34 protein-coding genes (1 of these 34 running past the window's edge) are annotated in these 57,671 nt (G+C 72.5%); 16 read left to right on the top strand and 18 right to left on the bottom strand.

What is annotated here, in order from left to right; all coding sequences use genetic code 11:
• A protein-coding gene (cobG, locus tag ACWCPW_RS38205; RefSeq protein ID WP_449766190.1) for a precorrin-3B synthase crosses the window boundary here: on the bottom strand, window positions 1–1,190 show its 5' portion. It extends 937 nt beyond the left edge of the window; only the first 1,190 of its 2,127 coding nucleotides appear in the window; its start codon is at window positions 1,188–1,190; the stop codon falls past the left edge of the window.
• A 93-nt stretch (window positions 1,191–1,283) separates the two neighbouring features.
• Between cobG and ACWCPW_RS38200 the strand changes: the two genes are divergently transcribed.
• Window positions 1,284–1,793 carry a Fur family transcriptional regulator gene (locus ACWCPW_RS38200; RefSeq protein ID WP_449766189.1) on the top strand — a complete coding sequence of 170 codons (510 nt, stop codon included), beginning with the start codon at window positions 1,284–1,286 and terminating at the stop codon, window positions 1,791–1,793.
• Window positions 1,794–3,539: 1,746 nt separating this feature from the next.
• Here the strand turns inward: ACWCPW_RS38200 and ACWCPW_RS38195 are convergent.
• Both ACWCPW_RS38195 and ACWCPW_RS38190 read right to left on the bottom strand, forming a co-directional pair.
• Window positions 3,540–4,262, bottom strand: coding sequence for a polysaccharide deacetylase family protein (locus ACWCPW_RS38195; RefSeq protein WP_449766188.1), 723 nt, complete (start codon window positions 4,260–4,262; stop codon window positions 3,540–3,542).
• 792 nt (window positions 4,263–5,054) lie between these two features.
• On the bottom strand, window positions 5,055–6,629 hold the full coding sequence (locus ACWCPW_RS38190) for an MFS transporter (protein ID WP_449766187.1): 1,575 nt from the start codon (window positions 6,627–6,629) through the stop codon (window positions 5,055–5,057).
• 82 nt (window positions 6,630–6,711) lie between these two features.
• On the opposite strand from ACWCPW_RS38190, the gene ACWCPW_RS38185 reads away from it, so the two are divergent.
• A complete protein-coding gene (locus tag ACWCPW_RS38185; RefSeq protein WP_449766186.1) occupies window positions 6,712–7,407 on the top strand; it encodes a TetR/AcrR family transcriptional regulator in 696 nt (231 codons plus the stop codon).
• A gap of 179 nt (window positions 7,408–7,586) precedes the next feature.
• Here the strand turns inward: ACWCPW_RS38185 and ACWCPW_RS38180 are convergent, their stop codons facing one another.
• The 3 genes from ACWCPW_RS38180 to ACWCPW_RS38170 all read right to left on the bottom strand — a co-directional run bounded on the left by ACWCPW_RS38180 (window position 7,587) and on the right by ACWCPW_RS38170 (window position 10,656).
• A complete protein-coding gene (locus ACWCPW_RS38180; protein ID WP_449766185.1) occupies window positions 7,587–7,871 on the bottom strand; it encodes a hypothetical protein in 285 nt (94 codons plus the stop codon).
• A 376-nt stretch (window positions 7,872–8,247) separates the two neighbouring features.
• Complete coding sequence (locus ACWCPW_RS38175) at window positions 8,248–9,399, bottom strand: cytochrome P450 family protein (RefSeq protein WP_449766184.1); 1,152 nt, start codon at window positions 9,397–9,399, stop codon at window positions 8,248–8,250.
• Window positions 9,400–9,714: 315 nt separating this feature from the next.
• The gene (locus ACWCPW_RS38170) at window positions 9,715–10,656 is read right to left on the bottom strand and encodes an alpha/beta fold hydrolase (RefSeq protein WP_449766183.1); all 942 of its coding nucleotides are present in this window, start codon (window positions 10,654–10,656) and stop codon (window positions 9,715–9,717) included.
• A 250-nt stretch (window positions 10,657–10,906) separates the two neighbouring features.
• Here ACWCPW_RS38170 and ACWCPW_RS38165 point away from each other — a divergent pair, with 250 nt between their 5' ends.
• The 9 genes from ACWCPW_RS38165 (at window position 10,907) to ACWCPW_RS38125 (ending at window position 19,958) form a co-directional block, all read left to right on the top strand.
• The gene (locus ACWCPW_RS38165; protein WP_449766182.1) at window positions 10,907–12,370 is read left to right on the top strand and encodes a 2-hydroxymuconic semialdehyde dehydrogenase; all 1,464 of its coding nucleotides are present in this window, start codon (window positions 10,907–10,909) and stop codon (window positions 12,368–12,370) included.
• 50 nt (window positions 12,371–12,420) lie between these two features.
• Complete coding sequence (locus ACWCPW_RS38160; RefSeq protein ID WP_449766181.1) at window positions 12,421–13,236, top strand: 2-keto-4-pentenoate hydratase; 816 nt, start codon at window positions 12,421–12,423, stop codon at window positions 13,234–13,236.
• Window positions 13,233–14,156 (top strand): 2-keto-4-pentenoate hydratase, encoded by a 924-nt coding sequence (locus ACWCPW_RS38155; protein WP_449766180.1) that lies wholly within the window; start codon window positions 13,233–13,235, stop codon window positions 14,154–14,156. Before ACWCPW_RS38160 ends, ACWCPW_RS38155 begins: the two co-directional genes overlap by 4 nt.
• Window positions 14,153–14,614: a RidA family protein gene (locus tag ACWCPW_RS38150; RefSeq protein WP_449766179.1), complete on the top strand. Its 462-nt coding sequence runs from the start codon at window positions 14,153–14,155 to the stop codon at window positions 14,612–14,614. The genes ACWCPW_RS38155 and ACWCPW_RS38150 overlap by 4 nt, the downstream gene beginning before the upstream one ends.
• Before the next feature lie 210 nt (window positions 14,615–14,824).
• Window positions 14,825–15,439, top strand: a complete 615-nt coding sequence (locus tag ACWCPW_RS38145; protein WP_449766178.1) for a 3-hydroxyanthranilate 3,4-dioxygenase — start codon at window positions 14,825–14,827, stop codon at window positions 15,437–15,439.
• A gap of 55 nt (window positions 15,440–15,494) precedes the next feature.
• The gene (locus tag ACWCPW_RS38140) at window positions 15,495–16,631 is read left to right on the top strand and encodes an amidohydrolase family protein (RefSeq protein ID WP_449766177.1); all 1,137 of its coding nucleotides are present in this window, start codon (window positions 15,495–15,497) and stop codon (window positions 16,629–16,631) included.
• A complete protein-coding gene (locus ACWCPW_RS38135) occupies window positions 16,628–17,545 on the top strand; it encodes an acetaldehyde dehydrogenase (acetylating) (protein ID WP_449766176.1) in 918 nt (305 codons plus the stop codon). Before ACWCPW_RS38140 ends, ACWCPW_RS38135 begins: the two co-directional genes overlap by 4 nt.
• Window positions 17,542–18,555 (top strand): 4-hydroxy-2-oxovalerate aldolase, encoded by a 1,014-nt coding sequence (gene dmpG, locus ACWCPW_RS38130; protein ID WP_449766175.1) that lies wholly within the window; start codon window positions 17,542–17,544, stop codon window positions 18,553–18,555. The genes ACWCPW_RS38135 and dmpG overlap by 4 nt, the downstream gene beginning before the upstream one ends.
• Window positions 18,556–18,824: 269 nt before the next feature.
• On the top strand, window positions 18,825–19,958 hold the full coding sequence (locus ACWCPW_RS38125) for a glycoside hydrolase family 19 protein (RefSeq protein ID WP_449766174.1): 1,134 nt from the start codon (window positions 18,825–18,827) through the stop codon (window positions 19,956–19,958).
• Between the two features lie 57 nt (window positions 19,959–20,015).
• On the opposite strand, the gene ACWCPW_RS38120 is transcribed toward ACWCPW_RS38125, so the two are convergent.
• Window positions 20,016–20,402 carry a DUF427 domain-containing protein gene (locus ACWCPW_RS38120; RefSeq protein ID WP_449766173.1) on the bottom strand — a complete coding sequence of 129 codons (387 nt, stop codon included), beginning with the start codon at window positions 20,400–20,402 and terminating at the stop codon, window positions 20,016–20,018.
• Between the two features lie 305 nt (window positions 20,403–20,707).
• Between ACWCPW_RS38120 and ACWCPW_RS38115 the strand changes: the two genes are divergently transcribed.
• Complete coding sequence (locus tag ACWCPW_RS38115; protein ID WP_395859435.1) at window positions 20,708–20,938, top strand: hypothetical protein; 231 nt, start codon at window positions 20,708–20,710, stop codon at window positions 20,936–20,938.
• 87 nt (window positions 20,939–21,025) lie between these two features.
• On the opposite strand, the gene ACWCPW_RS38110 is transcribed toward ACWCPW_RS38115, so the two are convergent.
• The 7 genes from ACWCPW_RS38110 to ACWCPW_RS38080 form a co-directional block, all read right to left on the bottom strand.
• Entirely contained in the window at window positions 21,026–23,941 is a 2,916-nt protein-coding gene (locus ACWCPW_RS38110; RefSeq protein ID WP_449766172.1) for a Z1 domain-containing protein, read from the bottom strand.
• On the bottom strand, window positions 23,938–24,993 hold the full coding sequence (locus ACWCPW_RS38105) for a PD-(D/E)XK motif protein (RefSeq protein WP_449766171.1): 1,056 nt from the start codon (window positions 24,991–24,993) through the stop codon (window positions 23,938–23,940). Before ACWCPW_RS38105 ends, ACWCPW_RS38110 begins: the two co-directional genes overlap by 4 nt.
• Window positions 24,990–26,519, bottom strand: coding sequence for an ATP-binding protein (locus ACWCPW_RS38100; protein ID WP_449766170.1), 1,530 nt, complete (start codon window positions 26,517–26,519; stop codon window positions 24,990–24,992). Before ACWCPW_RS38100 ends, ACWCPW_RS38105 begins: the two co-directional genes overlap by 4 nt.
• A 237-nt stretch (window positions 26,520–26,756) precedes the next feature.
• Complete coding sequence (locus tag ACWCPW_RS38095) at window positions 26,757–28,274, bottom strand: CYTH and CHAD domain-containing protein (protein WP_449766169.1); 1,518 nt, start codon at window positions 28,272–28,274, stop codon at window positions 26,757–26,759.
• A 163-nt stretch (window positions 28,275–28,437) separates the two neighbouring features.
• Window positions 28,438–28,833 carry a GNAT family N-acetyltransferase gene (locus ACWCPW_RS38090; RefSeq protein ID WP_449766168.1) on the bottom strand — a complete coding sequence of 132 codons (396 nt, stop codon included), beginning with the start codon at window positions 28,831–28,833 and terminating at the stop codon, window positions 28,438–28,440.
• Window positions 28,834–28,991: 158 nt separating this feature from the next.
• On the bottom strand, window positions 28,992–30,626 hold the full coding sequence (locus ACWCPW_RS38085; RefSeq protein ID WP_449766167.1) for a hypothetical protein: 1,635 nt from the start codon (window positions 30,624–30,626) through the stop codon (window positions 28,992–28,994).
• 189 nt (window positions 30,627–30,815) lie between these two features.
• On the bottom strand, window positions 30,816–32,345 hold the full coding sequence (locus ACWCPW_RS38080) for a DHA2 family efflux MFS transporter permease subunit (RefSeq protein ID WP_449766166.1): 1,530 nt from the start codon (window positions 32,343–32,345) through the stop codon (window positions 30,816–30,818).
• Window positions 32,346–32,425: 80 nt separating this feature from the next.
• On the opposite strand from ACWCPW_RS38080, the gene ACWCPW_RS38075 reads away from it, so the two are divergent.
• Window positions 32,426–33,211 (top strand): TetR/AcrR family transcriptional regulator, encoded by a 786-nt coding sequence (locus tag ACWCPW_RS38075; protein ID WP_449766165.1) that lies wholly within the window; start codon window positions 32,426–32,428, stop codon window positions 33,209–33,211.
• On the opposite strand, the gene ACWCPW_RS38070 is transcribed toward ACWCPW_RS38075, so the two are convergent.
• From ACWCPW_RS38070 to ACWCPW_RS38055, 4 genes are read right to left on the bottom strand one after another with little or no spacing between them, the layout of a single operon-like run.
• A complete protein-coding gene (locus ACWCPW_RS38070; RefSeq protein WP_449766164.1) occupies window positions 33,189–34,922 on the bottom strand; it encodes a dipeptide ABC transporter ATP-binding protein in 1,734 nt (577 codons plus the stop codon). The two genes, ACWCPW_RS38075 and ACWCPW_RS38070, sit on opposite strands and share 23 nt — an antisense overlap.
• Window positions 34,919–35,779, bottom strand: a complete 861-nt coding sequence (locus ACWCPW_RS38065) for an ABC transporter permease (protein WP_449766163.1) — start codon at window positions 35,777–35,779, stop codon at window positions 34,919–34,921. Before ACWCPW_RS38065 ends, ACWCPW_RS38070 begins: the two co-directional genes overlap by 4 nt.
• 4 nt (window positions 35,780–35,783) lie before the next feature.
• A complete protein-coding gene (locus ACWCPW_RS38060; protein ID WP_449766162.1) occupies window positions 35,784–36,755 on the bottom strand; it encodes an ABC transporter permease in 972 nt (323 codons plus the stop codon).
• Entirely contained in the window at window positions 36,752–38,416 is a 1,665-nt protein-coding gene (locus tag ACWCPW_RS38055) for an ABC transporter substrate-binding protein (protein WP_449766161.1), read from the bottom strand. The genes ACWCPW_RS38060 and ACWCPW_RS38055 overlap by 4 nt, the downstream gene beginning before the upstream one ends.
• 794 nt (window positions 38,417–39,210) lie before the next feature.
• Between ACWCPW_RS38055 and ACWCPW_RS38050 the strand changes: the two genes are divergently transcribed.
• From ACWCPW_RS38050 to ACWCPW_RS38040, 3 genes are all read left to right on the top strand, one after another.
• Entirely contained in the window at window positions 39,211–42,168 is a 2,958-nt protein-coding gene (locus ACWCPW_RS38050; protein WP_449766160.1) for a helix-turn-helix transcriptional regulator, read from the top strand.
• Window positions 42,169–42,381: 213 nt separating this feature from the next.
• On the top strand, window positions 42,382–52,008 hold the full coding sequence (locus ACWCPW_RS38045; protein ID WP_449766159.1) for a type I polyketide synthase: 9,627 nt from the start codon (window positions 42,382–42,384) through the stop codon (window positions 52,006–52,008).
• Between the two features lie 84 nt (window positions 52,009–52,092).
• On the top strand, window positions 52,093–57,671 hold a 5,579-nt coding region (locus tag ACWCPW_RS38040; protein WP_449766158.1), incomplete at its 3' end, for a type I polyketide synthase.

The following is a 57,671-nucleotide window of genomic DNA, read 5'->3' as shown; positions in this document are numbered from 1 at the left end:
AGGGCGGTGTTCAGATGATCTTGGCCGAGATGATCTGAGCCAAGATGATTGACGCTCAGTAGATCGGTGGTCAGACGATCTGTGGCCATCGGGTTGGTGTCCGTGAGGGCGGTGCCGATGGGGGAGTGGCCCAGTGCGTGGCGGGTGGCCTCGGTGCGTACGTCGGCCAGGGCCCGGCGGCATGCGCCCAGGCCGCTGCACGCGGTTACGCCGCGCCACGGGGAAGAGGGGTCGCATGGCAGGCCGGCTGCTTCGAGGGCGGCCAATGTCGCCGCGGGGTCGGTCACGTCACGGACTACGACGCCTCTGGTGCCGGTGACGCGCAGTTCGGCCCGCAGGTCGACGAGGGCGGACAGATGACGCTGCGTCAGGCGTCCGAGCGGGACCAGGGCTCCGATGGCGAAGCGGCCGTCGGACTGCGGGAGTACGCCGATCGGTGGCCGGCTGCCGTTGCGGTGGTGGGGCCTTGCGGCGCTCGGGCCGGCCGCGGGCTCGTGGGTGGGGCGCGGGAAGGGGGTGGCCGCGAGGGTGGCGGCGAACTGGGCTGCGCCGGAGGGGAGTTCGCGGATGTGCCAGGCACCGGTGTTGGCGCGGGCGGTCAGGAACGCGCGGGCCGCGTGGACGATGGCGGCCGGGGCGTCGGCGGGGGCGAAGCGCCAGGCCGTGTCGTGGCCGGCGGCGTGCAGCGCGAAGGTGTCGTCGGACAGCGCGACGAGGTCCAAGTCGTGGCGGGCGGAGGCGATCGGGAGCCCGCCGTCGTCGATGCCGATCAGGAAGCGGCCGGACAGGGCGGTCAGATCCGGGGCCGCGCACAGGGCGTGGTCGACGGCGGTGAGTACGGCGTCCGCGTCCAGCAGCGCGTTCGGGTCGCGGCCGGCCAGTGGGCTCGCGAGGATGTTGCGCACCCGGTCGTGGCTGCGGGAGGGCATCAGGCCGGCCGCCGTGACGGCTTCGGCGAGGGCCGGCAGGTCGGCCTCGGTCAGGCCGCGCAGTTGGATGTTGGCGCGCGCCGTCAGGTCGATCGAACCGCTGCCGAAATGGCTTGCCAGCTCGGCGAGTTTGCGTAGCTGGGTGGGGGTGAGCCGACCGCCCGGGAGGCGTACGCGCGCGATCAGGCCGTCGTCGGCGGGCGACGCGTCCACGACCCCAGGGCAGGCGTCGTCGCGTTCGCGCACCACCACCGCACCCACCGCCCTTCGTCGAGCCTCGCTGCCTCGTATCGGTATGCCCGGCCCGTCACCCCATGTCGGGTTGACGATCGGCCAGATGCGACACTGTTGCATATGGACGACGGTGTACAGCACCCCACCCCCGACCCGGTGGCCGAGGCGGTGCGGCAGATCCGCGCGCACGGCGAGCGGGTCACGGTGGCGCGCACCGCAGTGCTTCGAGTACTGGCGGACGCCGACGAACATCTGAGCGCCGACGCGATCTTCGTCGCCGTCTCCCGGGCGGCGCCTGGCGTCCACCGGACCACCATCTATCGCGCGCTGGACGCACTCGAACGCCTCGACCTGGTCGCCTTCACCCGCCTGCGCCACGACGCGGCCACCTACCACCTGGCGGGCCACCTGGTCGGCGGCACACACGTCCACGTACGCTGCCGCGTCTGCGGCACGGTCAGCCACGCGCCGGGCGACCTACTCGACGACGTCGCCTCCCGCCTGGCCGCCGAACAGGGCTTCGTCCTCGATCCCACAGCCGTCGCCCTCACCGGCCGCTGCGAAGCCTGCGCCAAACCCCCCACGCCCTTCGAAGCTCCCCACCGAAACCGACACACAGCCCGCCCCTGACCCACCCCCGGCCACGCCCACCCGACCACCGGTCGAGTACGTCCGGCACTTCGCCTCGATCGACCGGCGTCACCCGACCATCGGGAGTTGCGTCCCGGGGGCGCGGCGTCCGGTCGAGAGCGTGGGGTCGAGGGCGTGGGTGAGCCGTCTTGGCCGACCGGCGCCACCCGACCATCCGCCGTTGCGCGCCCCGTCCCTGCGGCACCGGGCGAGCACGTCCCGGAGCCCCCTTCTACCGGGGCAGACGCCGACACCTGTACAGCAAGCGTGAGCCGAACCGAACGCCCCGCGCGCCGCCGACAGCGACGAGCCCTGGAACGGGACGAGCTGCGCCCAGCCCCCTTCCTTCTCGCCGCTGCGCAGCGCGGGCTCAGCGCCGCTGCTGTGCGGCGGCTGCGCCGCCCGGCCGCGTCGGCTCCACTTCCCCTGGTGCGCCGATCCCCTGCCGGTTGACTCCCGGCCGCCGCGCCGCGAGCCGCCGCGCCGCCCACGCCGGTCGCTGCGTCGACCTTCGACTCGGTGCCTGGCCGGCCGCCCACTCTCGGCATTGCGTTTGCCCGTTGCTGCTCGGGCGCGTCGGCTTGCGCCTGCTGCGGCGCCGGCCGTCCACTCGCTGCCTGGGTCGGCCGGCCGTCCGCTGCCGGGTACCTTCTGCCGCGTTGGCGTGTTGCTGTCGGTGTGCGGGCGTGGTGCGCTGCGGGGCACTTGCGGCGCGTGGGCGGGCCGCCTGCTCCCGCCGTTGCGTCTGCCCGCCGTTGCTCGGCTGCACTGGCTCACGTCCGCCGTGGCGCCGGCTGTCTGTTCGTTGCCTGGGACGGTGGTCGACTGCCTTGTGCCGCGTTGGCGTGTTGCTGTCGGCGCGCGGGCGTGGTGCGCTGCTGAGGTATTTGCGGTGCCTGGGCAGGCGGCCTACTCCCGCCGTTGCGTCTGCCTGCCGTTGCTCGGCTGCGCCGGCTCACGCCCGCCGTGGCGTCGGCCGGTTGCTCGTTGCCTGGGTCGGTCGTCCGCTGCCGCCCGTCGTGTTGGCGTGTTGTTGTCGTTGCGCGGGCGTGGTGCGCTGCGGGGGCACCTGCGGCGCGTGGGGGGCCGCTCACTCCCGCCGTTGCGTTTGCCTGCGGGTGCTTGGCCGCGCCGGGGCATGCCGGGCTGTGGCGTCGGCCGGTTGCTCGTTGCCTGGGTCGGTCGTCCGCTGCCGCCCGTCGTGTTGGCGTGTTGTTGTCGTTGCGCGGGCGTGGTGCGCTGCCGGGGCACTTGCGGTGCCTGGGCGGGCCGCTCACTCTCGGCGTTGCGTTTGCCCGTTGTTGCTTGGCCGCGCCGGGTTGCCTGCCGGCCGCCGCCTGCCGCGTTGGCGTGCTGTTGTCGGCGCGCGGACGGTGGTGCGTTGCCGGGTTGCTCGCGTTGCCGCCCACGCCGGTCGCCGCGTCGATCTTCGGGTCGCTGCCTGGGTTGGCCGCTCACTCTCGACGTTGGGTTTGGCCGTTGTTGCTTGGTTGTGCCGGGTTGTGCCGGCTGTGGCGCCGGCCGTCTGCTGCCGACCGGCGCGTTGGTGTGCTGGCGTGGCGCGTTGTCGGGCCGCTGGTGGGGTGGGGGAGTGCGCGACCCCGGGGCGGCCTCTGGTTGGTTGGCGTGCCGGCTGGGCTGCCTTGACGCACGTCCGGCGGGTTGGTTTCGGCGGTGTTGGGTTACGTGCGTCGGTGGGCTGGGCTGGGCGCGGCTTGGGGTGTGTGTTGGGTTTCTCGGGTGGGGTCAGGTTGGGGGGACGAAGCGGTAGCCGGTTGCCAGGAGGTGGGGGAGCCATAGGCTCAGGGCGGCTACCGTTTGGGTGCGGTCGCCGCCCGCGTCGTGGTTGAGGATGATCGAGCCGGTTGTGGTGTCGGCCAGGATTCGGCGGACGATCTCGTTCGTGCCGGGTTGTTCCCAGTCGCGGGGATCGACCGACCAGCCCAGGGGGCGCAGGCCGTTGGCGCGCAGTGCGCCCATTACCTCTGCCGACCAGCGGCCGAACGGGGCGCGGAACCACTCGATCCGAAGTCCCGGCAAAACTCGATCGATAGTGGTCAGACTGCGCTCCACCTCCTCCATCACGCCGGCCGGCTGTAGTTGCTGGAGGTCCGCGTGGGACCACGAGTGGCCGGCGATCGTGTGGCCGCCGTCGTGGATCGCGCGGAGCAGTTCGGGGTGCCGTTCGACCTCCGAACCCACTACACAGAACGTCGCGGGAACCCGATATTTCTGCAATACGCGCAGTACTTGCGGCGTGTACTCGGGGTGCGGCCCGTCGTCGAAGGTCACCGCGATGCGTCTGGGCCCGGCGTCGACGAATCGGACCGGCTCCGAGGCGAAGGCGGGGCGTGGGGAGGGTTGTCCGTCGGTGGCGACGGCGGACGGGGCGGCGACGGTGAGAAGACCGAGAGTGGCGGCGGCGCCCATCAGCAACGTACGGCGCGACGTGGCGGAAGTGGTGTCCATGCCGAGTGTCTTGCACATGTCCGAGACGGCGTTCACGAGGACACGCACGACTCGGCGGGAGTTCACCGGATCGGCGGATCGGTGGATCGATGGATGTCCGCGGATTGGTGGATCGTCGTCCCACGCGCCGGAGTTCCGCACTCGGGTCCAGATCCTCGGGAGCCGAGCCTCGGGCACGGTGCGGGGGGCCGAGTCCGATCGAATCCGACTGCCTCGAACAAATCCGATCCCCATCGCCGAGCCGCCGCCGGTCCTTCCCGGCCGTACCCCACGTCCCCCACACCCTCAACCCCGAGACCGACGGGAACGCCGCTCCACACGCCGAGGTGCCGGCACCGTGTCCGACGTCCGACGCCCGACGCCCGCAGTCCCCACACGATTACGCCTCGGGAGTCGGTACAGGTACCAACACCGCACCCGCACCCGCACCCGCACCCGCGCACGGCCACGATTCCGACTTGGCCCCGCGCCACCACCGCACCCGGCTCCGTCGCCGCACCACCCGTCCCGTGCGATGACACGGCCGGCGCCGGTTCCGACCTGGTCGGCGTGTTGTACCGGCCGCTGGTGTTGTGGGTACCCGCTCCCGGCAGCGGTGACCTGGTCGTACCGCCGGCGCCACCCCGGCGAACCCGCCCGAGGTGGCGCCGAACAGGACCCGGACCGGTCCCGAATCCGTGCCTGAACCCGTTCCTGAACCCGTTCCTGAACCCGTTCCTGAACCCGGTCCCGAACCCGGTCCCGAACCCGGTCCCGAATCCGGCCCCGGTCCCGGCCCCAGCCCCGTCCTCCCTACTTCACGCCCGACAGAGGATCCGGCCCCGCTTCCTTCCGGGCCGCGTGGTGTCGGGTGGTGGCCACGCCGACCACGATGCCCAGCAGGGCTGCCGCGCCCATCAGGCCCGCCTGGATCTCGAATGCGCGGCTGAATCCGTCCACCACGGCGTCCTGCTGCATGACGCCGGACTTCACCCGATCCTTGGTGTGGTTGGTCGCGACCGTGACCAGGACCGCGATGCCGATTGCCGCGCCGATCTGCTGACACGTCGTCACCATGGCGGAGGCGACGCCGCCTTCGCCCTCGCCGGCACCGCCGGTCGCGGTGTGGATGATCGCGACGAACGCGACGCCCAGGCCCAGGCCGGTGATCACCAGCGCGGGCATCAGGTGACCGGTGTACGAACTGTGCGCGTCCAGGCGGCTCATCAGCCACATGCCGCCGGCGGCGATCGCCGGGCCCACGCTCACCGGGAGCAACGGGCCGCGGTTGGCGATCAGTTTGGTGGACACCGCCGCGCCGAGTCCCATGCCGATGCTGAACGGCAGGAAGGACAGGCCGGTGTCCATCGGCGACCAGCCCTGGATTCGCTGCATGTACAGCGTCAGGAAGAAGAACATCGCGAACAGACCGCCGGCCGCGACCAGGACCAGGACGTCCGCGAGCACCAGGTGCCGCATCCGCAACAAGGCTCGGGGCAAAAGCGGTTCGGCCGCGTAGCGTTGGCGTACCGCGAAGCCGATCGCGAGGACGGCCGCGATGCCCAGGCCGAGCAGGGTCCGGGTCGAGCTCCACGGGTGGGTGTCGGTCTCGACCACGGTGTACACGAGCGTCAGCACGGCGGCGGTCCCGATCGCGGCGCCGGCGAAGTCCGGTACGCGGCGGGCCGCCTCCCGGTCGTCCGGGCCGATCACGCGGGGCAGTGCGAGCAGCGTGAGCGCGCCCACGGGCAGGTTGATCAGGAAGATCCAGCGCCAGTGGGTCCACTCGACGAGCGCGCCGCCGAGCAACAGGCCGGTGGCCGCGCCGAGTCCGGTGAGTGCGGCCCAGGTGCCCAGCGCACGGGCCCGCTCGGCCGGTTCCCGGAAGGTCGCCAGCAGGATGGCCAGCGCGGCGGGGGACAACAGCGCGCCGGCGATGCCCTGTGCGGCGCGGGCTCCGATCAGCACCGCGGAGTTCGGCGCGATGCCGCAGACCGCCGAGGCCAGCACGAACATCACCAGGCTGATCCCGAACAGGCGCCGCCGGCCGAGCAGGTCGGCCAGACCGCCGCCGATCAGCAGGAAACCGCCGAAGGTCAGGAAGTAGGCGTTGGTGACCCAGGACAGCGAGCTCTCGGTGAAGTCGAGATCGTCGCCGATGGTGGGCAGCGCGACGTTGACGATCGTGTCGTCGACGAGCAGCACGAACTGCGCGACACACACGAGCAGCAGAACGAGCTTGGGGTTCACCGGGCGGGCGGAGCGGGTCGAGTCGGGGTCTGCGGATCGTGAGCGCCCGGCGGCCCCGGCGGATTCGGCGGGTTCGGTGGCCGCGTCCGCGTCGGCCCCGACCGCGGACTCGGTGGCGGGTATCCCTGAGGAAGCCATCGCTGTTCCTACGTTCGTAGAAGTAAGTTCTATAGTTGTAGAGAATATTTCTACAAGCGTCAAGCGCAGGGATAATGGACACATGCCCCACGTGAACGATCCCGCCGGCACGGCCGACGCCTCCGCCCCCTCCGCCACATCGGCCCCGGCAGTCCGGGCGACCCTGGCCGGCGTACCCGCCACGCCCGATCCGCCGGCCGGCTCGGCGCGCGTCGACCGCCGCACGCTGATGCTGGACGCGTCGATTCGGGTGCTGGCCACACACGGGCTGCGCGGGCTCACCCATCGTGCGGTGCAAGAGGAGGCGGGGCTGCCCAACGGCTCGGTCACGTACTACTTCAAGACCCGCGATCAGCTCATCCTGGCGGTGATCGAGCGGATGGCCGAGCGGGACAAGAGATACGCCGGCGAGATCACGCACGAACTGATGCGGATGACGGCGGTCCGGCCGATCGCGATCGACTATCCGCAACTGGCGCTGTACATGCGCGAGTGGTGGGACGGCGAACGCAGCGTGCAGTTGGCCCGGCTGGAGCTGGAACTCGCGGGCGCGCGCGAGCCGTTGATCCGCGAGGCGATGATCCGCTGCCAGGCCGAGTTCCGCGCCTTCGCGGAGCTGATCGCGTTGTCGCTGGGCTCCACCGACGCGCGTGTGGACGGGCACATCATGCTGGCGCTGCTGCAGGGGATGTTGTTCGACCACGTCACCCGCGACTGGGACGACCCGCGGCTACTGGAGGTCGGCCTGCGACGGGTGATCGAGTCGGTACGGCACTGAAGCGGCGGCGGGCGGCCCGTACGGACATGGCGCGGGGCTCGCACCGAGCCGGCGCCGGGCTCGCGCCGAAGCGGCCCGGGCCCGCACCGAACCGGCCCGGGCTCGCCGGCCCCACCCGATCGGCAGAATCCGGCCCTCGGAAGGGGGGAGGGAAAGGGGGAGGCGAGCGCGCAGCTCGGTCAGCGCTTGTGTACCGGGGTGTCCGAGTCGTGGACCACGTTCGTGATCCGGCTGACCCCGTCCACTCGCTCGGACAGCGACGGCAGTACGCCCAGCGAGGGCCCGACCACCAGCGCCACGACCATCAGCGCGATCATCGCGGCGGCCTGCGTGGTGCGTCGGGTCCACCAGCGCACGCCCGACGGCCGACCGTCTCGGGCCCGCCCGAGGGCGCCGCCGTGGGTCTCCCGGCCGAGTACGCCGTGGTGGTGCGCCTGCGCGGAAACCGCTCGACGAACAGACATCTGCTCCGACTCCCCATCCATGGCACGCCGTCCTTCGACGGTCGTGAGGTCGCACCGTCGATCCCCTGTCGTGCGGCCTCCACTGTGGTCCCTTTCGGTCGCGCCGTCACCGGACAATCCGGGCGGCTCACAGGGTTCTCACAGACTTGTGACAGTTCGCGGACGGTGGCATGACCGAACCGGCGCCGGACGACCGATTCTTTCGCGGCCCCGCTGCGGGCGACATCCCGACACCCGGACACCGTGACACCCGGACACCGTGACACCCGAAGCCCCCACACCCGAAGCCCCCACACAGCGGCTCCCGGAATCCCCGACGCCGCCAAGCGCGCAACCCCCGACACCGAGGCGGGGCGGGGCGACGCAAGACGCCCGGTCAGTCGCCGAGTTCGACCGGCAGCGTGCTCAGGCCGCGCACGCGGACCGACGGCTGCCACGAGACCGGCGCGTGTCGTCGGGCCTTCGGGAAGCGGGTCAGGATGGTGCGGACCGCGAGTTCGGCTTCCAGGCGGGCCAGCGGTGCGCCGATGCAGTAGTGGATGCCCTGGCCGAAGCTCAGATGGCGGGCCGGATCGGGGCGGTCCAACTGGATGCGGTCCGGGCGGGCGTAGCGGCGCGGGTCGCGGTTGGCCGAGGCGATGGACAGGAAGACGGTGTCGCCGGCCGGGATGGTGACGCCGTCGAGTTCGACGTCCTCCAGCGGGAAGCGGCGGATCGCGAGCAGGGCCGGCGACATGTGCCGGGCGACCTCCTCGACCAGGACCGGAACCGCCTCCGGGTCGGCGAGCAGCGCGTCGCGCAGCGCCTCGTTCTCGATCGTCGCGTGCAGGGCGCCGGCCATCAGGTTGGCCGAGTTCTCGTAGCCCGCGAAAAGCAACAGGAAGGCCAGCGAGGTCAGTTCATCCTCGCTCAGCCGATCCTCGGCGTCCCGCGCGGCGATCAGCGCGGAGAGCAGGTCGGGGCCGGGCTCGGCGCGCTTGGCGGCGAGCAGCGCGACGAAGAACGCGTACATCTCGCGCACCGTCGCGCGGATGCCCTCGCGGGTGGCTTCCGCACCCAGTACGGCATTGGTCCAGGTCCGGAAGTCGGAACGGGACTCCACCGGCACGCCGAGCAGTTCGGAGATCACGCCGACCGCGAAGGGCGACGCGAAGTCCTTGACCAGGTCCACTCGTTCGCGGCCGGCGAGGTCGTCGGCCAGGGACTCGACGGTGCGTTCGAGCCGGGGGCGCAGGTCGGCGGTGTGGCGCGGGGTGAAGGCCTGGCCGGCGAGGCGGCGCAGGCGGGTGTGGTCGGGCGGGTCCATGTTGAGCAGGTTGGCGTCCAGCGCGGGCGGGAGTTCGAATCCCTTGTAACCGCCGGGCTTGGCATGCCTCTTGTCCAACGAGAACCTCGGGTCGCCCAGGGCCGCCTGGACATCCGCGTACCGCGTCACCAACCACGCGGGGCTGCCGTCCGGCGCGACGATCGCGTGCACGGGTCCGGCCTCGCGCATGCGGGCGAAGACGCCGTGCGGGTCGTGGGCCATGGCGCGAGCGACATCCACCGAAATCCGCTTTCGATCGGCAACAACGAGTTGCCAACCTAGCGAGACCCCGGCCCACCCGCCAACCACCCCGGCTCCCACGACAACGCCGTACCCGGAGTGGCGGGGCCGCCTACCGGGCCCGTCCGTGGTCAGTTTCCGGGTGGGGATGGTGGATGGCGGTCGGGGTGGATGGCGGTCGGGGTGGGTGGCGTGCGGCGTTTGGCCGAGGGAATTCGAACGCCCGATCCGGAGACGGTGTGTTCGTCTGTCGGATCGCGGCGTCGTGCCGCACACGCGGATCCGAGGCGGGCACGGTCAGCGGGCCGCCGATCCGATGCTCTCCTCTCGGTTTCCGGCCCGAGCCTTCCGATCTCCGGCCCGAGTCGTCCCGTCCCAGGCTCGGGGCAGGAAGTCCGCGATCAGCGGGGCGATTTCCGGCAGCTTGTCCTCGAGGGCGAAGTGCCCGGTGTCCAGGATGTGCACGTCGGCGTCGGGGAGGTCGGCGAGGTAGGCGTGTGCGCCGGGCTCCGGGAAGAAGATGTCGTTGCGGCCCCAGAGGATCAGCGTCGCCGGGCGGTGTTCGGCCAGCCAGGCCTGCCACTTCGGGTACAGCGCGACGTTGGTGTGGTAGTTCAGCGCCAGGTCGACCTGGGCCTCCTTGCGCCCCGGCTGGTCCAGGAAGTGCTGGTCCAGCGTCCAGCCGTCGGGCGCCACCAGGGTGGGGTCGGCGGTGCCGCCTTCGTACTGGCTCCGGGTCACCGGCAGCACCAGCAGCTCGGCGGCCTTCTCCCGGGCGCCCTCCACCTCGGGGGTGAGCGCGATGAAGGCGCGGGCCATCTCCGACAGTCCCTCGGCGTAGGCGTTCGCGTTCTGCACGATCAACCCGGCCACCGCCGCGGGCCGCCGCTCGGCCAGCCGCAACCCGACCGGACCGCCGAAGTCGAAGGTGTACAGCACGTACCGATCCAGGCCGAGCGCGTTCACGAAGCCCTCGACCACATCGGCCAGCCGTTCGAACGAGTAGGTGAAGCCCGCCGGCACCTCGGTGTGCCCGAAGCCGGGGTAGTCCGGCGCGATCAGCCGGAAGTCGTTGCCCAGCACGTCCATCAGCCGCCGGAACTGGTGCGAGGCCGAGGGAAAACCGTGCAGCAGAAGCAATGTGGGCGCACCCACCGGCCCGGTCTCCCGGTAGAACACCCGAACCCCGTCGACCTCCACGAAACGGTGCGCGACCTGCGGAACAGCGGTGATGCTCATGATCTCTACCTCCGGCGACGGCTTGATGGGTCAGTTCTATCGCTGCTTGAACTAATGAGTCAAGGCGACGACGAGCATTAGTTTGATCATGCGTGAGAGTCGGGTCGAGCGAGCGGTCGTATCGACGGGTCGACCGGGAGGAAACCGCATACCGAGATCGATATGCATCACGGTCCAAAGAGTATTGGACGGGCATGTCGCGAGCGGGGGAAGCTCGCTGCGTCGGGGCTCGCGGCGAAGGGAATGGGCGATGGGACGGTCGGTGGCCGGGGAGGGTGTGCTGCCCGCGCACTATCTGGCGGGGGAGTTCAGCCGGGCGGGCGGCGAGAGATTCCCGCTGGTGAACCCGGTGAACGGTGCCGTCGTGGGCGATGTTCCCGAGGCCGATCGGGCGATCGTCGACGCCGCCGTCACCGCCGCGCGGAGCGCGCTCTCGCAGTGGGGGGCGGCGTCCGTCGAGCTGCGGGCCGAGGCGATGCGGCGGATCGCGGACGGCATCGCGGCCCGGTTCGAGGAGTTCGTGGCGGCCGAGGTCGCGGACACCGGCAAGCCGCGCGAGCTGGCCGCCACCGTGGACATCCCCCGGGCGATCGGCAACTTTCGCGCCTATGCCGACCTGCTGTACGGGCGGCCCGAGCGGGCCCACTCGACCGCCGTGCCCGGATGGAGCGGCGGCACCGGCCGGGCGCTCAACTACACCGTGCGTCGTCCGCTGGGCGTGGTCGCGATCATCTCGCCCTGGAACCTCCCGCTCCTGCTGCTGACCTGGAAGGTCGCGCCCGCGCTCGCGGCCGGGAACACCGTGGTGGCCAAGCCGTCCGAGGAGACGCCCGGCACCGCGACGCTGCTCGCCGAGGTGATCCACGAAGCCGGGCTGCCGGTCGGCGCGTTCAACCTGATCCACGGTCACGGCGCGGGCGCTGCCGGGGAGTTCCTCACCGAGCACGCGGGCGTCGACGCCATCGCGTTCACCGGCGAATCGGCCACCGGCAGCGCGATCATGCGCAAGGCCGCCGAGCACATCACCCCGGTGTCCTTCGAACTCGGCGGCAAGAACCCGGCGATCGTGTTCGCCGACGCCGATTTCGAGGAGGCGGTCGCGGGCACCGTACGCTCCGCCTTCACCCACTCCGGGCAGATCTGCCTGTGCACCGAGCGGGTCTACGTCGAGCGCTCGATCTTTGCCGGGTTCGTGGCCGAACTCGGCGCTCGTACAAGGGCGTTGCGCGACTACGGCCCGATGATCTCGGCCGCGCACCGGGACAAGGTGCTGTCCTACTACCGGCTCGCCGTCACGGAGGGGGCCACGGTCGTCGCGGGCGGCGGCGTACCGAGCTTCGGTGACGAGCGGGACCGGGGGTTCCACGTGGAACCGACCGTGCTGACCGGCCTGCCGCAGAGCGCGCGCACCGTACGAGAGGAGGTCTTCGGGCCGATCTGCCATGTGCTGCCGTTCGACACCGAGGACGAGGCGATCGCACTCGCCAACGACAGCCCGTACGGCCTGGCCGCGACCGTCTGGACGCGTGACCTTTCCCGCGCGCACCGGGTCGCCCCGCGCGTCGAAGCCGGGATCGTGTGGGTCAACTGTTGGAATCTGCGGGACCTGCGCACCCCGTTCGGCGGGATCAAGGCATCCGGGATCGGCCGGGAGGGCGGCGAGTACTCGTTGGACTTCTTCTCCGAACCGGTGAATATCTGCATCAAGATCTGACCGAATCAGGATCCGACCGAATCAGGATCCGACCGCCGCCGGGAACGAGAGTGACAGTGACTGAGACAACGACGAACGCAATCGACGCGGCCGCCGCGCGGCTGCTCGACGCGGAGAGGTCCGGCGTCCCGTGTGCGCCGGTGCGCGACCTGATCACCGGCGTCGAGGACGCGTACGCGGTCCAGGAGCGGCTGACCGTCGGCCGGCTCGCCGAGGGCCGCCGGCTGGTCGGGCGCAAGATCGGCCTGACCTCCGCCGCCGTGCAGGGCCAGCTCGGGGTGCGCGAACCCGACTTCGGCATGTTGTACGCGGACATGGCGGTGCCGGACGGCGCCGAGATACCGGTGGGCGCCGTGCTCCAGCCCAGGGCCGAGGCCGAGGTCGCGCTCGTACTGGAGGCCGACCTGACGCACGAGCGGCACACCGTGGCCGACCTGATCCGAGCCACCGCGTTCGTGCTGCCCGCGATCGAGGTGTGCGGCAGCCGGGTGCGCGACTGGGACATCACCATCGCGGACACCGTCGCGGACAACGCCTCCTCCGGGATGTACGTGCTCGGCAACCGGCCGGTGGCGCTCGGCGACCTGGACCTGCGGCTCGCGGGCATGGTCCTGGAGCGGCGCGGCGAACCGGTCTCCACCGGCGTCGGCGCGGCCTGCCTGGGCCACCCGCTGAACGCGGCGATCTGGCTCGCGGACATCCTCGTCCGGCTCGGGCGGCCGCTGCGCGCCGGGGACACCGTGCTCACCGGCGCGCTCGGTCCGATGGTGGCGGTGGCCCCGGGGGACGTGTTGGAGGCCCGGATCGACGGGCTGGGCGACGTACGTGTCGCGTTCGCGGCGACGGACCCCGAGGAGAACTCATGACCGACACCGCCGACGGCGGCGACACCGCCGAAACCGCACACACCGCTGAGGGCGCCGAAACCGCCCACAGCGCCGAGGGCGCCGACACCGCGGACGGCGCGACCGAGAGCACCGCGGGGGACACGCACGCGGGTGGCGGCGAAGCGACCGACGCCCGACTTGTGGCCGCGCTCGCCGCCACCTTGGACGAGGCCGGACGAGGCCGGCGTACCATCGCCCGGCTCACCGACACCACCGACCTCGACCTGGACACCGCGTACCGGATCCAGCGCGCGGTGATCGACCGTCGGCTGGCCCGGGGCGAGGCGCTGATCGGCGTCAAGATGGGGTTCACCAGCCGCGCCAAGATGGTCCAGATGGGCGTCGACGACGTGATCTGGGGCCTGCTCACCGACGCGATGCTGGTCGAGGAGGGTGGTGTGCTCGACCTGGGCGAGCTGATCCACCCCCGGATCGAGCCGGAGATCGCGTTCCTGATCGGCCGCCCGCTGTCCGGCACGATCACCCCGGCCGAGGCGGTCCGGGCGATCGCCGGTGTCTCGGTCGCCTACGAGGTGCTGGATTCGCGCTACGCGGACTTCAAGTTCACGCTGCCCGACGTGATCGCCGACAACGCGTCCGCGGCCGGCTTCGGCTTCGGTACGTGGCACGACCGGGCCGGACTGGACCCGAGCAACCTGGGCCTGCTCGTCGAGATCGACGGACGCGTCGTGGCGACCGGGTCCTCCGCGGCGATCCTGGGCAACCCGCTGCGCTCGCTGATCGCGGCGGCCCGGCTGGCCGCCGAGGCCGGTCTCGAACTCCGGCCCGGATGGGTCGTGCTCGCGGGGGCCGCCACCGCCGCGATGCCGCTGCCCGAGGGCGCGCACGTGCGCGTGTCCGCGGCCGGCCTCGGCCACGCGGAGGTGACCACACGATGAGCGCCGACGACGGCATGCTGGTCGCCGGCAAGGCCGCCCCGCGCGGCCGATTCCCGCATGTCAAGCGGGCCGGCGACTTCGTCTACGTGTCCGGCACCAGCTCCCGGCGACCCGACGGCACCTTCGTCGGCGCGAGCGCGGACGCGATGGGCACCACCGATCTGGACATCCGGGCGCAGACCCGGGCGGTGATCGAGAACATCGCCGACCTGCTGGCCGCCGCGGGCGGAGATCTGGCCGACGCGGTCTCGCTCACCACCTACCTGGTCAGCATGAACGACTTCGGCGGCTACAACGAGGTCTACGCCGAGTACTTCGACGAGACCGGCCCCACGCGCACCACCGTCGCGGTGCACCAACTCCCCCATCCGCATCTGCTGATCGAGATCTCCTGCGTCGCGTACCTGCCGAGGCCGGGCCGGTCCACGTCGGACCCCGCCGTCGTCGGTGGGTCCTGAAGCGATCACGCGAGAACCCGACCCGAAGCGCACGAGACCCGAACCGCACGAGACCCGAACCACGCGAAAACGAACCACGCGAAAACTCGAACCACGCGAAAGCTCGAACCACGCGAAAGCTCGAACCGACCGCGCGACACCCGAAGTGCGAGAACCCGAACCGACCGCGCGAGAACGCGAACGGACCGTGAGAGAAAGGGACCGCGAGCGATGAGTCTGCCCAAGCCGACCAATGGCCTGCCGTTCAACTTCGCCCGGTGGATCGACGAACACCGGGAGCTGCTGAAGCCGCCGGTCGGCAACATCCAGATCTGGACCGAGGCCGACCTGGTGGTCACCGTGGTCGGCGGCCCCAACCAGCGCACCGACTTCCACGACGACCCGATCGAGGAGTTCTTCTACCAGCTCCAGGGCAACATGGTGCTCCGGGTGATGGAGGAGGAGGGCAGGCCTCCGGTCGACATCCAGATCAACGAGGGCGACGTATTCCTGCTGCCGCCACACGTGCGGCACTCACCGCAGCGGCCCGAGCCGGGCAGCATCGGACTGGTGGTCGAATTCAGCCGGGCGCGGGGACTGATCGACGCCTTCGAGTGGTACTGCGTCGAGTGTCACCGGCTGGTCAACCGCTCGACGGTGCAACTCCGCTCGATCGTCGCGGACTTGCCGCCGCTGTTCGAGGCCTTCTACGACGGCGACCGCACCTGCCCGCACTGCGGCGCGATCCATCCGGGTCGGCAATGGCCGGACGCGATGCGACCGCGCACCGTGCCCCGGTCCGACGTCGTCGGGATTTCCCCGCCCGGGCCCGGACCCGCCGCCTGATCTCCACCCCTGCCCCGACCGCCGGCCGAGCCCGGCGGTGAACCACGGAGGTTCCGTGACTGTCATCGACGTCCATTCGCACGTCTTCCCGAGGATTTCGCGGGCCGAGAGCCGCATCCTGACGGGCGCGGGCGAGCCGTGGCTGCGGGTCCACGGTGACGGCACCGGGATGATGATGAGCGGAGAGGACGAGTACCGCCCGGTGATCGCGCCGCTGTGGGACCCCGCGCGCCGGTTGGCCGACATGGACACGCTCGGTGTGGACGTCCAGGCGATCTCCTCGACACCGCTGATGTTCGGCTACGCGGCAGAGACCGCGCGCGCGGTCGAATGGTGCGACCTGGTCAACGAACGCATCCTGGACTACTGCTCGCTCGACCCGGGGCGGCTGCTGCCGCTGTGTCAGGTCCCGCTCCAGGACATCGGCGCGGCGTGCGAGACCGCCTCCCGGGCGGTGGCGGCCGGGCATCGCGGCGTGCACATCGGCAACCACGTCGGCGAGCGGTACCTCGGCGACGACGGGATCGTGGAGTTCCTCGCGCACTGCGCCGCCGAGGAGATCCCGGTGCTCGTGCATCCGTGGGACATGCTCGGCGGCGAGCGCATGCGCGGCCACATGTTGCCGTGGCTGGTCGGGATGCCCGCGGAGACCCAGTTGAGCATCCTCGGGATGATCCTCCAGGGCGCGTTCGAGAAGCTGCCCGAGTCGCTGCGGCTGTGCTTCTGCCACGGCGGCGGCAGCTTCGCCTTCCTGCTCGGCCGGGCCGACAACGCGTGGCACAACCGGGACCTGGTCCGGGCCGATTCGCCCAGACCGCCGTCCGAGTACGTACGGCGCTTTCACGTCGACTCGGCCGTGTTCGACCCGCGCGCACTGCGGTTGCTGGTCGAGGTGATGGGGCCGGATCGGGTCATGCTCGGTACCGATTTCCCGTTCCCGCTGGGCGAGTCGGACCCGGGCGCGGTGATCCGGGCCTGCCCGGAACTGACCGCGGAGCAAAGGCGGATGATCCTCGGCGGCAACGCGGCGCGCTTCTTCGGACTGGGCGAGCGACCCGGCACGGGCGAGCGACCCGGCACGGGCGAGCGACCCGGCACGGGCGAGCGACCCGGCACGGGCGAGCGGCCACGCACGGACCGGCGGTACCCGCCGCGACAGTTGGCGGAACCCACGAAGGGACTCAAGCGATGACCGATCGGACCAAGGTCGCCATCATCGGGTCGGGCAATATCGGCACCGACCTGATGATCAAGATTCTGCGGGTGTCGAGCACGCTCGAACTCGCCGCGATGGTGGGCATCGACCCCGCGTCGGACGGCCTGGCCCGGGCGGCCCGATTCGGCATACCGACCACGCACGAGGGCGTCGAGGGCCTGCTCGCCCTGCCGGACTTCGCGGACATCGGGATCGTGTTCGACGCGACCTCGGCGGGCGCGCACCGGCACAACGCCAAGGTGCTCGCGCCGTACGGGAAGCGGCTGATCGACCTGACGCCGGCCGCACTCGGTCCGTACGTGATCCCGGCGGTCAACTCGGACGAGCACCCGGACGCGGCCAACCTGAACTTGGTCACCTGCGGCGGCCAGGCCACCGTGCCGATCGTCGCCGCGGTGTCCCGCTGCACGCCGGTGCGCTACGCGGAGATCGTCGCGTCCATCTCCTCGCGTTCGGCCGGTCCCGGCACCCGCGCCAACATCGACGAGTTCACCGAGACCACGTCGCGTGCCCTGGAGCAGGTCGGCGGCGCGGACAAGGGCAAGGCGATCATCGTGCTCAACCCGGCCGAACCACCGATGATCATGCGCGACACGGTGTACTGCGTGATCGGCGCGGACGCCGACGAGGCGGCGGTGACCGCGTCGATCCTGACCATGGTCGCCGAGGTCGCCTCCTACGTCCCGGGCTACCGGCTCAAGCAGGACGTGCAGTTCCGGCTCATCGCGGCGAGCGACCCACTGGCCCAACCAGCCGGCGGCAGCGGCAAGTTGGTCTCGGTCTTCCTCGAAGTCGAGGGCGCGGCCCACTACCTGCCGGCCTACGCCGGGAACCTGGACATCATGACGTCCGCCGCGCTGCGCGTGGCAGAGAGGTCGGCCACCCGATGACGCACGAGATCTACGTCCAGGACGTGACCCTGCGGGACGGCATGCACGCCATCCGGCACCGGTACACCACCGACCAGGTCCGCGAGATCGCCGCCGCGCTGGACGCGGCCGGTGTGGACGCGATCGAGGTCGCGCACGGCGACGGGCTGGCCGGGTCGAGCGTCAACTACGGGCCGGGCGCGCACTCCGACGACGAGTGGATCGCCGCGGCGGCCGAGGTGGTCACCCGGGCCAGGCTGACCACCCTGCTGCTGCCGGGCATCGGTACGCTGGCCGAGCTGCGCCGGGCGCACGACCTGGGAGTTCGCTCGGTCCGGGTGGCCACGCACTGCACCGAGGCGGACATCTCCGCCCAGCACATCGCGGCGGCCCGCGAACTGGGCATGGACGTCGCGGGCTTCCTGATGATGAGTCACCTCGCACCGGCGGACGAACTGGCGCGCCAGGCCCAGCTGATGGAGTCGTACGGCGCGCAGTGCGTGTACGTCACCGATTCCGGCGGCCGGCTCACCATGGACGGCGTGCGCGATCGGGTGCGGGCGTACCGCGAGGTGTTGGCGCCGGAGACCGAGATCGGCATCCACGCGCACCACAACCTCGGTCTGGGTGTGGCCAATTCGGTGGTCGCGGTGGAGCACGGCGTGCGTCGGGTGGACGCCTCGCTGGCCGGGATGGGCGCGGGTGCGGGCAACTGCCCGCTGGAGGCGTTCGTCGCGGTCGCCGACCTGATGGGGTGGCGGCACGGTTGTGCGGTCTTCCGGCTCATGGACGCGGCGGACGACATCGTGCGCCCGTTGCAGGACCGGCCGGTCCAGGTGGACCGGGAGACGCTCACGCTCGGCTACGCGGGCGTGTACAGCAGCTTCCTGCGGCACGCGGAGGACGCGGCCGAGCGCTACGGCCTGGACACCCGGGACATCCTGGTCGAGGTCGGCCGGCGCGGCATGGTCGGCGGCCAGGAGGACATGATCGTCGACATCGCGCTGGACCTGGTCGACGCGGCGAAGTAGCCCGATGGGTGACGACGGAGCCGGTTTCGCCGAGGGGCGAGACCGGCTCCCGTCGTCTTCGCGGGCGGACCGATGGCGCCCAGAGCGTGAGACGAATGCCGCGCAGACCTTGACTGGTATAGACCATTCGTATTGAGTGAGCCCCGCAACACCTCGTCCAGGGGCCTCGATCGAGGCAAGCGCCGGTCCAGGTACGACAGTTGACGTACGCGTAATGGTACTTCCCGTCGATCAAGCGCGGTGTCCCCCGCGCGAGGGAGTGGGCTTCCATGGCGAGAAAACGGATCGTGGCATTCCTGTTGGCCATCGCGGTGGTGGGGGCGTTGGCGGCGGCTCTGCCGTTCGCCTCGACCGCCTCCGCGGCCGGTTGCGCGACCGGATGGAGTTCGTCGGCCGTATACACGGGCGGTGCGACCGCCTCGTACAACGGCCACAACTGGGGCGCCAAGTGGTGGACCCAGGGTGAAGTGCCCGGAACCACGGACGTCTGGGCGGACCAGGGCTCGTGCGGCGGCGGTGGCGACCCGACCACCGGCGGCTCGACCGGTGGCTCGACCGGCGGGGGCGGCACCTGTACGTACCCGAACTGGGCCGCGGGCACGAACTACGCGGTCGGCGCCATCGTGCGCTACACGAACGGCAACCTCTACCGGGCGAAGAACGCGAACCCCGGCTACGACCCGGTGATCAGCACCTGGTTCTGGGAGCCGTTCACCTGCGGCGGATCCACCACCGGCGGTACCACCACCAGTGGCAGCACGGGCGGCAACGGCGGCAACCCCGGCGACTTCGTGGTGAGCGAGGCGCAGTTCAACCAGATGTTCCCGAACCGGAACCCGTTCTACACGTACGCCGGCCTGACCGCCGCGCTGAGCGCCTACCCGGGCTTCGCCAAGACCGGCAGCGACACGGTCAAGAAGCAGGAGGCGGCGGCCTTCCTGGCCAACGTCAACCACGAGACGGGTGGCCTGGTCCACATCGTCGAGCAGAACACCGCGAACTACCCGCACTACTGCGACGCCAATCAGCCGTACGGCTGCCCGGCCGGTCAGGCCGCCTACTACGGGCGCGGCCCGATCCAGTTGAGCTGGAACTTCAACTACAAGGCGGCGGGTGACGCCCTGGGCATCAACCTGCTGAACAATCCCTACCTGGTCCAGAACGATCCGGCCGTGGCCTGGAAGACCGGCCTCTGGTACTGGAACACCCAGAACGGTCCCGGCACGATGACCCCGCACAACGCGATGGTCAACGGGGCGGGCTTCGGTGAGACCATCCGCAGCATCAACGGCGCGTTGGAATGCAACGGCGGCAATCCCGCGCAAGTACAGAGCCGGATCAACAGCTACCAGTCGTTCGTGTCGATCCTGGGCACCACGCCCGGGAACAACCTGAGCTGCTGAGTGCGAGCGCGGGGTGGGCCGATCCGGCGGCCCGCCCCGCGCGTTCGGCGTCGCGGGTCAGGCCGGTGGCGCGGGCGGTTCCCCCTCCACCGTGACCGTGGCCACCGTGTCGTAGAAGCACAGCCGGCCGGCGATGTCGGGGACCGAGTCGATCGGCTCGGGATAGGCCCAGACCACGTCCGCGCGCGGGCCGGTGTCGCCGTTGCCCAGGTAGGTCCAATACGAGGCCTCGCCCTTGAACGGACACGTGGTGCGCGTGTCGGTGGGCTTGAAGCGGGTCAACTCGACGTCGTCCGGCGGGAGGTAGTACCGGATCGGCAGCCCGGTCTCGTAGAGCACGACCGGACGGGTGGATCGCGCGACCACCTCGCCGTCGATCTCGACGGTCACCGTCTGCGTACTGTGCACGGTCGTCACGAGGTGGCCCTGAGCGGGTATCGGCATGCGAATCTCCTCCGGCGTGCTGGGTGCTGCGATCGTCCCTCGCTCAACCGTCGCGCCGAGCGAAGCATTCCGGCGGCATCGGGCGTAGGCGCGGTGTCCGGCGCGGTGCTTCGACGCCCGGATGGGCCGCGAAAGCGTCCGGTGAATGTGTGAGAAACGTGTGGATCGATTCAATTGGTATAGACCTATTGCTCGAGGTGAAGGCACCGGCTAGCGTTTTCCGCGTGCGCCGGCAGCACAACAAGGCCCGAATTACCGTTCCAGCGAACCGAGTTGCCCTCGGGACGAGAAATGGAGTCGAGCACATGCGCAAGGCTATGGCGGGTGTCGCGTTGGCTGCGGCGTTGTTGGGCGTGGGGGCTGCCGCGCAGCCCGCGATGGCGGACCCGGCCCCGGGCGGCAGCTTCATCTTCTACGGCTACTACCCGTCGCAGGCCTCCTGCGACGCGGCCGGCCGCGCGGCCGCCCCGGCCCACGGCCCGGTGTACCTCTGTCTCAACAACGGCGGCACCCTCTGGTCGCTCTGGGTGCACTAGCGGCACACGGTAGGGGCGACGAATGAGGCGGTGCCCGAGTGGGGGGCACCGCCTCACTCGTCGTCGCACGCGGTGCGACGGTGACGGTCAGACCGGGGCGCTCACGATCGCGGCCGCGGCTCGGGAGGAGTCCCTGGCGCGGAAGGCGACCAGGCGGCGGTCGGGGGAGATCGCGGTGCTGGGCGGGACCAGGGCGAAGGCCATCACGAGTTCGTTTTGATCGGGCTCCATGGTCGGGTACATCAGCAGGCAACCGCGTCGGGGCGCGGCGAGGCCGTCCGCGACGGAGTCACCGATGGAGGGATCGGTGCCCACGATTCGCCGGGCGGCATAGCGGTGCGGCGGGAAGCTGACCTGGGTGAAGCGTTTGCCTTCGCGCCGACGACGGCTCACCACATCGAGTGGGCCGAACCCGTGCAGTATCACCGGATCCAGGTTGGGTGTCTGCAACTGTGGGGCGATCACGACCCAGTCCTCGATCTTCGCGGCGATCTCCGGATTCTCCAGGTAGGCGAGATCGGGGCGGAACTGACCGGGTTCCGACCAGCGCAACCCACGTAGCACCGACAGCAGTCGACTGTGTCCCAGGTGCCCGATGTAGGTGGGATAGCGGAGCAGTCGATCCTCCACCGGGTAGGCCAGTTCGGTGCGTTCCGGCGCCAGTGCCGCGATCACCGGCTCGAACCGCTCGACGTTGTGCCGCAGGTCGGCCTGCTTGGTGGGGTAGGCCGAACGCTCCACCCACAATCCCGGCGATCGGGTCTCCACCAGCTCGGCGTTGAACATCTTGTTGCGCGCCGTCGGCTTGAGCCACGGCAACCGCTGGGTGACCAGCGGCGGGATCTGCGCCGGGGTCACCTGCGGCGCCCCGTCGACGAGTTCGGCGTACAGCCGGAGCTGGTCGCGGAACTCCTCCTCGTCCCGGCAGATCGCCTCGAACGCCTCGTACAGGTCGCCGTTGCTCCCGCCCTCGTCCCGGCCGATGTAGAGCCGAACCAGGTCGCGGTAGTTCTTCCGGAACCCGAACCAACGCCCCATCTGCATGAGCGTGTCGGCGGCGAGCGTCTTGCGGCGGTAGTAGGACACGGTCAGGCCCTCGATGGTGAAGCCGCGCGAGAGCTTGGCGCCGCCGACCAGGATTCGCCAGACCTTCTGCCGGTCGAAGTCGGCGGTGCGCTGCTCGATCTCCTTGTCACCGTTGATCACCACGACCGGGCTGCCGACAGAGTCCTCGATCCGCATCGCGGCGATGCCGATGTACGGCGCGATGTCGGCGTAGGAGCCCGGGATCGCCGCACCCGCCGCGTGCGCCTCGCTGACCGGCCGCACGTCCTGCTCGTAGAGCTGCCGCAGCCGTTCCTGCGCGCCGGAGCCCAGGTAGCCCGCGCGTCGCCAGATCGCGTTGATCGCCGCGGCCTGGTCCCGGTGTACGTGCGTCTTCACCGACTCGTGCACGAGCATGGTGTGATGCCGGAAGTGGTCGGCGCCCAAGCCGTGGTCCTCCCGGAACAGCTTGATCGCGCCGGTCAGCACGAACATGTCGATCGCCGTGCCCAGGTCAGTGTCGTCGTCATCGTGCAGTGGCCGGACCGAGCGCACGTGGGCGAGACCGGCCGAGTTGGCCACCGTGCGCTGCTCCGCCGGGATCGTGGAGTCGATGTCGTGGAAGTCGGCGACGCCCATATAGCCGTCCGGACGGTCCAGCGAGATCACGAAGTCCTTGGGGAAGATGTCCTCGGCGTCGGCGGGGTCGATGAACACGTTCGCGAACGGGGTCGCGGTGTAGCCGATGTACTGGGCGCGCGGCAACATCCCCAGCAGTTCCGAGATGATCCCGTTGATCGCGGTGCGCTGGACCTGGTCCTGTGACCACTTCCTGGGATCGGAGGTGTTCACCGAGGCCTGATCGGACTCGTCGTCGATGATCAGGGTCGGGATCTCGCCGCGTTCGGTCTTGATCCGACCGAGGTCCTTGACCAGCTTCTTGAGCACCGACGCGTTCTTCTTGACCACCATCAGCCGGGCCGAGCTGCGGTGCAGGTTCTCCGGCGCGTACAGCGGGGTGAACCGGTCGGCCTTTTCGAACTCCAACGCGCTGAGCCCTTGGCGCAGTGCCTGATAGTCGTCCTGATGCCGGGTCAGCCGGACGATGTCGAAGCCGCCCAGCCGGGACGGCAGCGCGCCGTGGCGCAGGAATTTGCCGTCCAGCCGATCCCGGTCGTCCAGGTAGTCGTAGTCGCGAAACGTGAGGGTGTCCGAATCCGGGTCCTGGCCGTAGTAGATGTTCTCGACGCCGACCAGTTCCATGTCCAGTCGGCGCTGGGTCTGCGCGCGCAGCGCCTCGATGGTGCCGGTGAGCACGATCACCAGGCGATAGCCCGCGTCGATCGCCTTCGCGATGACGCCGGTGAAGTTCGCGGTCTTGCCGCTCTGTACGTAACCGACCACCAAGCCCTTGGACTGATAGGGCTGTTCGCAGGTGGGGTCGGCCAACCGTTCGACCACGCGGGTGGTGTTGCGATCGAGTGCGGTCACGGCCTCCGGGGCCCACCTCTTGTCCAGGAGCGCCGCCCGGTAGGCGTTCCAGTAGTGGCTGTGGTGTCGGGCCACTTCCTCGGTGTACCAGGGATCCCAGCCGTCCTCGGAGATCACCACCGCGCCGGACCCGCGTGCGAACGGCGCCCGCCGGTCCAGGAGCTCACGGGTCGCGGTGGCCAGGCCCAGTGCCTCGTACGTCGCGGCGCGGCGTTCCTCGGTGTTCGGCGGGATGGCTCCGTCGGCGAAGTCCCAACGGCTGAGCCGATCCCGCCACAGGATCAGCAGCGGGTCGTCCGGGTGCGCGTGGTGCAGGCGCCGGCGCAGCGCCGACTCGCCGAGGTCGGGGAGCGGACCACCATCGCCTTCGGCCTGGTAGGTGAGCGCCTTGAACAGGTTCTTGGGCCCGGCGACCATCCCGCCGAAGGCCGCCCGGTGCAGCGCCAGGAGCGCGAGGTCTTCGGTCACCAGTGTTCGTCCTTCGGGGAGTTCGACGCGGCGAGATCCGACGCGACGTCCGGCGGGAGCGTGCGCGCCGGGTCGACGATGTGGTCCAGCCCGTCGGGGGACGGCGCGATCGAGGGAACCAGGTCGGCGACGTCGATGCGGTAGTCCACGTTCACGATGCGCGCCGACAGGGCCTCGGGCAGCGGCGCGAAGATGCTCCCGGTCAGCCGAGGGAAGCCCGCGTCGACGGGGAACGCCAGTGGCGAGCCGCCGGGTGCCCAGCGATGCTCGCGCGGGATCGCGTGCTCGTTTCCGGTGGCCCGGTTCAGCCGGGTGTCGAAGTCGACGAGGGCACCGGGGGCTCGCACCCGCAACGTCGAGCGGATGCCCTCGATCAGGCCGAGCACCGTACGTCCGGCGTCGCTCTCGTCGAGCACGTGCGAGACGAACCACAGCGGTCGGTCCGAGTGCGGCGTGAGTTGGTTCAGGCCGTGGATCGTGTGCACGCGGGTCGGTCCGGCGACGGTCTTGACCTCGATGTCGTAGGGGCCGACGGTGAAGTCGTGGTCCGTGCACGTCGGGTTCTGCCACGCGTCGATGGCCGCGTGCCACCCCCGGGCCGCCGACAGCCCGACCAGCGTGAGGAGTTCGCCGAACAGGCCGATCTCCGCCTCCAGCGGCATCCGCCGCCCCGGAGCCAGAAGCCGCCGCCAGGCCAGCACCGTGGTCTGCACCGCCACGACCGGCGCCGTGCCCTCCTCCTGGATGCGGTTCGCGATCTCGCAACACACGATGTGGAACTCGCGGAGCAGGTCGACCCGTTCGATGAACACCTGGAGGAACTGCTCGCCCCCGTCCAGGACGCATACCGCGCGGATGCCCTGCATGCCCAGCCGAGGTGGCTTGCTGCCGTGCGCGACCGGGATGCGCAGCGCCGGTCGCAGGCCGCCCGCCTCCAGGCGCCAGAACAGCGGTGGGTCGCCGTCGATCGGGATCACCATCGGCATGCGGCTGTCGAGATGGTCGCGCAGCGCCTCGCAACTCAGGTGCCTGCTGCGGTGGCCCGTGCTCACGCGGTGCCCTCGGCCTCGTACTTCGCGGTCTCGCTCTTGACCGCGGTCAACAGCAGCGACTGCCACAGGTCCAGGTTGTCCTTGACCCGGGGTCCCATCCGCTCGCCCGTGAACGCCTCGTTCATCAGCAGGTACAGCAGCGTCTTGAGCACGGGCACGTCGTTGAGGCCACTGCGTCGACCGCCCAGCAGCGCGGCGCGGAACTGCTTGTTCAGCAACAGTCGACGCTCCTCCCGGTCGATCGAGAAGAACACGTCCCCGCCGAGCGGCACCCAGCGCACCTCGATCGGCTCCTCGCCGGGCACGAACGGGAGTTCCTCCTCGATCGCGGTGCGCAGCTCCGGCGCGAAGCCCTTGCCGGGCGGCAGCACCGCCTTGCGCTCTCGGGTGGTGGTGCGGGCCTGCCGGTACGCTCCCTCGGCGTCCTTCAGGTAGTCCAGGAAGCCGCGTCCGTCCGAGTCGGTCGCGCGTTCGACCGCGTCCACGAAGCCCGGGATCGGCTGGAGTTCGGCCTTCTTGACGGTGAGCCCGAACGCGTGTTCCGAGTCGGCCGGCAGGTCGAACGCGATCCGGGCCAGGGACAGATGTTGCTCGCCCTGACGCAGGCCGTGCCAGCCGCCGGCCTGGACCAGCCGGTCGTTGCGGTACGCGTACAGCCCCTGGCGGGCCAGGATGCCGCCGGGGAGGCGGAACTGTTCGGCGTTCGAGCGCGGCGTCCACACGTGCGCGGTCAGCTCCAGCGGTCCCACCCCGTCCAGCGTGGTGGTGAACACCCGTGGATAGCCCGGCAGTCCGGAGAACGGGTAGCCGAACGGGTCCACCGCTTGCACGAGCCAGGTCATCGGCGGCGTCGCGTCGTCGAGGCCGGACACCGCGACGGTGATTCGGATCCGGCCGTCGGCGAGGAAACGATGCAGGTGCAGGCCGAGGTGGTCGGCCAACGACCGCATGGTCTTGGTGAGATAGATGTCGGTCTGCCCGGCGTCGCCGCGCGCGGGGAAGTCGCGGACGCCGTCCCAGCGCACCGCCGTGCCGTTCCACACCACGTACTCGTCGTAGAGATCCAGGAAGCGCTTGGCGAACTCCAGCTCGACGATGTCGCACTGGAAGCTCTCCTGCGCGTGTTCGGTGCGCCAGCGGCGGCCGACCGTGCCGGCCCGCTTGGCCCGGCTGATCACGGTGACGCTGTCGGCGTGGCTGAAGGACGCGGCCTTGAGGCCCATGCCGAACATGCCGAGCGCTTGTTCGCCGTACGCGCGCCGCTTGCCCACGGTCATCGCGGTGTCCAACTCGGACTCGGTCATCCCGCGCCCGTTGTCCACCACGACCAGCGAGGTCAACAGGTCGCCGCTGCGCTGGAAGTGCACGACGACATCGGAGGCGCCGGCGTCGATCGAGTTGTCCACCAGGTCGGCCACCGCCTCCTCGAAGCGGTAGCCCTGACTGGCGAGCCCCTTGATGTACCCGGGATCCGGAGGCAGATGCTTGCTACCGCTCGTAGGTACGTCGAAACGCCAGTCGTCCATGCCCACCCCTGGATCCCGCACCCTCGGTGCGCGCAGTCACGCGCCCGCCCCCACTTGCGCAGGTCCGACCGTAGCGGTTGGCCCGGCAACCCAAAAGCGGAACGGCGGACTCGTGACTTCCGCAGCACTCGATCACGTGGCAGGAACGTGCGGGCGGGGAAGCGGGAGGGCGGGGGACGGGAGGGCGGGGAAGCGGCAAGGCGGGAGGGCGGGGGAACGGGAGGGCGGGGAGCGGGGTTACAGGCCTCGGCGCAGCCGAGGGCGGGCGAAGTCGGCCCAGTGGGCGGGGAACTCGGCCTCGACCCGCCGGGCCAGCGCGACCTCCTGGCCGTACAGCAGGCCCCACGTGAAGGAGTTCTCGCCCGCGCCGTGCGCCGCGATGGCCAGCCGGCGCAGCGCCTTGCGGGTCTGCACGCTGTCCTGGTGCGTGCCGAGCAGGCTCTGCAGTCCCTTGGCCCCCTTGGTGAGCCGCTTGGCGGGCTTGCCCAGCGCCGGGCGGGTGGCCTCGCCGGCGTAGCGGACCCGTTTGGCGGCCTTGCGCACCTCGTGCAGTGCGGTGTCGCGGGCCCGGCCGGTGGGCGAGCGCAGCGCGACTCGGGCGCGCCGGGAGATCCGCCGGTCGCTCCGGAGCAGGGCCGCCGCGACCGGGCGGCGGGCCGGTTGGCCGGCCTTGACGGTGAACGGCGGCCTCGCGATCAGGGCGTCCAGCGCGTCCAGGAGGGCGAAGTAGCGGGCGCCGTCGAGTTCGGCGAGGACGCGGACCCGGGCCTCGGTACGCCGGCGCGCGTCCCAGGCGGTCAAGCGGGCCTCGACCGGACCGAGCACCGCCTCGGCGGGCAGCGCGGCGATCCGCTCGCGCAGTCGCTCGGCGAGCACCTCCTGATCCCGGACCCGGCCCAGCTCCGCAGCGAGCCACTTGAGTTCCGCGCCCAGAATCCCGGTCACCCGCTCGTCCAGCACCCGCGCGAAGACCCGGAACGCGCTGCGCAGCCGCCGCGTGGCGACGCGCATCTTGTGCACCGAATCCGGCTCGTCGAGGCGCACCCGGGGGTCGTACGCGAGCAGCGTGTCGACCTGTTCCCGAACGTAGTCCAGCGCCACCGCGCCGGCGCTGTCCGCGCGCGGCTTCGCGACCCGGCGCTCCGGCCGCATCCCCGCCTCGGCCAGCGCGTGCCCGAGCTTGGAGGGGGCCGCCGCGCGCCGCCAGCCGCCCTTGGTCAGTCGCCGCTCCAGCGCGTCCGCCAACGCGGGCTCGCCGTCCACCAGTTCGACCTCGACCTCGGACCAGGACGTGCTGCCGGGGCTCGGCCCGACGAACACGTCGGCGGTCACCGCGTCGCGGGCGATCTCGGCCAGCGTGGGCCCGCCCGCGCGGGCGACGCGCACCTCGCGCACGGTCCGCAACCGCACCACCGGCACCGGCTCGGTCCCACGCGTGTACGCCCGGATCCGCACCGCGAGTTCGGCCGGCAGCACCCGCTCGGACGCGCCGAGCGGCACCCGTACCTCGTCCCGCGCGTCCACCCCGGCGGGCAGCTTCAGATGCCACCCGGCGTCCGCGCCGCCGGTCCGCCGCCGCAGCGTGATCCCGCGCGCGGCCAGCGCCAGGCCGGGCGTGTCGAAGTACATCGCGTCCAGTTCTACGGTCTCGCCGACCTCGACCCGCACCCCGTCCGGCATCCCGGCGAAGTCCGGCACGCCCACCCCGTCCGGCGCGACATACTTGCGCTCGACCTCACGCACGACCTCGGCCATGGCACGCACCTGCTTCCTCGGGGCGTCGCGAGGGCCTCGACCCGGGTGGTCGAGGGATCCTCGGGGGCGGATGGTCGACACGTCCGGGACCGGAGTTCGCCGACCGGGCTCGCGGATACCTGTGCCCGATTCCGTCGGCCCGACACGGGTGATCCGCACGGGTTCAGTCGTCGAACGTCCAGGCGAACATGACGTGGTCGGACTCGGTGGTGGCGGCGGAGCGGTAGGTCGCGACGGCGGCCTCGTTGGCGCGGTCGGTGAGCACCCACATGCCGTAGCAGCCGCGTTTGCGGGCCAACTCGGCCAGGGCCTCGGTGAGCGCGCGGCCGATGCCGTGGCGCTGGTGGTCGTCGGCGACGGCCAGTTCGTACAGGAACATCTCGGTGCCCTTGTCCGGGTGCGTCGTCTCGACGCCGGTGACCATCCCGACCGGGGTGGCGCCCACGTAGGCGAGCAGGATGTGATGCCCCGCCTCGCCCAGGAAGCGGGCCGCCCAGTCCGGGCGTACCGGGTCGTCGAAGAGGTCCCCGGCCGCGATCACGTCCGCCACCGTCGTCACACGCCGAATAGTCGCCACATTCGTATCCACGACGACATTCAACGAGATTCGGACCCGTTCCAGAAGCCGTGACAGGCAATGGACATCCCATGGTTGGGACGGAGAGGGGGTGGGTTCGGGAGGAATGGCACGGTTTGCTGCGGGTCTGCTCTCCTCACCTACTCGCCGGACGACTTCCCCGGCGACTTGCCCGGCGATTCGGCGGACGACTTCCCGGACGACTTCCCCGCGAACGACAGCGCGCGGCGCACGTCGCGGCCGGCCTGGCGGGATTGGGCCCAGACGGTGCGCGAGATCGCGCCGATCGGGCCGAGCGTCGCGCGCCAAGCGTCGGCGATCGCGCGAGTGGCGGGGGCCACCACCGCCGACCTCGCCCACACCAGCGGTCGCCCGATCAGTACGCGCACCGCCCGAGCACTCGCGCCGACCAGGAGCACCGTCCGCCGCCCGATCCACGACGCCGGTCGCACCGCCGCGAAGCGCAATCCTCGGCCGGTCGTCCGGGCAAGCAGCACCGTCTCCCGGCCGGCCCAGCGCACGGGCAGCACGATCAGGACACGCAGCGCCCGGCCGATCATCCGGGTGAGCACCACGGACCCGCGGCCGGCCCAGCGCGCCGGCGGCACGATCAGGACGTACAGCACCCGGCCGAGTGCGCGGACGAGGCAGACGACCCGGTGCCAGGCCCACACCACCGATCGTGCGACGACCACCTCGAAGACGATCCCGATGCCGCGTCCGACGGCCGCGATCCCGCGTCCGACGAACCGCAGGGCGTGCAGCGTGCCTCGGCCGGCCCAGCGGATCGGGACGACGAGGCCGAGGTACGACACGCGTCCGATGAACCGGGCACTCAGGGCCAGGCCGCGTCCGAGCAGGTCGGCCCCGGCGAGCAGCCCGCGCCACGCCCACTCGGCCGGCGTCAGTACGACGTGCCGGAGTACGAAGCCGACACCCCGTCCGAGAGCGACCACGGCACGTCGGCCGACGCGCGCGCCGGCCAGTACGCCGCGCGAGAGCCACTTCAGCGGCACGATCAGGACGTAGTACGACCACCGCCCGAAGCCGCGGGCGGCCACCCGGCCGGCCCGCCAACCCCACCGGGCGGGCAGCACGAGGAGGAAGTACCCCGCGCGCCCGATCGCGGTGCCCAGGAGGCGGGCGGCGCGGATCGTCAATCGGACCAGTGCGACCAGCCCGAGGCCCAGCGGGCGCAGCAGCGCGGTCCGGATCCAGCGCAGCGGCAACACGATCCCGTACCGCCCGAACAGCCGCAGCCCGCGCCACAGCAGGTCGACGGCCAGCCACCGCAGCCCCCGCCCCGCCGCGAACACACCCGCCCGCACGGCCTTCGCGAGCGGGACCAGGATCAGGCCCCACACCCATGTGTCGAGCCCGCGCCAGACGGCCACGATCGACCGCACCATCGGGACCAGGATCCAGTTCCGAACTCCTGCCCCGACGGCGCGCCCGAGCGCCGCCAGGAGCCGGCCGGCCGGGTACAGGATCCGGTCCCGGGCACCTCGGCCGACCACCTTGAGCAGTTCCCACACCAGCCGGGTGGGCAACAGCACGAGCACCGCGACGATCCGGATCGGCCAGCGGATGAGGGCGTAGATCAGGCCGGTCGGCTCCGCGGGGGATCCGGTCGGTTTCATCGCGGTCGCGGTCGCGGTCTCCGGCGCAGCCGCGGACGCGGCCGCGGGTGTGTGTCGCGCGGGCGAGAGATCCTTGCGCAGATCAACCGGAACCAAACCGTCCGGTCGTTCGGCGTCGCGATCGGTGTCCCCCATGTGCTTCCCCCCGAGGTAGCCCGGCTTCCCGCCGGATCCTGCCTCCTTGGGACACCGCGACCGGCGCATCCTCACGCTCCGTGCGCGAGGAATTTTCGAAGGCAGGGGGAGACGTGGAGCCTCCGTGACCGGGCGGCCCCGGTCCGCGCGCCGCCGAGACGGGGCACGGACCGGGCCCGCAACCGGACGTCAGACCTCCAACCGCGCCGCTCCGGCCGCCGCCACGCCGTCCTTCGAACCCACCTCCGTCTCGGTAACCGCCTTCGCATCCCCGTTCGAAGCCGCGCCCGAAGCCCCATCCGAAGCCGCGTCCCCGCCAGAAGCCCCGGCCGCCCCGCGCCGCAGCACCAGTCCGACCGCCCCGACCACCAGTGCGATCGCGATCAAATACCCGAAGGTGCCCTGGAACGCGGGCACCACGGCGTGGCTCTCGGTGCGGTTCTGCAGGACCAGCGCGGCGATCGCGATGCCGAGCGTGCCGCCGATCTGATTGCTGAGGTAGACGGCCGCCGTCGCGCTGGGCACCGACTCCGGGGCCACCGAGCCGAACACGGAGGACATCGCGGGCGCGCCGACGAAGCCCAGGCCCGCGCCGGTCACCAGCGAATAGCCCACCAGGATCGCGGTGTTGGTGCCGGCATCGGCGGTACTGAAGCCCAGGATGCCCAGCGCGGCCAGCACGCCGCCGAACGGGATCAGCGCGCGGGCGCCGATCTTGTCGAAGAGTTGACCCGCGATCGGCATGCCGATCCACACGCCGACTCCCTGCGGTACCAGCAGCAGGCCCGCCGCCATCACGCCCCGGTCGCGCGCGACCTGGTAGTACAGCGGGATCAGGAACAGCAGGGAGAACAACAGGATTCCGGTCAGGAACACCGCGCCGATGCCGCCCGCGAAGCCGCGGATCCGGAACAGCCGGACGTCGATCAGCGGGTGTTCCGCGCGCAGCGCGTGCAGTACGTAGCCGACGATCAGCGCCGCGCCCGCGACCAGTGCCGCGATCACCTGCGGCGCGCCGAAGCCGCTGTCGCCCGCGGCCTGGGAGAGGCCGTAGACGACCGCCGCGAAACCGGGGCACAGCAGCGCGATGCCGCGCGCGTCCAACGGCGGCGGCTCGCCCTCGCGCGGCGGATCGGCCGGGATCTGCCGGTAGGCCAGCGCCAGTGCGAGCACGCCGATCGGCAGGTTGATGATGAACATCCAGCGCCAGTTGGCGTGTTCGAGCAGTACGCCGCCGAGCACCGGGCCCAGGATCGGGCCCAGGGTGACCACGGCGCCGACGATGCCGATCATCTTTCCGGCCCGCTTGGGACCGGCGGCCAGGGCGAGCATGGTCAGCAGGGTCGGCTCCAGTGCGCCGACGCCGACGCCCTGGAGCACTCGGAAGGCGATCAGGCTCTCCGCGTTCCAGGCGATCGCGGACAGCGCCGAGCCGGCGAGGAAGACGGTCAGTCCGGTCAGCCATACGGTCTTGCCGCCGTAGCGGGCGGCGGCCCAGCCGGCCAGCGGCACGGTCGCGGCGAGGGCCAACAGATAGCCGGTGGCGACCCATTCGATGGTTTTGAGCGGTGCGTCGAAGCGGTCGCCGAGCGTCTCGATGCCGACGTTGACGATCGTGGTGTCCAGGATGCCCATCACGCCGCCGAGCAGCATCACCAGCATCAGGCGCAGGAGGGGACCGTCGATCTTGGTCTCGGGGTCGGGGGGTGCGGTGGCCATGAACGCCTCCAAGTTACCGATGAGATCAGTTAACTAAACTCGCGAGTAAAAATTAACAGCACGTCTGGTAACGTCGCAACATGGTCGAGGGAACGAAGAGGTCGACGACACGAACGGCCGGCGGTACGGCCGCGCGGGCCGGTGGGGCGCCCCGCGCGAGCGCGGAACCGGCGCCGACCGAGGCGGCCGAGGCGGCGTCGCCGGCCGCGCACACCACCACGCGCGGGCGGATCGACAAGCGCCGGGCGATCCTGGCCGCCGCCGAGGCGGTGTTCACCCGTGACGGCTACACGCTGGCCGGGATCGACGCGATCGCGGCCGAGGCGGGCGTGTCCAAGCCGACCATCTACAACCACCTCGGCGGCAAGGAGAACCTCTTCCGCACCGTCGTGGTGGAGGCGGCGATCGAGTCCAGCGGCCGGATCCTGGCCGCGCTGGAGGCGTTTCCCACCGACGCCGCGGACCTGCATCCGCGGCTGACCGCCATCGCCCACCGCGTCGTGCAGTGTCAGGCCGGCGAGAAGGGCTGGGCGCTCCAGCGGCTGGTGTACGCCGAGGCCGCGCGCTTCCCGGACCTGTACGACACCATCCGCGAGGGCGGCACCGTACGGATCATCGACGCGTTGGCGGGCCGACTGGCCCGGCTCGCGCACGGCGGACATCTGGACATCGACGACCCGGTCACCGCCGCGAACCAGTTCCTGGCGCTGATCTCGGGGGACCTGCCCACGCTCACCGCGTTGGGCACCCGGCCGGTGGACGACGCCGCCCTGGACCGCGCGGTCACCGCCGGGGTGACCACGTTCCTGCGCGCGTTCGAGCCGCGCGCGGGCGCCGCCCCGGTCACGACGCGCCCCCGGCACTGAGCACCCGGCCGTCGCGCGCCGCCGGAGCCCTGGGCGCGCCGAGCGGGTCGTCCTCGACCGCCGCCACCGGGCGCGGTACGGCCGCGAGCAACTCGCGCGTGTAGGGCGCCCGCGGCCGGGCGAACACCCGCTCGGCGTCGCCGCTCTCCACCACCCGTCCGTCCTTCATCACCAGGATGCGATCGCTCACGTGCCGGATCACCCCCAGGTCGTGTGAGATGAACAGCAGCGCCAAGCCCAACTCGGCCCGCAGATCGGCGAGTAGGTCCAGGATCTGGGCCTGGATGGACACATCCAGCGCGGACACCGGCTCGTCGCACACGATCAGTTCCGGTGAGGGCGCCAACGCCCGTGCGATGGCCACGCGTTGCCGTTGACCGCCGGACATATCGCGCGGCCGTCGGTCCAACAGGTCGGTGGACAGGCCGACCAGCTCCAGGAGTTCGGCCACGCGGGCACGATGTGCGGCGCGGGTGGGCCGCAGCCGGCCGCCCGGAAGTCCGGCGGCGGCGACCGCCTCGCCCAGGATCCGGGCGACCGGGTACCGGGGGTCGAACGAGCCGAGCGGGTCCTGCTGTACCGCCTGGATCCGTCCGCGCGAGGCGCGTCGCGCGGACTCGGGCAATTCGCTCCACGGCGCGTCGCGAAAGAGCACGGATCCCGTGTCGGGCCGTTCCCAGCCCAGCACGATCCGCGCGGCCGTGGTCTTGCCGGACCCGGACTCGCCCACCACGCCCAGCGTCTCGCCCGCCCGCAGCTCGAACGACACGTCCCGGACCGCGTCGTGCGTGGTCCCGTCCGGCCCGCGGAAACGCTTGCCGATCCCGGCCACCTCCAACAACACCTCGCCCACCGGCGGCGCGGCCGGTACCGCCACCCGGGTCGGGCCCACCGGCGCGGACAGCCGGGTCCCCTTCGCGTGCACCGACGGCACCGCCGCGAGCAGCGCCCGGGTGTAGGAGTGCTCCGGCTCGGACAGGACCCGTGCGGCCGGCCCCTGTTCGACGATCTCGCCCGCGTACATCACCGCGATGCGGTCGGCCATCCGGGCCACCGCGGCCAGGTCGTGGCTGATCAGCAGCACGGCCGTGCCCTGTTCCTTGAGCCGGCCCAGCAGGCCGAGCACCTGGGCCTGCACGGTGACGTCGAGCGCGGTGGTCGGCTCGTCCGCCAGGAGCAGTTCGGGGCCACCGGCCAGCGCGGAGGCGATCAGGCCGCGCTGGCGCAGCCCGCCGGAGAGCTGGTGCGGATACTGTCGGGCCCGGCGGGCGGGGTCCGGGATGCCGACCTCGCCCAGGAGTTCGAGCGTGCGGGCGCCGACCCGATCGCGGGGCACCACGGCGTGGGTGCGCAGCGTCTCGGCGACCTCCGCGCCGACCGTGCGCAGCGGGTCGAGCGAGACCAGCGCGTCCTGGAGGACCAGGCCGATCCGGCGGCCCCGAATCGTTCGCCAGCGCGACTCGGACAGCCGGCTCAGGTCGGTGCCGGCGAAGTCCAGGCGACGGGCGCTCACTCGGGCCCCGCCGCCGGTGAGCCCGACCAGGGTGCGCGCGGTGACGCTCTTGCCGGAGCCGGATTCGCCGACCACGGCGAGGCATTCGCCTCGTGCCAGGGTGAACGACACGTCGCGCACCACGGGTTCGCGGCCGGGGAAGGCGACGTCGAGTCCGTCCACGACGAGCAGCGGTTGAATCGCGGGGGTGGTGGTCATCGGGGGATCCCTCCGGCGAATCGGGTACGGGCGTGCCGGCCGGCCACGTTCACCGCGATCACCGCGCAGGTGACCGCCGCGCCGGGGAACACCCCGATCCACCACGCGGTCTCCAGGAAGCCGCGCCCCTCGGAGAGCATCGCGCCCCACTCGGGCGAGGGCGGCTGGGCGCCCAGGCCCAGGAAGCCGAGCCCGGACGCGTAGATCAACGACGTGCCGAAGCCGACCGTGCCCAGCACCAGCAGCGGCCCGATCGCGTTGGGCAATACGTGCCGCACGATCAGTACCGGTCGGCGCAGACCCAGGCCCGCCGCCGCCTCGACGTAGCCCGAGCGACGCACCACCAGGGCCTCGGCGCGCACCAGACGCGCGTAACCGGGCATCGCCGCGATCGCCACCGCGACCATCACGTCCACGGTGCCCCGGCCGAGCAGGGTGACCACGAACAGCGCGAGCAGCAGTTCGGGCAGCGACAACATGATGTCGGCCAGACGCATGCCCGCCTGATCGGCGGCCCGCCCGCCCAGCGCCGAGAGCAGCCCCCAGAGGGTCCCTCCGACCAGTGCGAACACGGTGGCCCCCAGCCCCAGCAGGAGCGAGGGGCGGGCGCCGTGCAGGACCCGGGCGAACACGTCGCGGCCGAGTTGGTCGGTGCCGAACCAGTGCTCCGCGCTCGGTCCCTGGAGGGCGGCGAGCGGATCGGTTTCGATCGGCGAGGTGCTCGTGAACAGCCCGGGCGCGAGGCCGATCAGCGCGAACAGCAGCAGAACGGTGAGCGCCACCACCACGCTCGGCCGCGGCGTGCCCTCGCGCCGGATCCGCACCCGCCGTTTGCCGGCCGCCAGTGTCTGGCTCATCCGCTCAGCCCTTCCGCAGCCGGGGGTCGATGACGGCGTAGAGCACGTCGGTGAGTTGCGAGATCAGCACGAACACCAGGGCGGCGAGCAGCACGACGCCCATCACCACCGGCATGTCCTTGGTGTTCACCGATTGCAGGGTCAGCGCGCCGATCCCGGGCCGGGCGAACACCTTCTCGACCAGCACCGTGCCGCCGAGCAGGGTTCCGGTCAGCCAGCCGGACAGGGTCAGCAGCGGGATCGCCGCGTGCCGGAAGGCGTGCCGGACCCGGACCGCGGTCGCGCTCAGCCCGCGCGCCCGGGCGGTGACCACGAACGGCTCGCCCAGGGCCTTGTCCAGGCTCTCCCGGAGCACCTGCGCGAGCACCCCCGCGATCGGCAGGGCGAGCGTCACGGCGGGCAGCACCAGCGTCCGCACGCCCTCGGTGCCGGCCACCGGGAACCACTGCAACCGGAACGAGAACACCGTCAGCAGCACGATGCCCAGCCAGAACGAGGGTGTGGACACCGCGACCAACTCCCACGCGCCCAGGCCCGACCGCAGCGCGGACCGGCGCCCGGCGGTGGCCAGCGCCGACACCACGGCGATCACCACGGCCAACACCAGTGCGGACAGCGCCAGTTCGAAGGTGGAGCCGAACTGCTCGCCGATCAGCGCGGACACCGGCTGCTGGAGCTGGTAGGACTCGCCCAGTCGGCCGTGCAGCAACTCCCACAGATAGTGCAGGTATTGGCTGACCAGCGGATCGTCGAAGCCGTAGTCGGCGCGGATCTGCGCGCGCACGGCCGGGGACGCGGTGGTCTGCGGGCCCAGCAGCGTGGCCACCGGATCACCCGGCAGCAACTTGAGCCCGGCGAACGCCAGGGTCGCGGCGCCGAGCAGGACCGTGGCGATCGCCACCAGGCGCCCGCCGACCGCGCGCAACACGCGCGGCAGGCGGGCGGTGGGGGCGGTCGAGGCCGCTGCGGAGGTCATCGCCGCGAGGTCCACACGTCGTGGAACAGCGGCCACGCGTTCGGGTCCAACCGCAGCCCGTTGATCTGCTTGCCGGTCGCGAACAAGGTGGTGGCCGAGTAGAGCGGGACCACCGCGGCGTGTTCGATCACCCAGCTCTGGGTCTTGGCGTAGAGCTGTTCGCGGGTTGGCCGATCCAGGGTGGCCGCCGCGGCGTTGGTCCATTCGTCGATCTGCGGGTTGCTCAGCCAGGCCGCGTTCTGTCCGCCGGCGCTGGGCAGGTTCGCCGAGTTGAAGTACAGCCGCAGCACGTCCGGTTCGAACCGGGCCCAACTCATGTCGAGCAGGTCGTACTTGCCCGCGTACGCGTTCGTGGTGAACGCGCCCAGGTCCAGGGCCGGGCGCTGGACCTCCACGCCGATCTTCTTCAGGTCCGACTGCACGGCCTGGGCCAGGATGTCGCGCTGCTCCCGCACGGCGGCGGGCGCAGTCGGCCACTGCACGGTCAACCGCTTGCCGTCCCGGGTCCGATAGCCGTCCCCGTCGCGCGCGCTCCAACCGGCCTCGTCCAGCAACCGCCCGGCGAGCGCCGGGTCGTGGGGCCAGGTGTTCTCCAGCGACTTGTCGTAGGCCGGCGTGGCCGGTCCCAGCGGACCCCACGCGCGCCGGTACTGGTCGAAGTAGATCGACTGGATGTTCGGCCCGATGTTGATCCCGCGCTGCACCGCCTTGCGCACCCGTTCGTCGTCGAACGGCGCCCGCGTGGTGTTCAGGAACAGGCTGTACACCGCGCCCGCGAAATCGTGCCGCAGCACGCGCACGTCCGCGCGCGCCTCCAGGCTCTTGACGTTGATCGGCGGGATCGACCCGGCGATGTCCACCTGACCGCCGGCGAACGCGCCCACCCGCACCGAGTCCTCGGGCAGGAAGCGGAAGGTGAGCTTGTCCAGGTAGGCGGGGCCCTGGTGCTTGGACCCGGCCGGCGCCCAGTTGTATGCCGGGTTGTTCTCCAGCGTCAGGCTCTGGGCCTTGGTGTGCGCCGCGAACTTGAACGGGCCGGTACCCACCAACTGGGCGCCGCCCGCGCACAGTTTGTCGCCGGCCGCGGCCAACGCCTGCGGCGAGTAGAAGCCGAGGTAGGCGGTGCTCGCGGCCTGGAGGAAGGGCGCGAACGGCTTGCCGAAGGTGACCTTGACGGTCGCCGGGTCGAGCACCTCGGCGCCGGTGTAGGGGCCCAGCAGGCTCGCCGCGTACTGCGACTTGGTGGTCTTGGCCGCGATGCGGTCGAAGTTGACCTTGACCGCGTTCGCGTCGAAGGCGGTGCCGTCGGTGAACTTCACGTCGGTGCGCAGTTTGAACGTGTAGCTGGTCAGGTCCGGCGCGACCTCCCAGGAAGTGGCGAGCCAGGGATGGAAGTTGCCCTGTTCGTCCTCGGAGACCAGCGAGTCGAACACGTTGCGCTGGATCGAGGCGGTGATGTCCTGGGGGCTGACGTGGATGTCGAAGCAGGTCGGCTCGGTGTTGATCGCCACCGTCGCGGATCCGCCCTTGACCGGCGGACCCGCGGCCTGCTCCGCCGCCGCCTTGCCGCTCCTGTCGCTCGCGGTACAGGCGGACAGGACCAACGCGGCGGTGAGTGCCGCACCGACGATTCCGGGTAGACGTGGTCGGAATACGCGCATGGTCGAGTCCTGTCGAGAGTCGGGGGATCGTGCGAAGAGGCGCAGGGCGGAGCGACCGCCGCCGGCACACCAGGACGCTAGTGGCGCCGCCGCGACCCCCAGCACCCCTAACGGACCCCTACCGACCCTTGCGGGTGCGGGGACGGAAACGGGTGCGATCGGGAGTCCGGCGCCACTTGTCCATCGGTGCGCCGTTTGTGCGCCTCGCCCGTGTCATAAGGGGGCGAACGGCGTGTCCGTGTGTCGGCTTTCTTTCGCGATGCCTTCGTGTTGACGCGACGCGGGCGGATTTCTAGACTGCCGTTCAGCTATGAAGCGAAAGTCCGGATCACCGACTCGGAGCTTTACTACTTCTTCGGAGATGGCCGTGCAGGGGACCAGTGGTGCGAGCGCTTCGCGACTCGCCCTGGTGTCCCGCCTCGACGTCGACCTCGCGCGCATGTCCAGCGGACTGTGTCGTCGAGTCCTTCGTCGCAGGGATCGTTCGTCGGGTTGATGCCCGCGCCGCCCGCCAGGTGACGGGCGGACGTCGTACCCGTACATCCGAGTACCCGTACATCCGACCAGGACCGGGTCGATCCCTCTCCGTTTCCGCGGTCCCCTCGGGCCCATCGACGTGCCCGACGGCTCCGGCACCCCGGACCCCGAAATCGCGCGTGCCGCTCCTGTTCGAGGCGTGGATATCCTGCCTCGTTTCGGCCCGGGCGTGGTACGGGCGTGCGGAAATATTAATTCAGCGTCAATAGCGAATTCAACATGCGGAAACGCAGAGATTTCCGCCGGGGGAGTGGCACGTGTTTTTCGTGGGTCGAACCGAGGAACTCAGCCGACTGGATACCGCCCGGGCCCGCTGCGCGACCGGCGTCGGTGGCGTGATCACCGTCTGCGGACCCGTGGCGGTCGGCAAGACCGCGCTCCTGCACGCGTTCGGTGACCGGCCCGCGTCCGACGACGCGCTCTTCCTGCGCGCCGTCGGCACCCCGATGGAACAGGACTTCCCGCTCGGCGTGGTGCGCCAACTGGTCCTGGCGGCGCCGCCGGCCGACGTGGACACCAGCCGGATCGACCGACTCCTGGACGACGGCGCGTACACCGCCGCGTTCGGCGGCACCGACGCGCCGGCCGCGACCACGGTGCGCGCCGTGCACGAACTGAGCGCGGTACTCCTGACGTTGGCGCGGAGCCGGCCCCTGGTGCTCGTGGTGGACGACATCCAGCACGCGGATCCGGTGTCGCTCCAGTTCCTGGCCCACCTGATCCGGCGGATCCGCGGCGCGTCGGTGCTGGTGCTGCTCGGCGAGCGCGATCACGCCGCCGCGCCCTCGGCCGCGTTCGCCGCGTTCTCGGCGGAGGTCGAACGCCAGCCGCACCACCGGCGGATCCGCCTGGGCCTGCTCGGCCGCGCCTCGGTCACCGAGCTGCTGGCCCACTCGCTGGGCCCGGCCGCGGCCGCCCGACTGTCCGCAGACGTGCTCGAACTCAGCGGCGGCAACCCGCTGTTGATCCGCGCCTTACTGGAGGACACGGGACCCGGCGCCCGCTCGGACTCCTCCCGACGCCCACTGCGGCCCACCGTCGCGGACGCGTACTGCCGGGCCGTGGTCGGCTGCCTGTACCGGCTCGACCCGGCCACCGTGGACGTCGCGCGCGGACTGGCCCTGCTCGGCGAATCGGAGACCACCGAGGGTCTGGCCGAACTGCTCGAACTCGAACCCGCCACGACCACCCGCGCGGCCCGCACGCTCAACGACGCGGGACTGGTGGCGTGCAGTCGATTCCGCGACGACCGGGCCCGCCTGGCGGTGCTGGACACCATGACGCGCCCGGAGCGCGAGCGCGGCCACGGCCGGGCGGCCACGCTGCTGCACATCGACGGCGCCCCCTCCGAGTCGGTCGCCAAACACCTGGCCGCCGCCGGGGAGTTCCGGGCGCCGTGGGCGGTGCGCACGCTGCGCGAGGCGGCGGAGGCGGTGGTCGCCGAGGGGGATCTGCGGCTGGCCGTCGACTACCTCAAGCTGGCCGAGCGGATCGCTCCGGACGAGTGCACCCGGGTGTCCATCAAGGCGTTCCTGATCGGCCTGGAGTGGCTGGTCAACCCGGCCGCCGCCGCACGACACGTGCCGTGGCTGGCCACCGCGGTCCGCGACGGCCGACTCGCCGGCCGGGACGCGCTGGTGTGCGTGCGCTATCTGGCCTGGTACGGCCGGCTCGACGAGGCCAAGGCGGTGGTGGAGGCCGGCCGGCGCTCGTGCGCGCCCGGCGAGGCGGACGAGTGGGTCACCGCCGCCGAGGCCCGCGCCGCCCGGGTCTGGCTCAAGTACTGGTATCCCGCCGTGGACGCGGGAGCGTCCGGGGCCGAGCCCGAGGTGTCCCCGCTGCCCGCGACCATCGGCCGGATCGAGGGCCTGGACCTGCTCACCGCCGTGCTGGCCGGACGACTGAGCGGCGACCAGGTGTGCGATCGCGCCGAGCGCATCCTGCGCGGCTCGCGGCTGGACGACGGCACGATGGAATCGCTCACCTCCACGCTGACCGCGCTGGTGTACGCCGATCGGGCCGCCGAGGCACAGGAGTGGTGCGCCACGCTGATCGACCAGGCGGCGGCGCGGCGCAGCCCGATCGCGCACGCGCTGTTGGCCGCCGTGTTCGGCGAGATCGCGGTCCGCCAGGGCGACCTGCTCGGCGCCGAGGAGAGCGCGAAGACCGCGCTGACCCGGATCGTGCCCGAGGGTTGGGGCGTCGCGGTGGGCGTCCCGCTCGCCGCGCGGATCACCGCCGCGGTCGCGCGGGGTGACCACGAGCAGGCCGCCCGGCACCTGGAACTCCCGGTGCCCGGCGCGATGTTCCACACCCCGGCGGGGCTGCACTACCTGCACGCGTGCGGGCGGTACAACCTGGCCACCGGCCGCCCGGACGCGGCCCTGCACGACTTCATGTCGTGCGGCGAGCTGATGATGGCGTGGCGGATCGACCTGCCCGGGTTGGTGCCGTGGCGGGTCGAGGCGGCCCGCGCGCACGTGCGCCTGGGCGATCACGACGCGGCCCGCGAGTTGCTCGCGGAGCAGTTCGACCGGCTGTCGGACGAGCCCTCGCGCACCAGGGGGTTGGCCCTGGGCGTGCAGGCGGAGGTGGTCGAACTGCGCCGCAGACCCGCCCTGCTGTGGGAGTCGATCCGCGAACTCCAGGCCTGCGGAGACCGCTTCGAGTTGTCCCTGGCGTTCGCCCGACTCGGCAACGCCTACCGCGAACTGGGCGACTTCGGACGGGCCCGGCGCGCCGCGCGGCGGGCGCAACAGTTGTCCGAGGCGTGCCAGGCCGAGCCGCCGCGCCCGCTGCCGCGTACCGAACGGCTGGCCGCGGTGCCCGATCGGGACGGCGCGATACCGCACGTGCCGCAGCCGGCGCCGATCCGGGAACCGGCCCGGATCGGCGAGGCGGGCCGGATCGGCGAGAACGGGCGGGTCGCCGATCCGGGGCGCGTCGGCGAGTCGGGCCGGGCCCGCGCGGCGGAGCCCACCCCGATGGTCGGCGCTTCCGCCGGCGTCGACGAACAGCCCGGCGCCGGCCTGAGCGACGCCGAGCGCCGGGTCGCCGCGCTGGCCGCGCAGGGGCAGACCAACCGGGAGATCTCGCGCCGGCTGTTCATCACGGTCAGCACCGTCGAACAACACCTGACCAGGGTCTATCGCAAGCTCGGGGTGGCCCGCCGGCTGGATCTGCCACCGTGGTTGGAAGAGGAGATCGCGGGCTGAACGGCCCCTGACCGGGGGTGGGACCGGGGACGCCGCGCGGGTCGGGCGGCGTCCCCGACAGACCCGGTCGGGGGTCGTTTCGCGCGTCCTGTGCACGAGTGCTCCCCTATGGGGTCGGTAGGGGATCGACAGGGGTTATTCGGGTGGGGTCCACCGGACGAATCTTGAGACCGTTCGGCGCAGTCGTCGCCGTTCGGGACCGGACCGTTCGGGATGAGGGGCGACCACTCCGCGATGATGAGCCGCGAGAACACCACCAGCAAGCGCGACCGGCACGGCAGCGCGATCGCCGTCATCGGGATGGCGTGCCGGCTGCCGGGCGCCGCCGACCCCGCCGCGTTCTGGCGACTCCTGCGGGAGGGCGTCGACGCGGTCGGGGAAGCCGGCGCCGAGCGCCGCCGCGGCGCCGACCTGCGTCCCGGCGGCTACCTGGAGCGGGTCGACACCTTCGACGCGGCGTTCTTCGGGATCTCGCCGCACGAGGCCGACGCGATGGACCCGCACCAGCGGCTGGTCCTCGAACTCGGGTGGGAGGCCGCCGAGGACGCCGGCCTCCCACCCGGATCCCTGGCCGGTACCCGGGCCGGCGTGTTCGTCGGCGCGATCGCGGCCGACTGGTCCACCGTGGTGCACCGGTACGGCACCGACGCGATCACCAGGCACACCTTCACCGGCGTCGCCCGCGGCCTGATCGCCAACCGGCTGTCCTGGGCCCTGGATCTGAACGGCCCGAGCCTGACCGTCGACACCGCGCAGTCCTCGTCCCTGGTCGCGATCCACCTGGCCTGCGAGAGCCTGCGCCGCGGCGAGTCGAGCGTCGCGTTCGCCGGCGGCGTGCACCTGAACCTCGCGCCCGAGAGCACCGTGGGCGCGGAACGCTTCGGCGGACTCTCGCCCGACCACCGCTCGTTCACCTTCGACGCGCGGGCCAACGGCTTCGTGCGCGGGGAGGGCGGCGCGGTGGTGCTGCTCAAGCCGCTGGAGCGGGCGCTGGCCGACGGCGACCCGATCCACGCGCTCATCCACGGCAGCGCGGTCGGCAGCGACGGCGACACCGACGGACTCACCGTGCCCGACGCCCGGGCGCAGGCGGACGTGCTGCGCCGGGCGGCCGACGCCGCGGGCGTGGCCCCCGAGCGGATCCAGTACGTCGAACTGCACGGCACCGGCACCCGGGTCGGCGACCCGATCGAGGCCGCCGCGCTGGGCTCGGCCTACGGCGCGGGCCGTACCGGCGCCGACCGGGTCGCGGTCGGCTCGGTGAAGACCAACATCGGCCACCTGGAGGGCGCGTCCGGGATCGTCGGACTGGTCAAGACCGTGCTGGGCATCCGGCACCGCACCCTGCCCGCGAGCCTGAACCACGCCACCGCCAACCCGGCGATCGACCTGGACGAGGCCGGCCTGCGGGTGCAGACCGCCCTCGGCCCCTGGCCGCACCCGGACCGGCCGCTGTTCGCCGGGGTCAGCTCGTTCGGGATGGGCGGGACGAACTGCCACGTGGTGCTGGGCGAGCCGCCCGCCACACCCGCCCGGGACCTGCCCGGAAACCGGGTGTTCGACCCGCCCGCGGTGCTGCCGTGGCCGCTGTCCGCCCGCGACCCCCAGGCGCTGCGCGACCAGGCCGGCCGGCTGCGCGCGGCGCTGACCGGGCACACCGTGCCGCAGGACGTCGCGATGACCCTCACGACGGGCCGCACCGCCTTCGAGCGGCGGGCCGTGCTGTTGGGCGCCGACCTTGCCGAACTCACCGACGCCACTGCCGCGTTGGCCGAGGATCTGCCGAGCGCGGGGGCCGTCACCGGCACCGCCCGCCCGCACACCTCGACCGTGTTCGTCTTCCCCGGCCAGGGTTCGCAGTGGGTCGGCATGGCCGCCGAACTGCTGCACACGTCACCGGTGTTCGCCGCACACCTGGACGCCTGCGCGGACGCGCTCGCGCCGCACGTGGACTGGTCGCCGCACGACGTGCTGCGGGACGTGCCGGGCGCCGCCTCGCTCGATCGGGTGGACGTCGTACAGCCCGTGCTGTTCGCCGTGATGGTCTCGCTGGCCCGACTGTGGGAGGCCTTCGGGGTCCGACCCGACGCGGTGATCGGTCACTCGCAGGGGGAGATCGCCGCCGCGCACATCGCCGGCGCGCTCACCCTGGCGGACGCGGCCCGCCTGGTGGCGCGGCGCAGCCGACTGCTGACCGGCCTGGCGCCCGGCGGCGGCATGGCCTCCATCCCGCGTTCGGCCGACGAGGTGCGAGCCGCGATCGGCGACCGGGCCGACCGGCTCGGCATCGCGGCGATCAACGGGCCCGCGTCCACCGTGGTCTCCGGCGACCGGGCCGCGCTCGACGCGCTGTCGGCCGAATACACCGAGGCCGGTGTGGACGTACGGGCGATCCCGGTCGACTACGCGTCGCACTCGCCGCACGTCGAGCCGCTGCGCGCCGACCTGGCCCGCGAACTCGACGGAATCCGACCGGTGTCGAGCCCGATCGTGTTCTACTCCACGGTCACCGGCGGCCCGCTGGACACCGCCGAACTGGACGCCGACTACTGGTACCGCAACCTGCGCGGCACGGTGCGCTTCCAGGACGCGGCCCGCGCCGCGCTCGCCGACGGCCGGCGCACCTTCGTCGAGGCCAGTCCGCATCCCGTACTGACCATGGGACTTCGCCAGATCCTGGACGCGGACGAGAGTGCCGGACCCGACGCGCTGACGGTGGGCACGCTGCGCCGGGGCGACGGCGGGCCGCGCCGGCTGCTGACCTCGCTGGCCCAGGCGTACGTGCACGGCGCCCCGGTGGACTGGACCGCGGCGCTGCCGGCCGCGGCCCGCCGCGCCGAACTGCCCACGTACGCCTTCCAACGCACCCCGCACTGGATCCCCGAACCCGACTCGGCCGCTCCCGACGCCGCGTCGCGAACGGCCGGACCCGCGCGAACGGCCGAGCTCGCGCAGCCGGCCGGGCCCGCGCGGCCCGCCGTACGCCCGGAGCGGGCAGCACACCCGGAGCGGGCAGCACACCCGGAGCAGGCGGCACACCCGGAACCGGCGGCACACCCGGAGCCGGCCCTTCCCGCCGGGCCCGACCCGCTGATCCTGGTCCGTGCCACCGCCGCCGTCGTGCTCGGACACGCCGGACCCGGCGCGGTCGAACCGGACCGCACCTTCAAGGACCTCGGCTTCGACTCGGTCGGCGCGCTGGAGTTCCGCGACCGGCTGGCCGCCGCGAGCGGGACCCGGCTGTCCGCGTCGCTGACCTTCGACCACCCGACCCCCCGGGCCGTCGCCCGTCACCTCGCGGATCGCACGGCCGGCACCGTGCCCGCCGGTGCCGCACGGTCCGGGGCCGCCCCGGCGCCGGTCGCGCACGAGGACGACCCGATCGTCGTCGTCGCGACCGGCGGCCGCTGGCCCGGCGGCGCGGACACCCCCGAGGCGTTGTGGGACCTGCTCGCGGGCGAGGCGGACGCGATCGGCCCGTTCCCGACCAACCGCGGCTGGGACCTGGACGCGCTCTACGACCCCGAACTCGCCCGACCCGGCACCTCCTCGGTGCGCGCGGGCGGATTCCTCCACGACGCCGACGCGTTCGACCCCGGCTTCTTCGGAATCAGCCCGCGCGAGGCGGCCGCGATGGACCCGCAGCAGCGGCTGCTCCTGGAGACCGCGTGGGAGGTGGTCGAGCGGGCCGGCATCGCGCCGACCGCGCTGCGCGGCACCCGGGCGGGCGTCTTCGTCGGCGCCATGCCGCAGGACTACGGCCCGCGGCTGCACGAGGCGCCCGAGGGCTACGGCGGCCACCTGCTCACCGGCAGCCTGAGCAGCGTCGCCTCCGGCCGGCTGGCCTACACCCTGGGCCTGGAGGGCCCCGCGCTGACCATCGACACCGCGTGCTCCTCCTCCCTGGTCGCGCTGCACCTGGCGACCCGCGCGCTGCGCGCCGGCGAATGCACGCTCGCGCTGGCCGGCGGCGTCACGGTGATGTCCACGCCCGGCATGTTCACCGAGTTCAGCCGGCAACACGGGCTCGCCCCCGACGGCCGCTGCAAGCCGTTCTCCGCCGCCGCCGACGGCACCGCGTGGGCCGAGGGCGTCGCCCTGGTGCTGCTGGAGCGGCTGTCCGACGCCCGCCGACTGGGCCACCCGGTGCTCGCCGTGGTGCGCGGCAGCGCGGTCAACCAGGACGGCGCCTCCAACGGCCTGACCGCGCCCAACGGACCCGCCCAGCAGCGGGTGATCCGCCAGGCGCTGGCCGACGCGGGCCTGGACCCGGCCGAGATCGACGCGGTCGAGGCGCACGGGACCGGCACCACGCTCGGCGACCCGATCGAGGCCGAGGCGCTGCTGGCCACCTACGGTGCCGACCGCCCGGCCGAGCGCCCGCTCCTGCTCGGTTCGGTCAAATCCAACCTGGGACACACCCAGGCCGCCGCCGGGGTGACCGGCGTGATCGCGCTGATCGAGGCGATGCGGCACGGCGAACTCCCACGCACCCTGCACCTGGACGCGCCGTCCCCGCACGTGGACTGGTCCCGAGGCGGCGTCGAGGTGCTCGCGGCGCGGACCGCCTGGCCGCGGACCGACCGCCCGCGCCGCGCGGCGGTGTCCTCGTTCGGGATCAGCGGCACCAACGCGCACGTCGTCCTGGAGCAGGCCCCGGAGACCGCGGCCTCGCCCGGTACCGACCAGGCCGGCCCGTGGTTGTTGTCCGCCGCGAGCGAGGACGCGCTGCGCGCCCAGGCGACCCGCCTGCGCACGCACGTCGCCGACCACCCGGACGTCGCGCCCGGCGACCTCGGCTTCGCGCTGGCCGACGGCCGAGGCACCTTCGCGCACCGCGCGGTGATCACCGGGACCGGCCGGGACGACCTGCTGCGCGGCCTGGACGCGCTGACCGACGGCGTCGAGGCGGCCGGTCTGATCCGGGGCGAGGCCGGAGCGACCGGTTCGCTCGCCGTCCTGTTCAGCGGACAGGGCAGCCAGCGGGTCGGCATGGGCCGAGAACTGTACGCGGCCGAACCGGTGTTCGCCCGGGCCCTGGACGAGGCACTGGAACACCTGGACGCGGTCCTGGAACGCCCCCTGCGCGCCCTGCTGTTCGCCGCGCCGGACAGCCCCGAGGCCGCGCTGCTGCACGCGACCGAGTACACCCAGCCCGCGCTGTTCGCGGTGGAGACCGCGCTGTATCGACTCGCCGAATCGCACGGGATCCGCGCCGACCACCTGATCGGCCACTCGATCGGCGAACTGACCGCCGCGCACATCGCCGGCGTGCTCACCCTGGCCGACGCCGCGACGCTGGTGGCGGCCCGGGGCCGGCTGATGGGCGAACTGCCCGCGACCGGCGCGATGATCGCGCTCCAGGGCACCGAGGAGGAGATCGCCGAACTGGTGGCCGGCCACGAGGCGCACGTGGGCGTCGCGGCCGTCAACAGCCCCGACTCCGTGGTGATCTCGGGTACGGCCGACATCGTCGACGCCCTGGCCGCGCGGTGGCGTGCGGGCGGTCGCAAGACCAAGCGGCTCCAGGTCAGCCACGCGTTCCACTCACCGCACATGGACGCCGTGCTCGACGAGTTCCGGCAGGTCGCGGCAGGGCTGCGCTTCTCTCCACCACGCATCCCGATCGTCTCCAACCTGACCGGCGAGGTGGCGAGCGCCGCCGAACTGGCCGACCCGCACTACTGGGTCCGGCACATCCGCGAGGCGGTCCGCTTCCGCGACGGCGTGCGCAGACTCGCCGAACTGGGCACCACCACCTACCTGGAACTGGGCCCCGACGCCGTGCTCACCGCGCTCACCCTCGCGAGCCTGGACGACCCCGCGCCGCTCGTGCTCGCCGCGCTGCGCGCCGACCGCCCCGAGGCGCTCACCTACACCCGGGCGCTGGCCCGACTGCACGTGGCCGGCCTCGGTGTCGACTGGGCCCCGGTCTGGGCCGGCCGCGCCGTGCGTCGCGTGGACCTGCCCACGTACGCCTTCCAGCGCCGCCGGTACTGGCTGGACGCGCCGCACGCCGGCGCCGACGTGACCTCGGCCGGGCTCGACCCCAGCGAACACCCCCTCCTCGGCGCGGGCTTCGAGCGCGCGGACGGCTCCGGCCTGGTCTGGACCGGCGTGCTCTCCACCCGGATCCGGCCGTGGCTCGCGGACCACGCGGTGCACGACACGGTCCTGCTGCCCGGCACCGCGTTCGTCGACCTCGCGCTGCACGCCGCCGCACGGGCCGGCGCCGGCGGGATCGGCGAACTCGTGCTGGCCGCACCGCTGGTGCTGCCCGAGGACGGCACCGTGCGGATCGAACTCGCGGTGGGCGCCGAGGAGACGGACGGCACCCGAGCGGTCACCGTGCACTCGCGCGCCGCCGACGCCGAGGACTGGACCCGGCACGCCGCCGGACGCTTGACCCCAGCCGAGACCGCCCTGCCCGCCCGGGTCGAGGGCGCGTGGCCGCCGCCGGGCGCGGTCGCCGTGGACGTCGAGGACTTGTACGAGCGGCTCGCCGACCTGGGCTACCACTACGGCCCGGTCTTTCGGGGCCTGACCGCCGCGTGGCAGCACGGCGAGGAACTGCTCGCCGAGGTCGTGCTGCCGGACCCGGCCGAGGAGTTCGGCCACCCGGTGCACCCCGCGCTGCTGGACGCCGCGCTGCACGCCGTCGTGGCGCTGCTGCCCGGCGCCGACCCGAACGCGCCCACCCGTCTGCCGTTCGCGTGGGCCGGGATCAGGGCGCACGCCGCCGGCGCCCGCGAACTGCGGGTGCGGATCACGCCGCTGGGCCCCGACGCGGTCGCGCTGACCGCCGGCGACGCCGACGGTACGCCCGTGGTCTCGATCGACCGGCTGACCCTGCGCGCGATCCCGGCCGACCGCTTCGCCGCCCGCCCGACCGCCACGTCGGACCCCTGGTACCACGTGCACTGGGTGCCGGTGCCGGGCGACACGGTCGCCGCCGAACAGGGCTCCTGGGTGCTGCTCGCGGACGGCGACGCGGACCCGCTCGGCTCGGGCATCCACCCCGCGCCGCCCGAGGTGCACCGCGACCTCGCCGGACTGCGCGCCGCGCTCGCCGCCGGAGCGAGCCCGCCCGCGCGGGTACTGGTGGCCTTCGACCCGCCGAGCCCCGCGCTGGGCACCGCGGTTGCCACCCACGCGGTCACCGAACGGGCGGTCACGCTGCTCCGTGAATGGCTGGGCGACCCGGGCTTCGCCGACGTCGAACTCGTCCTGGTCACCCGCGAGGCGGTGGCCACGCACGCCGGCGAGGACGTGCGCGACCTGAGCGCCTCCGGCCTGTGGGGCCTGATCCGGGCCGCGGCCGGCGAACACCCGGGCCGGCTGCGGATCCTGGACCTGGACGCGCACCCCGACTCGGCCGCCGCGCTGGCCTCGGCACTCGCCGGCGGGGAAGCCCAACTCGCGCTGCGCGGCGGCGCGATCCTGGCCCCGCGACTGGCCCCGATACGCCCCGACGACGCGCTGGAGCCGCCCGCCCTGGACACACCCTGGCGACTGGACGTCACCGAACCCGGCAGCATCGACAACATCGCGCTGCTGCCCGCGCCCGAGGCCGCCCAGCCGTTGGCGGCCGGCCAGGTGCGGATCGCGGTGCGCGCGGCCGGACTGAACTTCCGCGACGTGCTGATCGCGCTGGGCGGCTACCCCGGCGCCGCCCGGATCGGCGCCGAGGGCGCCGGCCGGGTCCTGGAGGTCGGTCCGGGAGTGAGCGGACTCGCGGTCGGCGACCGGGTGATGGGCCTGCTGCCGGGCATCCTGGGCTCGCACGCCGTGGTCGACCACCGACTGCTCACCCCGATCCCGGCCGGCTGGAGCTACGCGCGGGCCGCGACCGTCCCGGTGGCGTTCCTGACCGCGTACCACGGCCTGGTCGAACTGGCGGGCCTGCGCGCGGGCGAATCCGTCCTGGTGCACGCCGCAACCGGCGGGGTCGGCACCGCGGCCGTGCAGCTCGCCCGGCACCTGGGCGCCGACGTCCTGGGCACCGCGAGCCCGGCCAAGTGGCCCACGCTGCGCGCCCAGGGCCTGACCGCCGAGGGCATCGCGTCCTCGCGCACCCTCGACTTCGAGAGCCGGTTCCGCGCCGTCACCGGTGGGCGCGGCGTCGACGTCGTGCTCAACTCGCTCGCCCGTGAGTTCACCGACGCCTCACTGCGGCTGCTCGCGCCCGGCGGCCGGTTCGTCGAGATGGGCAAGACCGACCCGCGCGAACCCGGCGCGGTGGCCGCCGACCACCCGGGGGTCGACTACCGCGCGTTCGACCTGCTGACCCTGGAGCCCGAGCGGATCGGCCGGATGCTGCGCGTCCTGGCCCCGCTGTTCGCGGCCGGCACGCTCACCCCGCTGCCGGTCACCGCGTGGGACATCCGGCACGGCGTACGCGCGCTGCGGCACCTGAGCCAGGCCCGACACACCGGCAAGCTGGTCCTGACCATCGCGCCCGCACCCGCCGGCGTCGACCCGAACGGCACGGTCCTGATCACCGGCGGCACCGGCGCCCTGGGCGCCCTGGCCGCCCGCCGGCTGATCACCCGACACGGCGCCCGACACGTGCTCCTGGTCGGCCGCACCGGCCCGGCCGCGCCCGGAGCCGACGCACTGCGCGCCGAGCTGCGCGCGCTGGGTGCCGAGGTCGAGATCGCGGCGTGCGACGTGGCCGACCCGGGCGCGCTCGCCGAACTGCTGGCCGCGATCCCGGCCGCGCACCCGCTCACCGCCGTCGTGCACACCGCCGGCGTGGTCGCAGACGGCGCGCTCAGCACCACCGATCCCGAGCGCCTGCACGCCGTGCTGCGGCCCAAGGTGGACGCCGCGTGGCACCTGCACACGCTCACCGCCGACCTGGACCTGTCCGCGTTCGTGCTGTACTCCTCGGCCGTCGGCGTCCTGGGCAATCCCGGCCAGTCCGCCTACGCCGCCGCCAACACCTTCCTGGACGCGCTCGCCCACCACCGACACGGCCACGGCCTGCCCGCGACCTCGATCGGGTGGGGCCACTGGGCCGAGGCGGGCGGTCTGGCCGCGCACCTGACCGAGGTGGACCGCCGCCGGATGGCGGGCAGCGGCCTGGCCCCGATGAGCACCGAAACCGGCCTGGACCTGCTCGACCGCGCGCTGGACACACCGCTGCCGGCACCCGTGGCGGCCCGGATCGACACCGGCGCGCTGCGCCCCGACGCGGCGACCGCCCTCCTGGCCGGCCTGACCCGCGCGGCCGGCCCCGGTCGGGTGCCCGCACAACGCGGCGCCTCGTCCCGCACCGGTACGGGCCGCCGGACCGGCGCCGGGATCCGGGAGCGGCTCGCGGGCCGCCCGACCGACGAACAGCGTCGCGAACTGCTCCTGTTCGTCCGGCTCACCGCCGCGGCCATTCTCGATCACGACGGGCCGGCCGCGATCAAGCCCGAACGCGGATTCCTGGAGGCCGAGTTCGACTCGCTCGGCGCGATCGAGCTGCGCAACCGGATCAACGCGGGCACCGGACTGGATCTGCCGTCGACGCTGATCTTCGACCATCCGACCCCGATCGCACTGGCCGAACACCTGCGGGAGCGGCTGTTCGTCGCCGCCCCGCACCCGGGCACCGGTTCGCTGCTCGCCGAACTCGACCGCTGGCAGGTCTCGTTGACCGGACTGCTGGCCGACGGCGGAGCCCCGGACGAGGACTTCCGGACCGGGGCGGTGGCGCGCCTGTACGCACTGCTGGGCCGGCTCGGCGCCGAGGTACCCGGGGATCCGACGGCGGCACTGATCGAACAACTCGGCGCGGCCGGCGACGACGAGCTCTTCGACTTCATCGACAACGAGCTCGGCATCTCCTGACCCGGCCCACCACGCCCCCGCGGGGCTCCCACGACTGGCACCACCACCACGGCGAAGCCGCCGCACGGAAAAGGCAGATACCCCATGGCGAACGAAGAGAAGCTGCGCGACTACCTCACCCGAGTGACCGCCGACCTGCACCAGGCCCGGCGCCGGCTGCGGGAGAACGAGGAAGCCCGGAACGAACCGATCGCCGTGGTCGGCATCGGCTGCCGGCTGCCGGGCGGCGTGCACTCGGCGGACGACCTGTGGCGGCTGGTGGCCGAGGGCCGGGACGCGGTCGGCGGCTTCCCGACCGACCGGGGTTGGGACCTGGACGGCCTGTACGACCCGGACCCGGACGCGGTCGGCAGGACGTACACCCGACAGGGCGGATTCCTGCACGACGCGGCCGAGTTCGACGCGGCCTTCTTCGGCCTTTCGCCGCGCGAGGCGCTCGCCGCCGATCCCCAGCAGCGGCTGCTCCTGGAGACCGCGTGGGAGGCCCTGGAGGACGCCGGGATCGATCCGACGGCGATCCGCGGCTCGTCCACCGGGGTCTTCGCCGGCGTGATCGCGCAGGAGTACACGCCGCGGCTGTACAAGACCACCCCCGACCGGGTGGACGGCTACGTGCTCACCGGCAGCACCACGAGCGTGGCGTCCGGTCGGATCTCCTACACCTTCGGGTTCGAGGGGCCTGCGGTGACGGTGGACACCGCGTGCTCGTCGTCGTTGGTGGCGCTGCATCTGGCGGCGCAGTCGTTGCGCTCGGGCGAGTGCGATCTCGCGCTCGCGGGCGGCGCCACGGTGATGGCCTCGCCCGGGATGTTCGTCGAGTTCGCCCGCCAGCGCGGCCTGTCCGCGGACGGCCGGTGCAAGGCGTTCGCCGGCGCCGCCGACGGCACCGGCTGGGCGGAGGGTGTCGGCCTGCTGGTCCTGGAGCGGCTCTCAGACGCACGCGCGGCCGGGCACCGGGTGCTCGCCGTGATCCGGGGCAGCGCGGTCAACCAGGACGGCACCAGCAGCCAGCTCACCGCGCCCAACGGCCCCTCGCAACAGCGGGTGATCCGCCGGGCGCTGGCCAACGCGGGTCTGACCCCGGCCGAGGTGGACGTGGTCGAGGCACACGGCACCGGCACCCGGCTCGGCGACCCGATCGAGGCGCAGGCGCTGCTGGGCACGTACGGCCGGGACCGGGCGCCGGAACGGCCGCTGTGGCTGGGTTCGTTGAAGTCCAACATCGGCCACGCGCAGGCCGCGGCGGGCGTGGCCGGCGTGATCAAGATGGTCCAGGCGCTGCGGCACGGCGTACTGCCCAAAACGCTGCACGTGGACGAACCCACCACGCATGTGGACTGGTCCTCGGGCGGGGTACGGCTCCTGACCGAGGCCCGGCCGTGGCCGCAGACCGAGGCGCCGCGCCGGGCGGCGGTGTCCGCGTTCGGGGTGAGCGGCACCAACGCGCACGTGATCCTGGAACTCCCGGACGAGGACCGCGAGTCGCAGCCCGCTGCGCCGCCGCCGCCCGCACCGTCGATCCCCTGGGTGCTCTCCGCCAAGTCGCCGCGGGCACTTCGAGCCCAGGCCGCTCGACTGGGCGACCGACTCGACGCGGCCCCCGGGCCCGACGCCGCCGAGGTGGGCTTCTCGCTCGCCTCCTCGCGCTCGGTCTTCGGCGAGCGGGCGGTCGTGGTGGGCGCGGATCGGGCCGCTTTGACCAGCGGGCTGGGCGCGTTGGCACGTGGCGAATCGGCGCCGGGCGTGGTCACCGGCACGGCGGACGCGGCCGGGAGGACCGTGTTCGTCTTTCCCGGCCAGGGTTCGCAGTGGGCCGGGATGGCCGCCGACCTGTACGCCCAGTCGCCGGTGTTCGCGGCACGGTTCGACGAGTGCGCGAAGGCGTTGGAGCCGTTCGTGGACTGGTCGCCGGTCGAGGTGTTGACCGGTGTCGAGGGTGCGCCGTCGTTGGATCGGGTGGATGTGGTCCAGCCGGTGTTGTGGGCGGTGTTGGTGTCGCTGGCCGAGGTGTGGCGCGTGTATGGGGTCGTCCCGGACGCGGTCGTCGGCCACTCGCAGGGGGAGATCGCGGCGGCCGTGGTGGCCGGCGGGTTGTCGCTTCAGGACGGGGCCACGGTGGTCGCGTTGCGGAGTCGGGCGATCGTGGCGTTGTCGGGGCGCGGTGGGATGGCTTCGGTGGCGTTGGCCGAGTCGGATGTCCGCGTGCGGATCGCTGCGTGGGACGGGCGGATCTCGGTCGCGGCCGTCAATGGTCCGGGTCAGGTGGTGGTCTCGGGGGAGCCGGACGCGCTGGCGGAGTTGGTTGAGGCGGTGACGGCCGAGGGTGGTCGGGCGCGGGTGATTCCGGTGGACTACGCGTCGCACTCCGCGCAGGTGGAGGAGATCCGCGCGCGCATCGTCGCCGACCTGGCCGGGATCGCGCCGACCTCGGGCACGGTTCCGCTGTGGTCGACGGTGACCGGTGCCTGGATCGACACCGCCGAACTGGACGGCGCGTACTGGGCGACCAACCTGCGCGAGACCGTGCGCTTCGCGGAGGCGGTGCGCGCGCTCGCGGACGCGGATCACGGCGTGTTCGTCGAGGTGAGCCCGCATCCCGTGCTGACCGCCGCGATCCAGGACAGCCTGGAGGAGATCGGCGCGGCCGACACCGTCGTGGTCGGCACGCTGCGCCGCGGGCAGGGCGACCTGGTCCGGCTGCACACCTCGCTGGCCGAGGCGTTCGTGCGCGGGGTGCCGGTCGCGTGGGATGTCGCGTTCGAGGCGGGGGCGATCGAGCGGGTGTCCCTGCCGACCTACGCCTTCCAGCGCGAGAGGTTCTGGCTGGACACCGGCGAGTACACGCCGCCCGCCGCGGCGGCGGTCGACTCGGCCTTCTGGGACCTCGTCGAGGGCGGCGACCGCGCGGGCCTGTCCGCCGCGCTGGGCGACGTGGACGGCGAACTGGCCGAGCCGCTCGGCGCGGTGTTGCCGGCCCTGTCCTCGTGGTGGGACCGGCGCCGATCCGACGCCGCGACGGATGCCTGGCGGCATCGCGTCGTCTGGCGCCCGGTGGCGGCCGCGGCGGGCGCCGACCGGCTCACCGGCACCTGGCTGCTGGTACTTCCGGAGCACTCGGCATCCGGCCCGGTGGCCCGGTGGTTCGATACCGCCCTGGCCTCCTCCGGGGCCCGGGTGGAGCCCGTCGTGGTGGGTCGGGAACGGGCGGACCGCGCCGCGCTGCGCGCGCTGCTCGCGGAGGTCGCCGGCGCCGCCGGGGAGCCGGTGACCGGGATCGTGTCGCTGCTCGCCCTGGCCGAAGGGTCGGTCACCGCGTTCCCGGCGGTGCCGTGGGGCGCGGCGGCGACGCTTGCGCTGGTCCAGGGCCTGGGCGACGCGGGCGTGCACGCTCCGGTGTGGGCGGTCACCGGCGGCGCGGTCTCGGTCGACGCGGACGACCCGGTCCGGGAGCCCGAACAGGCGCAGGTGTGGGGCTTCGGTGGCATCGCCGCGGCCGAACTCCCGGATCTGTGGGGCGGTTTGATCGACATACCGGTCGAGCTGCCGGCGGACGCGGCGGCCACAAGGCTGAGCGCCGTGTTGTCCGGCGCGGCGGGTGAGAGCGAGATCGCGATCCGCGGCGCGGCGACGTGGGCCCGCAGGTTGGTCCGGGCGCCGCACGCGGCCGGCTCCTCGGCCGGGTCCTGGCAGCCGTCCGGGACCGTGCTGGTCACCGGCGGCACCGGGGCGCTGGGCGGGCACGTGGCCCGCTGGGTCGCGGCGCGCGGGGCCGAACACGTGCTGCTGGTGAGCAGGTCGGGGGCCGAGTCCGCGCAGGCACCGGCCCTCGCGGCGGACCTGGAGGCGTTCGGCGCCCGGGTGTCCTTCGCGGCCTGCGACGTCGGCGACCGGACCGCGCTGGCGGACGTACTCGCCGGCGTCCCCGAACAATTCCCGCTCACCGCCGTCGTGCACGCGGCGGCGGTGCTCGACGACGCGGTGATCGCCGACCTGACCCTCGATCAACTCGACCGCGTGTTGCGGGTCAAGGTCGACGGGGCCCGTCACCTGGACGAACTCACCCGCGACCTGGACCTGTCCGCGTTCGTGGTGTTCTCCTCGCTCGCGGGCATCTGCGGCGTGCCCGGCCAGGGCAACTACGCGCCCGGCAACGCCCACCTCGACGCACTGGCCGCACGGCGCCGGGCCGCCGGACTGCCCGCGACGGCGATCTCGTGGGGCCACTGGGCCGGTGGCGGGATCGCCGCGCCCGAGGTCGAAGCGCGGTTGGCCCGACAGGGGTTGCGGATGCTCGACCCGGAAGCGGCGATCCGGGTGCTGGGCCAAGTGCTCGACGCGGACGAGTCCCATCTGACGGTGTGCGACATCGACTGGGACGTGTTGTTCCGGGATCGGCGTGCGCCGCTGGTCACCGAACTGCTCGGCGCGAAGGGCTCGGATCCCGCCGCGCCCGCGCTCGCTCTCTCCGGCACGGACGGCGACACCTTCGCGACCCGGTTGACCGGGCTGGGCTCGGCCGACCAACTGCGCTTCCTGGTCGAGGCGGTGCGTACCCAGGCGGCGGTGGTCCAGGGCCACCGCGGCGCCGCCGCCGTCGATCCCGGGAAGCCGTTCCGGGACCAGGGGTTCGACTCGCTGACGGCGGTGGAACTGCGCAATCGGCTGGCCGCCGAGACCGGTCTGCGGTTGCCCGCGACGCTGGTCTTCGACTACCCCACGCCCAACGCGCTCGCCGAATTCCTGCGCGCTGGGATCTTCGGCGACGTCGGCGACACCGACAACGACACCGACACCGACACGACCATGGCCGCCACCACCGCGGCTCGCGCGGACGCCGACGACGCGATCGTGATCGTCGGGATGGCCTGCCGCCTCCCCGGCGGGGTGAGTTCCCCCGCCGACCTGTGGCGGCTCGTGGAGGCCGGTACGGACGCCGTCGGCGAGTTCCCCACCGACCGGGGATGGGACGTCGAGGGCCTGTACGACCCGGATCCGGACCGGGTGGGCACCTCGTACACCCGTGCGGGTGCCTTCCTGCCCGACGCGACCGGGTTCGACAGCGCCTTCTTCGGCATCTCGCCGCGCGAGGCGCTGGCGATGGACCCGCAGCAGCGGCTGCTCCTGGAGACCGCGTGGGAGGCGTTCGAGCGGGCCGGGATCAACCCGGACACGTTGACCGGGAGCCGGACCGGCGTGTTCGCCGGCATGGCCGGTCACGACTACGGGCGCGGCCTGACCGAGGCGCCCGAGGGTCTGGAGGGCTACCTCGGCACCGGGAGCGCGGGCAGTGTCGCGTCCGGTCGGATCTCCTACTCGTTCGGCTTCGAGGGTCCGGCGGTCACGGTGGACACCGCGTGCTCGTCGTCGCTGGTGGCGATGCACCTGGCCGCCCAGTCGCTGCGTACCGGCGAGAGCGACCTGGCGCTCGCCGGCGGGGTCGCCGTGATGGCCACGCCGGGCATGTTCGTCGAGTTCTCCCGGCAGCGCGGCCTGTCCGTGGACGGGCGCTGCAAGGCGTTCGCCGGTGCCGCCGACGGTACGGGCTGGGCCGAGGGCGTCGGCCTCGTCCTGCTCGAAAGGTTGTCGGACGCGCGGCGCAACGGGCATCGGGTGCTCGCGGTGGTGCGGGGCAGTGCGGTCAACCAGGACGGTGCGTCCAATGG

This window comes from Embleya sp. NPDC001921, from assembly GCF_053594475.1.
This window is presented reverse-complemented; position numbering and strand designations above follow the sequence as displayed.

Excerpts from the sequence above, each read along its gene's own strand:
- ACWCPW_RS38200 (WP_449766189.1), top strand. The coding sequence starts at position 1,284 with ATGGACGACGGTGTACAGCACCCCACCCCCGACCCGGTGGCCGAGGCG.
- ACWCPW_RS38195 (WP_449766188.1), bottom strand. The coding sequence starts at position 4,262 with ATGGACACCACTTCCGCCACGTCGCGCCGTACGTTGCTGATGGGCGCC.
- ACWCPW_RS38190 (WP_449766187.1), bottom strand. The coding sequence starts at position 6,629 with ATGGCTTCCTCAGGGATACCCGCCACCGAGTCCGCGGTCGGGGCCGAC.
- ACWCPW_RS38185 (WP_449766186.1), top strand. The coding sequence starts at position 6,712 with ATGCCCCACGTGAACGATCCCGCCGGCACGGCCGACGCCTCCGCCCCC.
- ACWCPW_RS38180 (WP_449766185.1), bottom strand. The coding sequence starts at position 7,871 with ATGTCTGTTCGTCGAGCGGTTTCCGCGCAGGCGCACCACCACGGCGTA.
- ACWCPW_RS38175 (WP_449766184.1), bottom strand. The coding sequence starts at position 9,399 with ATGGCCCACGACCCGCACGGCGTCTTCGCCCGCATGCGCGAGGCCGGA.
- ACWCPW_RS38170 (WP_449766183.1), bottom strand. The coding sequence starts at position 10,656 with ATGAGCATCACCGCTGTTCCGCAGGTCGCGCACCGTTTCGTGGAGGTC.
- ACWCPW_RS38165 (WP_449766182.1), top strand. The coding sequence starts at position 10,907 with ATGGGACGGTCGGTGGCCGGGGAGGGTGTGCTGCCCGCGCACTATCTG.
- ACWCPW_RS38155 (WP_449766180.1), top strand. The coding sequence starts at position 13,233 with ATGACCGACACCGCCGACGGCGGCGACACCGCCGAAACCGCACACACC.
- ACWCPW_RS38150 (WP_449766179.1), top strand. The coding sequence starts at position 14,153 with ATGAGCGCCGACGACGGCATGCTGGTCGCCGGCAAGGCCGCCCCGCGC.
- ACWCPW_RS38145 (WP_449766178.1), top strand. The coding sequence starts at position 14,825 with ATGAGTCTGCCCAAGCCGACCAATGGCCTGCCGTTCAACTTCGCCCGG.
- ACWCPW_RS38135 (WP_449766176.1), top strand. The coding sequence starts at position 16,628 with ATGACCGATCGGACCAAGGTCGCCATCATCGGGTCGGGCAATATCGGC.
- dmpG (WP_449766175.1), top strand. The coding sequence starts at position 17,542 with ATGACGCACGAGATCTACGTCCAGGACGTGACCCTGCGGGACGGCATG.
- ACWCPW_RS38125 (WP_449766174.1), top strand. The coding sequence starts at position 18,825 with ATGGCGAGAAAACGGATCGTGGCATTCCTGTTGGCCATCGCGGTGGTG.
- ACWCPW_RS38120 (WP_449766173.1), bottom strand. The coding sequence starts at position 20,402 with ATGCCGATACCCGCTCAGGGCCACCTCGTGACGACCGTGCACAGTACG.
- ACWCPW_RS38115 (WP_395859435.1), top strand. The coding sequence starts at position 20,708 with ATGCGCAAGGCTATGGCGGGTGTCGCGTTGGCTGCGGCGTTGTTGGGC.
- ACWCPW_RS38100 (WP_449766170.1), bottom strand. The coding sequence starts at position 26,519 with ATGGACGACTGGCGTTTCGACGTACCTACGAGCGGTAGCAAGCATCTG.
- ACWCPW_RS38095 (WP_449766169.1), bottom strand. The coding sequence starts at position 28,274 with ATGGCCGAGGTCGTGCGTGAGGTCGAGCGCAAGTATGTCGCGCCGGAC.
- ACWCPW_RS38085 (WP_449766167.1), bottom strand. The coding sequence starts at position 30,626 with ATGGGGGACACCGATCGCGACGCCGAACGACCGGACGGTTTGGTTCCG.
- ACWCPW_RS38080 (WP_449766166.1), bottom strand. The coding sequence starts at position 32,345 with ATGGCCACCGCACCCCCCGACCCCGAGACCAAGATCGACGGTCCCCTC.
- ACWCPW_RS38075 (WP_449766165.1), top strand. The coding sequence starts at position 32,426 with ATGGTCGAGGGAACGAAGAGGTCGACGACACGAACGGCCGGCGGTACG.
- ACWCPW_RS38070 (WP_449766164.1), bottom strand. The coding sequence starts at position 34,922 with ATGACCACCACCCCCGCGATTCAACCGCTGCTCGTCGTGGACGGACTC.
- ACWCPW_RS38065 (WP_449766163.1), bottom strand. The coding sequence starts at position 35,779 with ATGAGCCAGACACTGGCGGCCGGCAAACGGCGGGTGCGGATCCGGCGC.
- ACWCPW_RS38060 (WP_449766162.1), bottom strand. The coding sequence starts at position 36,755 with ATGACCTCCGCAGCGGCCTCGACCGCCCCCACCGCCCGCCTGCCGCGC.
- ACWCPW_RS38055 (WP_449766161.1), bottom strand. The coding sequence starts at position 38,416 with ATGCGCGTATTCCGACCACGTCTACCCGGAATCGTCGGTGCGGCACTC.
- ACWCPW_RS38045 (WP_449766159.1), top strand. The coding sequence starts at position 42,382 with ATGAGGGGCGACCACTCCGCGATGATGAGCCGCGAGAACACCACCAGC.